45 protein-coding genes (1 of these 45 running past the window's edge) are annotated in these 57,671 nt (G+C 72.4%); 21 read left to right on the forward strand and 24 right to left on the reverse strand.

Annotated elements, in window-relative coordinates; translation table 11 throughout:
• Window positions 1-232: 232 nt before the first annotated feature.
• Entirely contained in the window at window positions 233-1,780 is a 1,548-nt protein-coding gene (locus AB0C36_RS01775) for an amino acid permease (RefSeq protein WP_358347685.1), read from the forward strand.
• Window positions 1,781-1,797: 17 nt separating this feature from the next.
• Here AB0C36_RS01775 and AB0C36_RS01780 read toward each other — a convergent pair whose 3' ends face one another.
• The 4 genes from AB0C36_RS01780 to AB0C36_RS01795 all read right to left on the reverse strand — a co-directional run bounded on the left by AB0C36_RS01780 (window position 1,798) and on the right by AB0C36_RS01795 (window position 8,468).
• Window positions 1,798-3,417, reverse strand: a complete 1,620-nt coding sequence (locus AB0C36_RS01780) for a DUF7379 domain-containing protein (RefSeq protein ID WP_358347688.1) — start codon at window positions 3,415-3,417, stop codon at window positions 1,798-1,800.
• Between the two features lie 128 nt (window positions 3,418-3,545).
• Window positions 3,546-5,756, reverse strand: coding sequence for an MMPL family transporter (locus AB0C36_RS01785; protein WP_358347690.1), 2,211 nt, complete (start codon window positions 5,754-5,756; stop codon window positions 3,546-3,548).
• A gap of 298 nt (window positions 5,757-6,054) precedes the next feature.
• On the reverse strand, window positions 6,055-7,539 hold the full coding sequence (locus AB0C36_RS01790; RefSeq protein ID WP_358347692.1) for an MFS transporter: 1,485 nt from the start codon (window positions 7,537-7,539) through the stop codon (window positions 6,055-6,057).
• 110 nt (window positions 7,540-7,649) lie between these two features.
• Window positions 7,650-8,468, reverse strand: a complete 819-nt coding sequence (locus AB0C36_RS01795) for a Rossmann-fold NAD(P)-binding domain-containing protein (RefSeq protein WP_358347695.1) — start codon at window positions 8,466-8,468, stop codon at window positions 7,650-7,652.
• Between the two features lie 200 nt (window positions 8,469-8,668).
• Between AB0C36_RS01795 and AB0C36_RS01800 the strand changes: the two genes are divergently transcribed.
• Window positions 8,669-9,559 carry a LysR family transcriptional regulator gene (locus AB0C36_RS01800; protein ID WP_358347697.1) on the forward strand — a complete coding sequence of 297 codons (891 nt, stop codon included), beginning with the start codon at window positions 8,669-8,671 and terminating at the stop codon, window positions 9,557-9,559.
• Window positions 9,560-9,562: 3 nt separating this feature from the next.
• On the opposite strand, the gene AB0C36_RS01805 is transcribed toward AB0C36_RS01800, so the two are convergent.
• Window positions 9,563-10,414 (reverse strand): helix-turn-helix domain-containing protein, encoded by an 852-nt coding sequence (locus AB0C36_RS01805; protein ID WP_358347700.1) that lies wholly within the window; start codon window positions 10,412-10,414, stop codon window positions 9,563-9,565.
• A gap of 150 nt (window positions 10,415-10,564) precedes the next feature.
• Between AB0C36_RS01805 and AB0C36_RS01810 the strand changes: the two genes are divergently transcribed.
• Together AB0C36_RS01810 and AB0C36_RS01815 are read left to right on the forward strand one after the other, a co-directional pair.
• Window positions 10,565-11,110: a hypothetical protein gene (locus AB0C36_RS01810; RefSeq protein WP_358347703.1), complete on the forward strand. Its 546-nt coding sequence runs from the start codon at window positions 10,565-10,567 to the stop codon at window positions 11,108-11,110.
• 42 nt (window positions 11,111-11,152) lie between these two features.
• Window positions 11,153-11,620 carry a hypothetical protein gene (locus AB0C36_RS01815; RefSeq protein WP_358347705.1) on the forward strand — a complete coding sequence of 156 codons (468 nt, stop codon included), beginning with the start codon at window positions 11,153-11,155 and terminating at the stop codon, window positions 11,618-11,620.
• Window positions 11,621-11,726: 106 nt separating this feature from the next.
• Here the strand turns inward: AB0C36_RS01815 and AB0C36_RS01820 are convergent, their stop codons facing one another.
• The 5 genes from AB0C36_RS01820 to idi all read right to left on the reverse strand — a co-directional run bounded on the left by AB0C36_RS01820 (window position 11,727) and on the right by idi (window position 17,621).
• Window positions 11,727-13,352 carry an AMP-binding protein gene (locus AB0C36_RS01820; RefSeq protein WP_358347708.1) on the reverse strand — a complete coding sequence of 542 codons (1,626 nt, stop codon included), beginning with the start codon at window positions 13,350-13,352 and terminating at the stop codon, window positions 11,727-11,729.
• A 15-nt stretch (window positions 13,353-13,367) separates the two neighbouring features.
• Window positions 13,368-14,558 (reverse strand): acyl-CoA dehydrogenase family protein, encoded by a 1,191-nt coding sequence (locus tag AB0C36_RS01825; RefSeq protein WP_358347711.1) that lies wholly within the window; start codon window positions 14,556-14,558, stop codon window positions 13,368-13,370.
• 67 nt (window positions 14,559-14,625) lie between these two features.
• A complete protein-coding gene (locus tag AB0C36_RS01830; protein ID WP_358347713.1) occupies window positions 14,626-15,606 on the reverse strand; it encodes a hypothetical protein in 981 nt (326 codons plus the stop codon).
• Between the two features lie 274 nt (window positions 15,607-15,880).
• On the reverse strand, window positions 15,881-16,831 hold the full coding sequence (locus AB0C36_RS01835; protein WP_358347714.1) for a M48 family metalloprotease: 951 nt from the start codon (window positions 16,829-16,831) through the stop codon (window positions 15,881-15,883).
• A 220-nt stretch (window positions 16,832-17,051) separates the two neighbouring features.
• Window positions 17,052-17,621, reverse strand: a complete 570-nt coding sequence (gene idi, locus AB0C36_RS01840) for an isopentenyl-diphosphate Delta-isomerase (protein WP_358347717.1) — start codon at window positions 17,619-17,621, stop codon at window positions 17,052-17,054.
• 202 nt (window positions 17,622-17,823) lie between these two features.
• Here idi and AB0C36_RS01845 point away from each other — a divergent pair, with 202 nt between their 5' ends.
• Window positions 17,824-19,542, forward strand: a complete 1,719-nt coding sequence (locus tag AB0C36_RS01845) for an N-acyl-D-amino-acid deacylase family protein (protein ID WP_358347720.1) — start codon at window positions 17,824-17,826, stop codon at window positions 19,540-19,542.
• Window positions 19,543-19,685: 143 nt separating this feature from the next.
• On the opposite strand, the gene AB0C36_RS01850 is transcribed toward AB0C36_RS01845, so the two are convergent.
• Together AB0C36_RS01850 and AB0C36_RS01855 are read right to left on the reverse strand one after the other, a co-directional pair.
• Window positions 19,686-20,261 carry a chaplin gene (locus AB0C36_RS01850; RefSeq protein ID WP_358347723.1) on the reverse strand — a complete coding sequence of 192 codons (576 nt, stop codon included), beginning with the start codon at window positions 20,259-20,261 and terminating at the stop codon, window positions 19,686-19,688.
• Window positions 20,262-20,452: 191 nt separating this feature from the next.
• Window positions 20,453-20,794 (reverse strand): chorismate mutase, encoded by a 342-nt coding sequence (locus AB0C36_RS01855; protein WP_358347725.1) that lies wholly within the window; start codon window positions 20,792-20,794, stop codon window positions 20,453-20,455.
• A gap of 216 nt (window positions 20,795-21,010) precedes the next feature.
• Here AB0C36_RS01855 and AB0C36_RS01860 point away from each other — a divergent pair, with 216 nt between their 5' ends.
• Complete coding sequence (locus AB0C36_RS01860) at window positions 21,011-21,472, forward strand: hypothetical protein (protein WP_358347728.1); 462 nt, start codon at window positions 21,011-21,013, stop codon at window positions 21,470-21,472.
• Between the two features lie 79 nt (window positions 21,473-21,551).
• Here AB0C36_RS01860 and AB0C36_RS01865 read toward each other — a convergent pair whose 3' ends face one another.
• The 3 genes from AB0C36_RS01865 to AB0C36_RS01875 all read right to left on the reverse strand — a co-directional run bounded on the left by AB0C36_RS01865 (window position 21,552) and on the right by AB0C36_RS01875 (window position 23,728).
• Entirely contained in the window at window positions 21,552-21,968 is a 417-nt protein-coding gene (locus AB0C36_RS01865; protein ID WP_358347731.1) for a hypothetical protein, read from the reverse strand.
• 246 nt (window positions 21,969-22,214) lie between these two features.
• Window positions 22,215-23,135, reverse strand: a complete 921-nt coding sequence (locus AB0C36_RS01870) for an IclR family transcriptional regulator (protein WP_358347732.1) — start codon at window positions 23,133-23,135, stop codon at window positions 22,215-22,217.
• A 212-nt stretch (window positions 23,136-23,347) separates the two neighbouring features.
• Window positions 23,348-23,728 (reverse strand): limonene-1,2-epoxide hydrolase family protein, encoded by a 381-nt coding sequence (locus AB0C36_RS01875; RefSeq protein ID WP_358347733.1) that lies wholly within the window; start codon window positions 23,726-23,728, stop codon window positions 23,348-23,350.
• Window positions 23,729-23,906: 178 nt separating this feature from the next.
• Here AB0C36_RS01875 and glnT point away from each other — a divergent pair, with 178 nt between their 5' ends.
• The 5 genes from glnT to AB0C36_RS01900 all read left to right on the forward strand — a co-directional run bounded on the left by glnT (window position 23,907) and on the right by AB0C36_RS01900 (window position 29,449).
• Window positions 23,907-25,298, forward strand: coding sequence for a type III glutamate--ammonia ligase (glnT, locus tag AB0C36_RS01880; protein ID WP_358347736.1), 1,392 nt, complete (start codon window positions 23,907-23,909; stop codon window positions 25,296-25,298).
• Between the two features lie 97 nt (window positions 25,299-25,395).
• Window positions 25,396-26,112, forward strand: coding sequence for a class II glutamine amidotransferase domain-containing protein (locus AB0C36_RS01885; protein ID WP_358347739.1), 717 nt, complete (start codon window positions 25,396-25,398; stop codon window positions 26,110-26,112).
• Window positions 26,100-26,819 (forward strand): GltB/FmdC/FwdC-like GXGXG domain-containing protein, encoded by a 720-nt coding sequence (locus AB0C36_RS01890; RefSeq protein WP_358347741.1) that lies wholly within the window; start codon window positions 26,100-26,102, stop codon window positions 26,817-26,819. The genes AB0C36_RS01885 and AB0C36_RS01890 overlap by 13 nt, the downstream gene beginning before the upstream one ends.
• A gap of 42 nt (window positions 26,820-26,861) precedes the next feature.
• Window positions 26,862-28,217 carry an FMN-binding glutamate synthase family protein gene (locus AB0C36_RS01895; protein WP_358347743.1) on the forward strand — a complete coding sequence of 452 codons (1,356 nt, stop codon included), beginning with the start codon at window positions 26,862-26,864 and terminating at the stop codon, window positions 28,215-28,217.
• Window positions 28,214-29,449, forward strand: coding sequence for an NAD(P)/FAD-dependent oxidoreductase (locus tag AB0C36_RS01900; protein ID WP_358347746.1), 1,236 nt, complete (start codon window positions 28,214-28,216; stop codon window positions 29,447-29,449). Before AB0C36_RS01895 ends, AB0C36_RS01900 begins: the two co-directional genes overlap by 4 nt.
• 91 nt (window positions 29,450-29,540) lie before the next feature.
• Here the strand turns inward: AB0C36_RS01900 and AB0C36_RS01905 are convergent, their stop codons facing one another.
• The 4 genes from AB0C36_RS01905 to AB0C36_RS01920 all read right to left on the reverse strand — a co-directional run bounded on the left by AB0C36_RS01905 (window position 29,541) and on the right by AB0C36_RS01920 (window position 34,304).
• Window positions 29,541-30,134: a TIGR03086 family metal-binding protein gene (locus AB0C36_RS01905; protein ID WP_358347748.1), complete on the reverse strand. Its 594-nt coding sequence runs from the start codon at window positions 30,132-30,134 to the stop codon at window positions 29,541-29,543.
• A 128-nt stretch (window positions 30,135-30,262) separates the two neighbouring features.
• Complete coding sequence (locus tag AB0C36_RS01910; protein WP_358347751.1) at window positions 30,263-32,686, reverse strand: CoA transferase; 2,424 nt, start codon at window positions 32,684-32,686, stop codon at window positions 30,263-30,265.
• A 5-nt stretch (window positions 32,687-32,691) separates the two neighbouring features.
• A complete protein-coding gene (locus AB0C36_RS01915) occupies window positions 32,692-33,126 on the reverse strand; it encodes a Zn-ribbon domain-containing OB-fold protein (protein ID WP_358347754.1) in 435 nt (144 codons plus the stop codon).
• 2 nt (window positions 33,127-33,128) lie between these two features.
• Window positions 33,129-34,304 (reverse strand): thiolase family protein, encoded by a 1,176-nt coding sequence (locus AB0C36_RS01920; protein WP_358347756.1) that lies wholly within the window; start codon window positions 34,302-34,304, stop codon window positions 33,129-33,131.
• A 437-nt stretch (window positions 34,305-34,741) separates the two neighbouring features.
• Here AB0C36_RS01920 and AB0C36_RS01925 point away from each other — a divergent pair, with 437 nt between their 5' ends.
• Both AB0C36_RS01925 and AB0C36_RS01930 read left to right on the forward strand, forming a co-directional pair.
• Window positions 34,742-37,609 (forward strand): ATP-binding protein, encoded by a 2,868-nt coding sequence (locus tag AB0C36_RS01925; RefSeq protein WP_358347759.1) that lies wholly within the window; start codon window positions 34,742-34,744, stop codon window positions 37,607-37,609.
• Window positions 37,606-40,632, forward strand: a complete 3,027-nt coding sequence (locus AB0C36_RS01930; RefSeq protein ID WP_358347762.1) for an ATP-binding protein — start codon at window positions 37,606-37,608, stop codon at window positions 40,630-40,632. Before AB0C36_RS01925 ends, AB0C36_RS01930 begins: the two co-directional genes overlap by 4 nt.
• On the opposite strand, the gene AB0C36_RS01935 is transcribed toward AB0C36_RS01930, so the two are convergent.
• Complete coding sequence (locus AB0C36_RS01935) at window positions 40,623-41,069, reverse strand: hypothetical protein (RefSeq protein WP_358347764.1); 447 nt, start codon at window positions 41,067-41,069, stop codon at window positions 40,623-40,625. The two genes, AB0C36_RS01930 and AB0C36_RS01935, sit on opposite strands and share 10 nt — an antisense overlap.
• A gap of 467 nt (window positions 41,070-41,536) precedes the next feature.
• Here AB0C36_RS01935 and dapD point away from each other — a divergent pair, with 467 nt between their 5' ends.
• Window positions 41,537-42,529, forward strand: coding sequence for a 2,3,4,5-tetrahydropyridine-2,6-dicarboxylate N-succinyltransferase (gene dapD, locus AB0C36_RS01940; protein WP_358347766.1), 993 nt, complete (start codon window positions 41,537-41,539; stop codon window positions 42,527-42,529).
• 197 nt (window positions 42,530-42,726) lie between these two features.
• On the opposite strand, the gene AB0C36_RS01945 is transcribed toward dapD, so the two are convergent.
• Entirely contained in the window at window positions 42,727-43,473 is a 747-nt protein-coding gene (locus tag AB0C36_RS01945; protein ID WP_358347769.1) for an HAD family hydrolase, read from the reverse strand.
• Window positions 43,474-43,550: 77 nt separating this feature from the next.
• Here AB0C36_RS01945 and AB0C36_RS01950 point away from each other — a divergent pair, with 77 nt between their 5' ends.
• Window positions 43,551-44,381 (forward strand): MgtC/SapB family protein, encoded by an 831-nt coding sequence (locus tag AB0C36_RS01950; RefSeq protein WP_358347771.1) that lies wholly within the window; start codon window positions 43,551-43,553, stop codon window positions 44,379-44,381.
• 74 nt (window positions 44,382-44,455) lie between these two features.
• On the opposite strand, the gene casG is transcribed toward AB0C36_RS01950, so the two are convergent.
• The gene (gene casG, locus AB0C36_RS01955; RefSeq protein ID WP_358347773.1) at window positions 44,456-46,168 is read right to left on the reverse strand and encodes a steroid-24-oyl-CoA synthetase; all 1,713 of its coding nucleotides are present in this window, start codon (window positions 46,166-46,168) and stop codon (window positions 44,456-44,458) included.
• A gap of 461 nt (window positions 46,169-46,629) precedes the next feature.
• Between casG and AB0C36_RS01960 the strand changes: the two genes are divergently transcribed.
• Window positions 46,630-47,040 carry a DUF6153 family protein gene (locus AB0C36_RS01960; protein WP_358347774.1) on the forward strand — a complete coding sequence of 137 codons (411 nt, stop codon included), beginning with the start codon at window positions 46,630-46,632 and terminating at the stop codon, window positions 47,038-47,040.
• 116 nt (window positions 47,041-47,156) lie between these two features.
• Window positions 47,157-47,873, forward strand: a complete 717-nt coding sequence (locus tag AB0C36_RS01965; protein ID WP_358347776.1) for a DUF305 domain-containing protein — start codon at window positions 47,157-47,159, stop codon at window positions 47,871-47,873.
• Window positions 47,874-47,978: 105 nt separating this feature from the next.
• Here AB0C36_RS01965 and AB0C36_RS01970 read toward each other — a convergent pair whose 3' ends face one another.
• Entirely contained in the window at window positions 47,979-48,647 is a 669-nt protein-coding gene (locus AB0C36_RS01970) for a TetR/AcrR family transcriptional regulator (RefSeq protein ID WP_358347778.1), read from the reverse strand.
• A gap of 140 nt (window positions 48,648-48,787) precedes the next feature.
• On the opposite strand from AB0C36_RS01970, the gene AB0C36_RS01975 reads away from it, so the two are divergent.
• On the forward strand, window positions 48,788-50,311 hold the full coding sequence (locus tag AB0C36_RS01975) for an MFS transporter (protein WP_358347780.1): 1,524 nt from the start codon (window positions 48,788-48,790) through the stop codon (window positions 50,309-50,311).
• Between the two features lie 195 nt (window positions 50,312-50,506).
• Here the strand turns inward: AB0C36_RS01975 and gyrB are convergent, their stop codons facing one another.
• The gene (gene gyrB, locus AB0C36_RS01980; RefSeq protein WP_358347984.1) at window positions 50,507-52,531 is read right to left on the reverse strand and encodes a DNA topoisomerase (ATP-hydrolyzing) subunit B; all 2,025 of its coding nucleotides are present in this window, start codon (window positions 52,529-52,531) and stop codon (window positions 50,507-50,509) included.
• An 823-nt stretch (window positions 52,532-53,354) separates the two neighbouring features.
• Between gyrB and AB0C36_RS01985 the strand changes: the two genes are divergently transcribed.
• The 3 genes from AB0C36_RS01985 to AB0C36_RS01995 form a co-directional block, all read left to right on the forward strand.
• Entirely contained in the window at window positions 53,355-56,027 is a 2,673-nt protein-coding gene (locus AB0C36_RS01985) for an outer membrane protein assembly factor BamB family protein (RefSeq protein ID WP_358347782.1), read from the forward strand.
• Window positions 56,028-56,267: 240 nt separating this feature from the next.
• Window positions 56,268-57,245, forward strand: a complete 978-nt coding sequence (locus tag AB0C36_RS01990; RefSeq protein WP_358347985.1) for an ABC transporter permease — start codon at window positions 56,268-56,270, stop codon at window positions 57,243-57,245.
• Between the two features lie 3 nt (window positions 57,246-57,248).
• A protein-coding gene (locus AB0C36_RS01995; protein WP_358347784.1) for an ABC transporter permease crosses the window boundary here: on the forward strand, window positions 57,249-57,671 show its start. It continues 618 nt past the right edge of the window; the window shows 423 of its 1,041 coding nt (coding positions 1-423); it begins with the start codon at window positions 57,249-57,251; its stop codon lies beyond the right edge, outside the window.

The following is a 57,671-nucleotide window of genomic DNA, read 5'->3' on the forward strand; positions in this document are numbered from 1 at the left end:
CGGCCAAACCCAGGCCGAGCTGCGGCCCGCGCCTTGCGAGCGCACGCACCACGGCCCGCGGGCTAACCGACGCGAATTTGAAGACACTCCCTAGGACCAGACGGCCGCCGGGAGAACTGATTTTCGACTCGACCTCCCAGGGACGCCGAAATGCGCGTTTTGGTGGGGATCGTGTAGTGGGGTGATACTGACGCGGTTCCCCCGATGTCCCAGCACCAGGACCTGCGCGCCCATGAGTACCACCCCACCCGTGTCACCGGCCCCCGGCAGCAACGGCCCCGAGCGTGCCGCAGGCCGGGCAGGCGGCTCGGTCGGGCGGCTCGGGCAGGTCGGCAGGGGTGGGGCCGGTGGATCGGGCGCCGCGGCGGTCGGCTCGGGTGGACCGGGTGAACGCAAGGCGGGCGAGGCGGTGGGCCGCGACGGGGACGAGCATCTGGGGCACGGCCTCAAGCCGCGCCACCTCACGATGCTCGCGCTGGGCGGGGCGGTCGGCGCCGGGCTGTTCGTGGGCACCGGGCAGGGCATCCGGACCGCCGGGCCCGCGATCCTGATCTCGTACGCCCTCGCTTCCCTGCTCGTCGTGCTGGTCATGCGCATGCTCGGCGAGATGTCGGCGGCGTCGCCGCGCAGCGGGTCGTTCTCGGTCTACGCCGAGCGCGCGTTCGGCCGCTGGGCGGGCTTCACCGTCGGCTGGCTCTACTGGTGGATGCTGACCGTCGTGCTCGCCGTCGAATCCGCGGGAGCCGCGCGGATCGCGCACGGCTGGTGGCCGGACATACCGCAGTGGGTGTTCGCGCTCGCGATCATGGTGTTCTTCTCCGGCGCCAACCTGCTGTCGGTCAAGGTCTTCGGCGAGTCCGAGTTCTGGTTCGCGGGCGTCAAGGTCTTCGCGATCGTGGCGTTCCTGGTGCTCGGCACCCTGGCGATCCTCGGTTGGCTGCCGGACAACGACGCGCCCGGGCTCGGCAACCTCACCGGGCAGGGCGGATTCCTGCCGAACGGCTGGTCGGGTGTGGTCACCGGCCTACTGGCGGTGGTCTTCGCGTTCGGCGGCCTGGAGGTCGCCACCATCGCCGCCGCCGAGTCCGACGACCCGGCGCGGTCGGTGGCCCGGGCGGTACGCACGATCGTGTGGCGCATCGTGCTCTTCTACATCGGCTCGGTGCTCGTCATCGTGACGCTGCTGCCGTGGGACTCGGACGCGGTCGGATCCGGGCCGTACGCGGCGGTGCTGGACCGCATCGGCATCCCCGGCACGGCCACCCTCATGGACGTCGTCGTCTTCGTCGCGCTGCTGTCCGCGCTCAACACGATGCTGTACGGCGCGTCCCGCATGGTCTACTCGCTCGCCGAACGCGGCGAGGGGCCGCGAGCCCTGCTGGCCGTCTCGCCCGGCGGCGTACCGCGCCGGGCCGTCCTGGCGTCGTCGGCCTTCGGGTTCTTCGCGGTGCTGCTCAACGTGTGGTGGCCCGAGCAGGTGTTCAAGCACATGCTGAACTCGGTCGGCGCCATGTTGCTGTTCGTGTGGTTCGCGGTCGCCGCCTCGCAGTTGGTGCTGCGGCGGCGGTACGAGCGCGAGGCGCCGGAGAAGCTGGTCGTGCGGATGTGGCTGTACCCGTACCTGACTTGGGCGTCGCTCGCCGCGATGGTCGCCGTGGTCGCGCTGATGGTCTTCGGCCAGAGCGACGACGCACGTACCCAACTCGCGTCGTCCTCCGCGGTGGTCGCGGTGATCCTGGCCATCGGCCTGCTGCGCGAGCGGAAGTCCGTCCGGGGCTGAGTCGTGTCTGCCTGGTCTCAGGGCCGCAGCCACTCCAGGAGTTTGGCGCGGGTCTGCGACTCGCCGAACAACGAGCTGTGCCACACCGCTCGGTCCGCGGTGAAGTGCAGTGTGCGCTCGTCGGGGATCGGGAACCCGGAGGCGGACGCGCCCGGGGGCAGATCGCGCAGGCACACGCCGTGCGTGGGGACGACCAGGTCGTTCGCCTCGGGGAACACCGAGTCCATGAGGAGATCACCGGCACGCAGCTTCAGCGCGAGGCCGTCCGCGGGCTCGAAGTCGGCGTGGATGCCGTAGAACTCCGTGCCCCCGCAGTCGGACGCGGCGAGCGCCTCGAGAACGGGGCTGCCGGGGCACATGGCGCACAGCCCGTCGAGGTCCGTCAGCGCCGCGTGCCCGAGGATCTGCACGGCGGTCATCAGGCCGGCCAGGGTGTCGCCGACGATCTCGGCCGGACCCGGCAGCAGGGTCAGCAGGTTGGTCTGGCGGTCGATGAACTTGACCACGTGCTCGGGATCGGCGAGCGGCGTACCGCGGTTCGGGGTGGCCGCGAACACGACTCGCCGCACGCGGTACTTGGCGTCCGGCGCGCCCTGGCGGCGGACCAGTTCGCGGGCGACCAGGCCGCCTCTGCTGTGCGCGACGATGTCGACGTCGAGCGGGCCCGGTGCCAGGGTCATGCGGTGCAGCGCGTCGATGTTGGCCTCGACGGAGACCGAGACGGTGGGGTGGTCGAAGGCGATGACGCGGCCGCCGTACGCCGCGTGCAGCGCCGCGACCGTGGCGGCGTCCAGCTCGCCGAACCCGCCGTGGCTGGTCGAGAAGGTGCCGTGCACGAGGAGAAGTACGCGGCCTTCGGTGAGGCGCGCCCACTGCTCGGCGGTCTCGATGCGGGAGTCGGGCGCGTAGGGCAGGGCGTAGTTGTCCGGCGTGAACGTCCGCACGCCGTAAGGGCGCGTCTTGATCTCGTGCTGCTGGGCGAGGTTGTCGACGATCGGGTCGAGCACGCGGTCCACGATCGGGTAGACGAACACGACGAGTTCGTGCACGACCTTGCGGACGATCGTGCCGATGATGCCCTCGTCGAGGTTCGGCCCGTCGGGAGGCGGCGGGGCCTCGGTGGTGTCGAGGGCTGTGGCCGGTACGGCGAACCGCGTTGTCCCGGCAGCGGGTTCGCCGGTTGCCCCGGGGGCCGGGTCGGCTCCGGGAGCGGCGGCGCTCTGCGGCCATGCCCAGTGCCACAGTCCCGCGGCGTCCTGGTAGCGCAGCACCTGGGCGGTGCCGGGTGCGGAGGGCGGGACGTCCAGGATGAGGTCCGAGGCGGGTGCGGGCGACAACGATTCGAGGCCCGGCGGCGGCGCCTGCGCGGGCAGTACGCCGTCCGGTCCGGTCGGCGCGGGGCCGGAAACGGGCGCCCCCTCGGCGGGCGCGGCCGTCGTGCTGACCACGAGTGTGCGCTCCGCCGTCATCCCGCTCGCCGCCAGCGCCGCGCGGACCGGGTCGACGGCGACCGCCAACCCCTCGTCGGCGAAAGGTCGTTCCGGTACCACGTCGACGCCGATCAGAAGCCCGGGGGCGGTGAGCGCCACCCCGTCGCCGAGGTCGACGTGGCCCTGTCCGCCGAATGTCCCTGCCATGGCGATTCCCCCCGGAATGCCGAATGACCCCCGCGCCGCAATCGCGTCGCTGTGCACGACGATACTGCCGGAAGCCCCCGTTCCGAGGGCCGTACGGCCAAGCCCGCGGCCCGCCGCCGCCGTCGCGATCAGCCGCCCGGCGTACGCGAACCGGCCGGGTCGGACGACCATTCCGCGGCCAGGCGCTCTTCGAGGTGCTTGCCCTCGATGTCGGGGTCAGGCACGTACTTCGCGAACCACTGCGGGTGGTACCAGAGTTTGCCGCGCACGATGGCCATGACCGCCGGGACGAGGGTCAGGCGTACCACGAACGCGTCCAGGAACACGCCGGCCGCGAAGCTGAAGCCGAGGGCCTTGATCGTCGGGTCGTCCGTGAACATGAAGGCGACGAAGATCGAGAACATGATCAGCGCCGCGGCGGTGACCACGCGGGCGGACTGCGCGGTTCCGCGTTCGACCGCACCGCGCGCGTCGCCGGTCTCCGAGTGGTCCTCCTTGATGCGGGAGACCACGAACACCTCGTAGTCGCTGGACAGTCCGAAGATGATGGCCAGCATGATGATCGGCAGGAAGCTGATCGTCTCGGTCGGCGTGATGCCGAAGATGTGCTCGCCCCAACCCCACTGGAACAGCGCCACCTGGGCGCCGAACGCGGCCGCCACGGAGAGCAGGAAGCCGAGGATCGACTTGATCGGCACCAGGATCGTCCGGAACGCCAGCGTCAGCAGGACGAACGCGAGGCCGACCACCACCGCGAGGAACACCGGGAGCGCGTCAGCGAGTTTCTGCGAGACGTCGACGTTGGACGCGGTGGTGCCGCCGACCGTGACCGGTACTCCCCCGACCGCCGCCTCGACCGTGGCGCGGTTGTCGCGGATGCGGTGCACCAGGTCGGCCGTCTCCTCGTCGTTCGGCGCCGTGGTGGGGATGACCCGGACGACCGCGACCTGGTCGTTCACCGCCAGCGGCGCGGCCGACGCGACGCCCGGCTGCTGGTCGAGCGCGACGGCGAGCTGCTGGACCGAGTCCTGCGAGACCGCACCGTCCGCGACGACCAGGAGCGGACCGTTGAAGCCGGGCCCGAAGTTGTCCTCGACCAGGTCGTACGCCTTGCGCTCGGTCGTCGACGTGGGCTGCGACCCGGAGGTCGGCAGCCCCAGTTGGATGTCGAGCGCGGGGATCGCGAGCACCACCAGCAGGGCGACGCCCGCGAAGAGCACCGGGATCCGGAAGTGCACGACGAAGCGCGCCCACTTGGCGCCGAACGTCCGCGCCGGCTCCGTGGCGGCGGTCTTCGCGACCGTCTCGTGGTGACCGGGGCGCAGGCGCGTACTGACGAACCGGATCAGCGTCGGTCCGGCGAAGCCGGCCAGCGCCGGGAGCAGGGTGAGGGCGATGAGCAGCGCGATCGTCACCGCCGCGGCGGCGCACAACCCCATGACGGTCAGGAAGGGGATGCCGACGACGGCCAGTCCGCACAGCGCGATGACGACGGTGAGCGCGGCGAACACCACCGAACTGCCGGACGTGCCGAGCGCGAGGGCCACGGAGTCCTCGGTGGGTGTGCCGCGCAGCAGTTGGTTGCGGTGCCGGTAGAGGATGAACAGGCCGTAGTCGATGCCGCAGGACAGCCCGAGCATGATCGCGACGGTGGTCGACGCGGAGGCGACGTCCACGACGGCCGCGACCGCCGTGACGCCCATCAGCGAGATGACCACGCCGATGACCGCGGTGGCGATCGGCATTCCGGCCGCGACCAGCGCGCCGAAGGTCACCAGCAGGATCACCAGGGCGACCGCGATGCCGACCAGTTCCGGGGTCTCGGAGACCTCGATGCGCCAGCCGGGGTAGACGCTGCCGGTGTACTCGACCTGGACCCCCGCGTCGCGTACCGGCTGCATCGCCTTGACCAGGTCGTCGATGCTGGAGTCCTTCACCCCGGCGGGGTCCTCGGAGTACTGCACGAAGCTCTGCGCGACGCGGCCGTCGGGCGCCACGCTCTGGGAGGCGTCGGACACCGAGACGACCTGGGGCACCGACTTGGCCTGCGTCAGCGCCGACTGGATCGCGGACTGGTACGCGGGCTCGGTGATGCTGCCGCCGCCGGGCGCCGCGAACACGATCTGCGTCTGCGCGCCGGCCAGGGCGGGGAGCTTCTGCTCCAGCAGATCGGTCGTCTGCTGCGACTCGGTGCCCGGGATGGTGAACTCGTCGTTCGTCTGGCCGCCGCTCGCCGTCGCGGTGACGATCGCGGCCACCAGGACCACGAGCCAGAACGCGAGCACCCAGCGACGGCGCCGGAACGCCCAGCGGCCGAGCCGGAACAGGTAGGTGGACACGCTGGTTCCTCCGACGCCGACTCCCGCTCCGGCGTGCGCGCCGGGCGGCCTGTGCCGCGGCCCCGCACCCCGGCTGCCGGCGTGCGGCCCCTGGCCGAAACATGATGATTGTCGGCATATCGGAACGCGGTCCTCGGAACGCCTCGCCGCGAAGGGCCGCGCATACGCTCACTTGGCCGAACCGCGGGCCGGGATCGACGAGCAACGGGCGACGGGCGACGCGCAACAGGCGACACGCAACGCGCAACGGGCCCGGTCGACCGGGCAGCCCAGGCGGCGTTCCGCGGGTGACCGGTGCCTACGAGGCGGCGTCCACGGGCGCCGCGCGACCGGGCACGGTGTCCTTTTGCCGGCCCGGGGCCAGCAGTGATATCGCCGTGGCCAGCGTCCCCGCACCGACCGCGATGCCGCACGCGACGGCGAACTGGGTCGGGCCGGGGATGCCGTGGGACCCCGTCGCGAGAACGGTGGCGGCCTGCTGCGCGCCGAGTGTCATGCCGATGTTGCGGGCGACGGTGTTCGCGCCGGTCGCGGCGGCGGTCTGGGTCGGCGGCACGGCCGCCACGACGACGTTGGCCAGTGCGGTCTGGAGCAGCCCGACGCCGAAACCGACCACGGCGCTGGCGACCAGGGCCTGCCATACCGCGGCGTGCCACAGGCCGAGCATGCCCATGCCGCCGGCGGCGAGCGCGGTGCCGCCCGCGAGGACGAGCCGCGAGCCGTACCGTGCTCCGACGCGGCCGCCGACGACTCCCGCGACCAGAATCGTGAACGACTGCGGCAGGATGAACAGCCCCGCCTTGGTGGCGCTGAGCCCCATGCCGAACCTGGTGGACTCCGGCAGCGCGGCCAACTGCGGCAGCAGGAACATGCTCGTCGACATCGTGACGCCGGAGAGCACGGCCGCGGCGTTCGCCGTCCAGACGGCACGCAGCCGCATAGTGCCGAGGTCGATCAGCGGGGCCGGGCTGCGCCCGGCGGCCGCCGCCCAGCACAGCCCGAACACCACGGACGCGGCAAGCAGCCCCGACACCCCGGCCGATCCCCAGCCCCACTGCCCGGCCTTGGTGAGCGCGAGCAGCAGGCTCACCAGGGTGCCGGAGAGCAGGACCGCGCCGATCCAGTCCACCGGCCCGGGTTCCCCCGGCGCCGACCGCGGGACCCATGCCACCGCGGCGGCCAGGGCGGCGACGATCAGCACCAGCGGGAACCAGAAGAGCCAGTGGTACGACATGTGCGTCACGATCGGGCCGGCCGCCACGATGCCCACGCCGCCGCCGACGCCGGTGAGTGCGGACAGCAGCCCGATCGTCGCCGCCACTTTCGCGGACGGGAACGCGTCGCGCACGATCGCGAAGGACAGCGGGAACACCGCGCCGCCGAGTCCCGCGATGACCCGGCCGACCACGAGAGTGGGCAGCGTCGTCGCCAGCCCGCACAGCGCGGTCCCGGCGGCGAGCAGCCCCAGCACGGCCAGCAGTACGCGGCGGTGCCCGAACATGTCGCCGAGGCGTCCGGCGAGCGGCGTGGCGACCGCAGCGGACAGGATGAAGGAGTTCATCATCCAGGCGAGTTCGCTGGTGTCCGCGTGCAGCTCGCGCTGGAGGGTCGGCACCGCGGGGCCGACCATCGCCTGGAGCTGCGAGTAGGCCATGGTGGCCAGGACGAGCGCCGCGAGCAGCCGCGGATCGGCGCGTTCGCGGGTCTTCTGTGCGCGGCCCGCGGCGGCATGCGCCGCACCCGCCCCCGCACCTGCTCCGGATCCCGCAGACCGCCGTGGCACGTTGTGTCCCGCTCCCTCGGCACGCGGCAGCCGCGCCCCACCTGACACCCCGTCAGTTGCCGATTCTGGCAGGTGGGCGTGTGGTTTGTCCGCACTTCCCGAGCACTAAATCATCGGCTGTTGACAGAACGGTCGGCGAGGCGGGCCCGCATGAAGGGCACGGGGGTCCGGCCGACGATGAGAGTGCCGTGCGGCAGGCGGGTGCCGGCGGGAGGACCGGCGGCCGGGAGGACGGCGGACAAGGGCGCCGCGGCGTGGATGCCGACGGGGCCGGCGCCGTCCGGCAGGGTGGCGACACGCAGGATGTCCTCGACCGGGTCGTCAGGGCCGGGGGCGACCGCGTTGACGAGTACGCCGCGATGCGGACCGGCCGCGACGGCGCGGGCGAACGCGCGTACCGCCGCGACCTGGGCGACGCGCGACGCGACCTCGATCCACGCGGGCCAGCCCTGGTCGGCGGCGGTCCCGTCCTCGACGGCGGCGACGTACCCGTCCAGCACGCGCGCGAGCTGCGGCAGGTCGGCGTCGGGACCGTCGAACCGGTCGCGCAGGCCCTGCGGCAGGTGGTCGAGCGACCCGAGCGCGCCGCTCACCACGACGAAGCGCGCGCCGTCGCGCAGGACCGGCGAGAACGCGGCCATCAGGCGGTGCACGCCGTGGTTGTTCAGCTCGATGTAGTCGCGGACCTGGTCGGCCATCCGCAGTCCGGAAGCGACGGCGCCGGTCGTGTGCACGATCACGATGTCGACGCCTCCCCCGCCCGCGGCCGCCGCGGACGCGGCCAACGCCCGGGCGGCAGGGGCGTCGGGTAGCTGGTCGGCCGCGGCCTCGCGCACCACCGCCCCGGGCGCCAGACGACGTCGCAAGCCGCGTACGACGGCGCCGCCGATCCCCAGGTCCGCTCCGGTCACGACGGCGCTTGCGGGCATGGCTGACTCCCTGGGGATGTGCGACGTCGCGGACGTCGGGACGTGGCGAGGTGCGGCGGCCGCGGCGATCGCGGCGAATGCGTGTGCCATCCAAGATGCGCGGACCGGAGCCCCGGAACAACGGCGAGGGTCGCAACCTTGGTTAACTCAGGGGTTACCGATCGCGATCCGAGGCGGTCGCGGAAGGCGGGACGGGGTACGTGGAACTGCGCGACATCGAGATATTCCTGACGCTCGCCGAAGAGCTGCACTTCGGTCGCACCGCGGACCGCCTGCTGGTCTCCCGGGCACGCGTCAGCCAGGCCGTCAAGCTCCAGGAACGCCGCATCGGGGCGCCGCTGTTCGAGCGTACGAGCCGCAACGTGACGCTCACGCCCATCGGCGCCCGGCTCCGCGACGACCTGGCGGAGGGCTACCGCCTCATCAACGAGGGCATTGCCCGGGCGAGTTCGGCGGCGAAGGGGCTGACCGGCGTCCTGCGCCTGGGCATCATGGACGCGATGCTGCACGAGATCCACGCGGTGACCGACCTGTTCCGCGAGCGCCATCCGGAGTGCCGCCTACAGATCCGCGAGGCGCAGATCGGCGACCCGTTCGGGCCGCTGCGCTCCGGGGCGGTCGATGTGCAGTTGGTCTGGCTGCCGGTGGAGGAACCGGATCTGACGGTGGGTCCGGTCGTGGTCACCGAACCGCTCGTCCTTGCCGTGTCGTCGCGCCACCACCTCGCCGGGCGCGACACCGTGTCGCTCGAAGACCTGGCCGAGGGGCCGGTGTTCCAGGCGGTGAGCAACATCCCGGCCTACTGGGAAGAGGCGATCAACCCGCGCGTGACACCGAGCGGCAAGCCGATCCCGCGCGGACCGGAGGTCGCCACGGTGCACGAGACCCTGGCCAACATCGCGGCGGGGCTGGGCATGTCGCCGGTGCCCGCGCACGCACCGAAGTACTTCGCGCGGGAGGACATCGCGTACATCCCGATCCACGACGCCGCGGAGCTGCGGTGGGCGCTGGTCTGGCGCAGTGCGGGCGAAAGCGCGCTGGTACGGGCGTTCGCACAGGCGGCCCGCGACGCGGGAACACGCCGCGTCTGAGAGCTACTTCGGCGGAGCCACCCGACCGCGCAGCATGGCGGCGGTGAACTCGTCCAAGGGGTAGAAGAGTTCGATGGCCAGCTCGGACAACGTGACGTCCGCGGGCGTCCCGAAGGTGGTCATGGTGCCGAACATCGAGAGCACGCCGACGGGCGTCCGTACGCGGATCGGCACCTGGATCGGGCTCGGCCGGGCGGCGGGAGTGTCCGGCCAACCGGCGTCCGGGTGGGGCGGCGCGGACCCGTCGGCCAGGGCGGCGGGCGGGGCGGGGTCGGGGTAGGTGCTGACCTCGTCGTACAGCGCGCGCAGTTCGGCGTCGCCGGTCGCCTCCACCTGGCGCCGCAACCGGGTCAGCGTGAGGTCGCGCACCTGGTCGAGGTTGGCGAGCCGGGCCGCGAGGCCTTCCGGGTGCAGCATCAGCCGGAAGACGTTGGGCACGGGCGCGAGGAGGTGGTCGGGGATGCCGTCCATGAGCACTCCGAGTGCGCCGTTCCCCGCGACCAGGTTCCACAGGCGGTCGACCACGACTGCGGGGTACGGCTCGTGCGCCTTCATCATCATGTCCAGCGCCGCCCGGATCGCCGCCATGTCCTCGTCGTCGAGGCTGCTCTCGCGGTACGCCGGGGCGTAGTCGGCGGCCATCAGGAGCACGTTGCGCTCGCGCAGCGGGACGTCCAGCGCCTCGGACAGCCGCAGGACCATCGACCGGCTGGGCAGCGCCCGGCCGGTCTCCAGGTACGACAAGTGCCGTGCCGACGTGTCGGCCAGCAACGACAGGTCGAGTTGGCTGAGCCTGCGGCGCTGCCGCCATTCGCGCAGCAAGGCCCCCACCCGGGTGGTCGGCGCGGTCTCCATGATCGCGAGGGTAGTGCGGTCGTGGTCATGGCGGCCATGACCTCACAGGTCATTGAGCGGCGGCACGGCGCGGTGGCACGGTCGTGGCACCGCCCGCCGCCGGGCAACACGGCCGGGAGCGGCCGGGCGGCCGACACGGAGGAGCAGGCCATGACACGCACCGCCGCCGGAACACCGACCACCGCAAACGCCAACGCCGCCGTCGACGCCCCCACCGCTTCGGCGGCAACGGCCGGCACCACCGCCGACACCGCGGCGCACACCACCGCGGCGCGGCCCGTCGGGCCGGCCCCGCCCTCCCCCGACGAGTTGCTGCGTGCCGCCGTCCGGCTTGACGCGTGGGCAGCCGGCGCGTTCGGCGTCTTCCTGCTCGCCCTCGGATCCCTGATCGACGGGCCTCTGGGGCTGCCACTCGCGTGGTCGGTCCCGTTCGGCGTCGCGATGCTCGGCGGGGCGCTCGCCCTCGCCCTGATCGCCAGGTATCCGGAGATCCCGGCGCCGCTCGCGGTGCTGGTCGTCTCGTGCAACGCGGCGTCGAGCGCGGCACTGCTGGTGCTGGCGTTCGTCGACCTGGTCCCGCTCACCGGGTGGGGCCGCGTCTTCATGCTCTGCGGTGCGGCGATCGTCGCGGCCTTCGCGGCGGTGGAGTACGTGGGCCTCGCCCGCCTCCGGGCACCGGAACGCGCTCGCACGTAGGGTGGGCGTCCCCGGTACCGGCCGGGTCGGAGAGGAGGCGGCATGCACGAATTGCGGCAGCACCACTACGGGTTCGCCCACGGGATCCTCCCGCAGATGGCCACCACGATGGGGCCCCGGCTGCTGGACGAGCCGCCGCCGCGCGGGTACGACGCCGCCCTCGCCGCGATCTGGGACGGCTACGGCGAGTCCCTTCCGGAGGAGGCTCGTCTCGACCGGCCCGGGCTCGCCGGGCAGTTGATGGAACGGGACGGCCACCGCATGCTGGTGGTCACGCTGCCGCCGCCCACCGCCCCGGCCGAGGCCTACTTCGCCGCCGTCGTCCGGGCCCCGGGCGCCGCCGCGTGCCGGTACTTCACGCTGGAGCACACCGTCAGCCCGATCGACGGCGCCGAGGGCACGGTGCTCGGCGGATGGGCGGACGGCAGCCACCTCAACTACGGTTCCTCGGGCCCCGCGACGGTCGAGAACTTCGTGGCCGCGATCGTGCTGCAGTCGGGACAGGGCTGAGGAGCGCGGCGCCGCCGGGCGGCCCCGCGCGGACCGGTCCGCGGCCCCACGGCCCCGGACCGCGGCCCCGGAACGCGGCCCCGGACCGCGGCCCTGGAACGCGGCGTCAGGCGTACCGCTCCTTGAGGTCCTTCTTGAGCACCTTGCCCGCCGGGTTGCGGGGCAACGTGCCGACGATTTCCAGGCGTTCGGGGAGCTTCTGCACCATCAGGCCCTGCCCGCGCAGGTATTCGCCGAGCGCGTCGAGCGTCGGCGGGGTGCCAGGGTCGGCCGCGACGACCACCGCGCACGCGCGTTCGCCGGTCGCCGGGTCGGGCAGCCCGATGACGGCGACCTCCGCGACGTCCGGGTGTCCGCTCAGGAGGTCCTCGACCTCCTTGGCGCTGATGGTCTCGCCCTTGCGGATGATGACGTCCTTGAGACGGCCGGTGATGAAGACGTTGCCGGCGCCGTCGACCCGGCCGAGGTCGCCGGTGCGGAACCAGCCGTCCTCGTCGAACGCCTCGGCGTCCAACGACGGGTCGAGATATCCGAGCATCAACTGCGGTCCCTTGGCTCGCAGTTCGCCCTCGCTCCCGGGGGCGGCGTCGGAGCCGTCGGGGGCCACGACGCGCAGCCGCACGCCGTTGGTGGGGCGTCCCTCGGCGGCCGCGAGCGCGTCGTCCGGGTCCTCCACACCGGCCATGGTCAGGATCGGCGCCTCGGTCAGCCCCCAGCCCGCGACGATGCCGACGCCCCCGAGCTCCTTCTTCATCTGCGCGTGCAGGCCGGGCGGCTTGGGGGCGGCGCCGCCGGGGAAGCAGCGGACCTCGGGGAACAGCGGCCTGTCCGGGTCGCGGCGCTGCGCGGCGAGGTACGTCTGATGGAACACCGTGCCGGCGCCCGCCAGGGTCACTCCTTCGCGACGCAGCAACTCGACCGTGGCCGCGGGGTCGAAGGACTCGGTGAGGATCATCGCGACACCGAACACCACAGACGACGTGAGCCAGGTCGTACAGCCGCCGATGTGCGCGAAGGGGAAGACCAGGCCCACGCGGTCGCCCGGTACGCAGGCAATCCGCTCCGCCATGCCGGTGCCGCCGGCCATGACGGTGGCGTCGGTGTGCCGTGCACCTTTGGGGTCGGCGGTGGTGCCGGATGTGTAGAAGTACCAGCGCACAGGCGCCTGTTCGGGACCGTCCGGAATGGCCGGGGGCGGTGGCAGCCGGGCCGGGTCGCCCGCGGGCAAGGCCACACCGGGGGCCACGCTTTCGGAGGACGCGTCTACGGAGGACGCGTCTACGGAGGCCTGGCCTTCCGAAGTCCCGTTCTCCCGCACCGCGCCGTCCAGGACCACGACCTCCAGCGCCGGGTTGCGCGCCGCGACGGCCGCGGCCATCGCCGGGTAGTCGAATCCGCGCCACACCGGCGGCACGATGAGCAGCCGGGACGCCGCCTGGTCGGTGACGAAGGCGAGTTCGCGCTCACGGTAGATCGGCATGACCGGGTTCTGCACGGCGCCGAGCCGGGCCAACGCGCCCACGACGACGACCGACTCGATCCAGGTGGGCAGCTGCCACGTGACGACGGTGCCCTCGCCGACCCCGCGGTCGGCCAGGTGCGCCGCGAACTTCTCGGCGGCGTCGCGGTACTGACCGTACGTCATCCGCCGACCGCGCTCGTCGGCCATCATCTCCGTGTCGGGTGTCTCGTCCGCCCGCGCGGCGATCACCGCCCAGAAGCTCGTGTGCATGCCTGCTGCCCCTCCTTATGCCCTGCCGTCGCGGGCGAGAGCCTGCTTGGCGATGACGATCTGCTGGATCTGGCTGGTGCCTTCGTAGATGCGGAAGAGCCGGGCGTCGCGGTAGAACCGCTCGACGGGGACCCCGCGCATGTAACCGGCACCGCCGTGCACCTGTACCGCGCGGTCGGCGACGCGTCCGACCATCTCGCTGCAGAAGTACTTGGCGCAGGACGGCGCCATGCGCAGGTCCTCGCGGCGGTCGAACTCCCCCGCCGCGGCGACGACCATCGCGCGCCCCGCGTACACGTCGGTCTGCGAGTCGGCGATCAGGCCCTGGATGAGCTGGAACTCCGCGATGGGGTGCCCGGATTGGCTGCGGGACTTGGCGTACGCGACGGTCTCCTCCAGCAGGCGCTGCGCGAGTCCCACGCAGAGGGCGGCGATGTGCAGGCGGCCGTGCGCGAGGCAGCGCATGGCGGTGCGGTAGCCCTGTCCGAGTCCGGCGTCGCCGCCGATCAGCGCGGCGTCGGGGACGGCCACGTCGTCGAGGAACACCTCGGCGGTCCAGGCACCTTGCTGGCCCATCTTGTGGTCGCGCGGGCCGACGACGAGACCGGGGGTGGCGGCGGGGACGAGGAATGCCGAGATCCCGTCGGCACCGCGGCCGGGGTTGTCCGCATCGCGGGCGAAGACCATGAAGACGTCCGCCACCGGGGCGTTGGTGATGAACCGCTTGGCGCCGTTGAGCACCCACCCGCCGTCGGCCCCGCGCCGCGCGCTCGTACGCAGGTCGCCCGGGTCGGACCCGGCCTCCGCCTCGGTGAGCGCGAACGCCGCGGTCCACTCGCCGCTCGCCAGGCGCGGGAGGTGGAGCTTCTTCTGCTCCTCGGTGGCGCCTTCCAGCAGCACGTGCCCGGCGATGCCGTTGTTGGTGCCGAACATCGACCGGAAAGCGGGGGTGGTCCAGCCCAACTCCATGACCAGGGAGACTTCCTGGCTCATCGTCAGGCCGAGACCCCCGTACTCCTCGGGGATCGCGAAGCCGTAGAGGCCCATCGCGGCGGCCGCGGCGCGCAGGTCCTCGGGGATCGTGTCGGTCTCGTCGATCCGCGCCTCCAGCGGCACCACCTTCTCGCGGATGAAGCGGCGTACCGAGGCCACGATCTCGTTCACGTCGGAGTCGTCCACCGGGTCTTCCTCCTCGACAGCAGGCACGGCGCGGCGATGCCTGGGACGGGTGCGCGCTCTAACCTTATAAACTTTGCGAGCACAGCCCTAGTGGTCACCAGGCGGTGATGTGACCCGCCACATGTTCGAGGTCGGCGAGTTGGCCCGGGTCGTACCCGACGACCACGACGATCGGCTCGTCGGCGGCGACCGCCCTGCGTACATCGTGCAGGTGCTCCTCGATGCCGACCGGCGGCCCGTCCGGAGCCCAGCACACGACCGGCACCACGATGCCGCGCGCGGCGGCCTCCGCCACCACCTGCTCGGTCGCCGCGTCGGGGCGCTCCCCGTCGACGAGGGCCAGCGCGGGCAGGTCCGGCTCGGCGGTACGCCGCGCGGCGACCGCGGCGGCGGCGAACCCGGGGGTGGGGACGGCGGGAAGCTCGACGGTCCGGGGGCGCAGCGTGGGGAACGTCCGCCCGAGGTAGAAACCCGCGGTCCCGGCGTCGGCCGCGACCATGCCGCGCTCGCCGAGCAGGAGCGCGTATTGGCGGGTTATCAGCGTGGGCGCCAGGGGCGGCGTCGCGCCTCCCCATGCCTTCTGCACGACGGCGGCCAGTCGCTCGCGCAGGGGCGCTTCGACGGTCTCCTCGCCGGACCGGTGGGCGCAGCGCACGGCCAGGATCTCCAGGTCGCCGACCGCACACGGCACCACGGGGAGCCCGTCGGGCAGGGCGGGCGGTTCGCCGTCGACGAGGCCGGTGGCCAGGATCAGGTCGTACGCCTCCAGCCCGCACAACGCCAGGTCGTGCTCCTGGAGGCCGATCGTGCCGAGGTGGTAGTCACTGTCCCAGGGCAGCACGCCCTTGGCGCGCCACGTGTTGTAGACCCCGATGCGGGCCTCGGCGGCCAACGCGCGCAGACCCGGTACGGCGTCGTGCTCCACGACCCCGGACCCGGCCACGACCAGGGGCCGACGGGCCGCGAGCAGCGCTTCGGCGAGGTTGTCGAGCGTCTCGGCCCGCGTGGCCCCGTCCTGGTCGTCGTGCGCGAACCAGGACCGCATGCGGGCCTTCCAGGGGCTCTCGTCGTTCATTCCCACCTCCGCGAAAACACCCCTGGCCTGGGCTGTCCGGCCACAGCACTAGACGTACCGCAAGGCGTACCAAAGCACCACCACCGCCCCGCCTGCCACGTGCGTTGCGCGGCGGGGGCAAGGGGTCCGGACGCGGTCCGGACGGCGGTTCGAGGTGCATGCCGGATGCCTGGGGCAGGGGCGGCGGGCAGACCGCGTGCGTCGAATGCGGAGGACACCGAAAGCGCGCGGCCCACATGCGCGCGATGTTCGGATGCGCCGGATGCGCGCCGCGTCAGACGTACATGAAGTGCGGGGACGCCACCACGAGGGTCGGGACCAGCAGGGCCGCGGCGGTGAGGGCGCGGAGGGCCACGACGGCGACCGGGGTCCGGGGAGTCCGCGGCTGGCGGACGGTCAACTCCTCCTGGCGCTGCTGCGGCCACGCGAAGCAGGGGCAGAAGGGGCCGTTGGCCTGGCCCGGGCCGGAGAGCTTCGCCAGCGCGCGCCGCAGGTTGGACCGGGCGATGGGGCCGTGCACGTCGGCGTCGGCGCCCTTCTCGGCGAGTGCCGCGCTGTGGTCGGCCCAGCGGACGAAGAAGCCCACCCGGGGGTACGCCTCGGCCATCGTCTCCGACGCGGTCATCCACAGCGCGTCGCGGCGGCGCAGGTGACCGGACATGTGGGTGAGGACCGCGTTCAGCTCCTCGGGCTTGAGCAGGTCGAGCGCCCGCGTGGTGACCTCGACGCGCGGCGGGCGGGAGGGCAGCAGGACGAGCCGCGGCTGCGCGTCCTCGACGATCACGAGGCGGGGGTGGCCGCGCTCGACCTCGTCCAGGACCGGGCTGGTGGCCTCAAGACGGTCAAGCTGGACGTGCAGCGCGCGGCGGTAGTCGCGTACCACCGGTCCCCCGCGCCGCCAGCCGGCCGCCAGGCCGAGCAGCACCGTGCACGCGACGGCGACCTGTACGGCGAGTGGCACGTCCACGAAGCCGATGCCGGGCGCGATGCCCATCGCCCGCGCCGGGGCGGTCCACAGGTCGGTGGTGAACACCGGCACCGCGAGGGCCAGGGAGACCAGTGCGCCACCCGCCGCGGCCCGCCAGCCCTGCTGCACGAGGCGCGGGCTGAAGCCGGCCGCTTCGGCGCGGTCCAGCACGAAGGGCGCGGTCACGAGAATTGTCGCCGCGAAGAGCGCAAGCACGAACCCGTGCATCACGTCGCTGCCGCCTTCCGCCCTGGGCACCGAGGGACCCCTGTCCGCACTTTTCTACCAAGAGGAGGCGGCTGTGCCCAGCATTCCGAGGGTTCACACGAAAGGGTTTGCTCACACTGGCAAATTGTGTGCGGAGCGGACGGCCGCGCGGGGTCGCGTGGGGGCGGTGCGAGACGTGACGAGGGGCGTGAAACCCGGGCAAGTGCCGTGGCTCACGCCCCTCCACACCTCGTGCCGCACCGCGCGGGGCTCAGCGGCCGTCGGCGAGGTCCTGCAGGGCCGGGCGGGCCGCGCCGAGGACCGCGTCGAGCCATGCGGTGTGGTCGTGTTCGGCGAGCCAGGCGTCGAGTTCGGCGAGCGGGACGTACGCGACCTCGCCCACCTCCTCCGGGTTCAGCTCCAGCGCGCTGCCGACGCGGCCCACGAAGAGGTGGTTGAACTCCTTCTCCACGAGGCCGGAGACCTCGTCGGTCACGTCGTACGTCACCAGCCCGGCGGGGATCAACACGGCGGGCTTGACGCCCAGTTCCTCGCCGACCCGGCGGGCGACGGCATCCGCCGGGGCCTCGCCGGGGAACGGGTGGCTGCAGCACGTGTTCGACCAACGCCCGGGCGAGTGGTACTTCGTGAGCGCGCGGCGCTGCATCAGCACGGCGCCCGCGTCGGGGCCGCCGTCCTCGCCGAGCAGGAACACCGAGAAGGCGCGGTGCAGTTGCCCGGGCGGCTGGTGGGCCGCGAGCTTTTCCGCAAGCCCGATCGTGTTGCCGTCCGCGTCGACAAGCTCGACCATCACGATGTCGGGCGACGCTGCCTGCGTCATGCGTGCTCCCTACCGTCCCGCTACTGTCCGTACTTACCCCAAAACCCTACCGGCCCCGGCTTTATGCCGTGGGCATTCCGGGCGGTATTCGGACCACTCCCGAGTGCCGCGGCCATCGACATCGCAAGGCCGTACTGCTTCACTGCGGACCATCGGTTAATGAGGTTTCATCACAAGCTTGCGTACGGCGGGAGGGCTCCTCATGCACGACCTGGTGATCCGCGGCGGCACGGTGGTGGACGGGACGGGGGCGACGGCGCGTACGGCCGACGTCGCGGTACGGGACGGCCGCGTCGTCGCGGTCGGCGACCGGTCCGGCATCGGCGCCGGACGCACCGAGATCGACGCCGACGGTGCGCTGGTCACACCGGGCTGGGTCGACATCCACACGCATTTCGACGGGCAGGTCACCTGGGACGACCTGCTCACCCCGGCGTGCTGGCACGGCGTCACGACCGTGGTCACCGGCAACTGCGGGGTGGGCTTCGCCCCCTGCCGCCCCGACGAGCGGCGCCGGCTCATCGAGCTGATGGAAGGCGTCGAGGACATCCCCGGCACCGCGCTGCACGAGGGCATGCAGTGGCACTGGGAGTCGTTCCCCGAGTACCTCGACTACCTGGCCACCCGGCGCATCGTCATGGACGTCGGCACGCAGATCTCGCACGGCCCGGTCCGCACCTACGTGATGGGCGAGCGCGGCGCGCGCAACGAGCCCGCGACCCCCGAGGACATCGCCGCGATGGCCGCGATCGTCCGGGAGGCGATGGAGGCGGGCGCGCTCGGCTTCACGACGTCGCGCACGATCATGCACCGGGCGATCGACGGCGAGCCGGTGCCGGGCACGTACGCCGCCGAGGACGAGCTGTTCGGCATCGGTGCCGCGCTGCGCGAGGCGGGGCACGGCGTGTTCGAGGTGGCGCCGGCCGGGGTCGCGGGCGAGGACGACCTCGCGCCTTCGCGGGAGGTGGCATGGATGCGGCGGCTTGCGGCGGCGATCGGCCGGCCGGTGGCGTACGGCATGACGCAGTCCAACGCGTCGCCCGCCCTGTACCGCGACCTGCTCGCCGAGACGCAGGCCGCCGCGGACGCCGGGGCCGAGGTGTGGATGCAGGTCGCCGGGCGGGCGACGGGCCTCATCTTCAGCCTGGAGACGACGTACCACCCGCTGCGCGGCCGGCCGACGTTCGACGCGCTCGCCGCGCTGCCGATGACCGAGCGGGTGGCGCGCCTCCGCACCGCGGAGGTCCGCGACGCGATCCTGGGCGAGAGCGGCGCGCAGTCCTCGCTGCTGAGCGCGTTCGGTGACCGCATCGTGCCGATCGGCGACGAGGTCGACTACGAACCGGCGTACGAGGACAGCGTCGTCGCGCGGGCGAAGCGCGAGGGCCGCGAGCCCGACGCGGTGCTCTACGACCTGATGCTGGAGCGCGATGGCCGCCGCATGTTCATGATCCCGATCCTGAACTACGCGGACGGCAGCCTCGAACCGGTACGCGAGATGCTGCTGCACCCGCGCTCGGTGTTCGGCCTCGGCGACGCGGGCGCGCACTGCGCGACCATCTGCGACGCCAGCATGACCACGACGATGCTGACCCACTGGGCGCGCGACCGCTCGCGCGGCGACCGGCTGCCCCTCGAACTCGCCGTCAAGAAAATGACCTCGGACACCGCCGCGCTGTACGGCCTGCGCGACCGCGGCAGCCTCGCCCCCGGCATGCGCGCCGACCTCAACGTGATCGACCTGGAGCGGCTGCGCACCCACCCGCCGGAGGTGCTGTACGACCTGCCGGGCGACTGCCCGCGCCTGATCCAGCGCGCCGACGGCTACATCGCCACCGCCGTCGCGGGCAGCGTCACGTTCCGCGAGGGCGAGCACACGGGCGAGCTGCCGGGCACCCTGATCCGCGGCCGACGCAGCTGAGGCCCGACCGCCCGAGAACGACCCGAGGCCCCGTACACCGCATGGGTGTTCGGGGCCTCGGGCTTACATATCGTCGGGTCGGTACTGCGCCCCGTTCATCCGGATCTCGCCGGACGACGGGGGTCAACCAAGACCTGGGAAGGTCAGAGGGTGACCTTGTCCGTCACCTCGTGCACAACCTGGATCTCGGGGCAGGGGCACTCCTCCTCCGGGCACTCCTCGACCGGCGGCGTGTGCGGCGGCTTCACCGGCGGGGTGTGCGGGGGCTTCACCGGCGGCGTGTGCGGCGGCTTGACCGGCGGGGTGTGCGGCGGCTTCACCGGCGGGGTGGTGGGGGGGCACGCCGGCGGGCCCTGCGGCGGGCAGTGCGGCGGCTCGTGCGGAGGGTTGTGCGGCGGGTTGTGCGGGGGCTTGTGCGGCGGGTTGTGCGGCGGCATCGGCGGCGGGGGCTTCATCTCGCCCTCGCCGTTGATGCACGTGTTGCCGAAAGCCGGGTTGAGCACACCGATGACGCTGACGGTGTTACCGCACAGGTTGACGGGCACGTGCACCGGAACCTGGAGCAGGTTGCCGGAGAGCACACCGGGAGAACCGACGGCCGCGCCGTCGGCGGCGGAGGAGGCGTATGCCGTCCCCCCACCGAAGGCGAATGCGCTGCCGACCATGGCGGCAGCCACCACGGTCTTCTTGGCGAACTCGTTCACTGAGTTGATTCCCATCGTTCGAATGACGGTGGAACCGGAGTTCCACCGTCATCAACGCGCGACACCCCACGGGGGCAACGGGAAGATCACCAATTCGCCCGTATGCACGACTGACCGCCGGGCATTCACCTGTGACGGGTAGTCAGAAGTACGAAAGAGACCGCTTGGCCGATCACTTCGGACTGACCCGGACAGTTGGAAACGGCTCAGGAACGCGGAATCGACGTGTGGTGGTGGATTACCTCGGCGATGAGGAAGTTCAGGAACTTCTCCGCGAAATCCGGGTCGAGCTTCGCACCCGCCGCAAGGGAGCGCAGCCGCTGGATCTGGACCGCCTCGCGCGCCGGATCGGCGGGCGGCAGGTCGTACGCCGCCTTCAGCACGCCCACGCGCTTGGTGCACTTGAACCGTTCTGCGAGCAGGTGCACCAGCGCCGCGTCGATGTTGTCGATGCTGTCCCGCAGGTCCTGGAGCTCGGCGGGCACCGCCGGCGCGTCCGTCGGCGCGTCGCCGCCGCGCTCGGGCTGTTCGGTGGTTCGGTCGGCCATGTCGCGCCACCCTACCCGGGCAGCCGGGCACCCCGGCGGCGAGGCCCCGACTTCCGGATCTTGCCCGGCCCGTACGGCGGATCTCCGCGGGCACGAGTCAGGTGTCGCGGCGCTCTCCCCGGGGAATCTCAAGGTACGGCCGACGCGGACCTACCTGCTCATCTGGGCGCGTACCCGGTCGGTACGCATGCGACGAGGCATGAGGGGGCGATCGGTATGGATGACGTCCGCCTGACACCCGCAGAGCGGCGGGCGCTCGAACTGATAGAGGCCGAGCTGCGGAAAGACCGCGATCTGGACCGCGCGATGCGCCGGATGCGGGTCCCGCGGACCGGCCGCAGGCCGCTGCGCCGCCGCGGATCCGCCGACGACGGCCCGGCCGAAGGGCCCGCTCAGGAGGGGCCCGCGAGCGCGCCCGGGGCGGACGAATGCACCGAGGCCCCCGACTTCCCGTTCACGACCTCCGCGGCGTCGGCGACCTCGGCGGCCGCCCGGCAGCGGGAGCGGCGGCGCGTGTGGGCGCTGGCCCTGGTCCTGAGCATCGTGTTCGCGGCCCTGCTCACCGCGGGCACGCTGTTCTTCCTGGTCTTCGCACTGGTTCTGGTGACGCTCGCGGCGTCGGCCGGGGTGGTGTGGATGGCGGTCAGCTTCTACCTGCGCAAGCCCGACCCCGGCTGATTCCCGCGGATCCCGGCTGAGCAGGGCTGGTCCGGGTGGTCCGGGCTGGTTCCGCGGCGGCGGCGATTGCCCGTCCGGCTCAGCGCGCGTGCCGACGACGGCTGTGCGCGCCGCCCGGGCGGGCTTCGTGCTGTCCCGGAGGCACCGGCGGCGCCGACCGCGGGGCGGCGGCCTGGGGTGCCGCCGAGCGCGCCGCGGCGGGCTCCGCTGCGCGCTGCCGGGAACCGGGGCCGTGCACGGGGCTGTTCCGGCCTCGCCCGCGTACCGCGACCACGATCGTCACCAGCGGCCCGAGCGCGCCGATCACCAGCGCGGCGTCCAGGGCGGCCAGGCGGCCCTGCCCGATCGACAGGAGGACCAGGGAGAGGCACACGACGATCGACGCGAGAACGCACACCGTCATACGGCTCTGCCGCGCGCCGTGCACGAACGTCCACGCGCACGCGGACAAGCCCACGACGGCGGTCACCAGCGCGGCGACCGAAGTGGTGTTCATCGCGGGAACCTCCGCATTCTCGCCCCGGACCACGCGCGGTCCGGAATCCGAGTGTTACCCGGATTGACCGCAATGATGCCGCAGAGCCCGCCGGGCGGCGGCCCCGCACTCCGGGGACACGTCGCACCACGGGACGGCGTCGGGCGCCTCTGCCACGGAACGCACCGTCCAACCTCCGAGTTCCCGTACGCCCGCCCGGGCAGGCGTACGCGGCACCGCGCCCGGCGGGCCTCAGGAACTGCCGGGTCAGGCCGGAGGCTTGCCGCCCACCGCGGTGGTGACCCGGGTGCAGGCCTTGAGGAGGCGGCGGCCGACGCGGTCGATCTCACGCGCGGTCATCTCGCGGTGGGGTTGTACGGAGAGGTTCATCTGCGTCCCGCCGTGCGCGTCGAACACCGGGGCACTCAACGCGCTCACCGGGTGGCGGCCGGACCCGGCGAGGTCGCCCGGGAGGTACTCGGCCTGGCGCAGTTCGGCCAGCAGCGCCATGACCATCGGCTGGAGGTCCTCGGCCAACGGGTCGTCACTCAACTCCGCGAGCGCGTGCCGCAGGCGGACCCCCGCGGGGGTCAGACGCTCGACGCTGTAGCCGCGTTCGCGGATCGCCCCCAGGGACGCGAGCAGGGGCCCGCGTGGCGCGGGGCGCTCGGTACGCGACGCCCAGTCGTCGATCACCTCGTCGGGCGCCCAGGCCACGAAGACGCCGCCGAAGGGCGGCGCGAGTGGGATCCGCCGGCCGATGCGCACCGCTCCGGCGTCGGGTCCGCTGCCCGCGTGGGCCACGATCACCAGGTGGCCTTCACTGCGGATCGCCGCGGTCGCCTGCATGCCGAGTTCTTCGGCGAGGGCGACGGCCTCCGCCTGCGCGAGGTGCACGGCCGGGTACGACAACTCCGCCGCCCGACCGGTCGCCACCAGTGCGGGTCCCAGCGTGAACGTCTTGTCCACGGGGTTGCGGATCAGGTAGTCCGCGTTGGCGAGGCTGGCGGTGACCGCGTGGCACGTCGCCTTGCTCATGCCGAGCGCCCGGGCGATGTCGCTGAGGCTGAAAGCATGCGCGGGACGGCTCGCGAGCAGTTCCAGGACGCCGACGACCCGGTCCGTCGGGGGCGACGGGCTCGTCCCGGGGGACGCCGTGTCGGTTCCGCCGCCGTCGACCGCCGCCATCGTCCTTCTCCACCCTCAGCCGCCCGGTCGCGGGCCGGATCCCGCGCCGCCTCGCGGGCGCGCCACACGCTACCAAGCGAACCACCCCATACCCCGCCGCGCGCCGCACCGACAGCCGCAAACACGTCGGAACACAGACCCGTGGGGGTGGTCGACGGCCAAGATCGCCGACGGCCGACGGTCTGGCCGCCGTCGGCGACACCAGGGTCCCGTCAGCCGGAGTTCTCCGCCAGCGCCTTGGTCACCGCGGCGAGGTCGAAGTAGTCGCGCCAGGCGTGGATCTTGCCGTCCCGCAGCTCGAAGACCCCCATGACGAGGATCTCCAGCGTGTTGCCGTTCGGGAACGTGAACACGTCCGTGCGCTCGTTGAGCACCGTGTCCCCGTGCACCGCCTGGTGGTGGACGGTGAACTCGGCACCCGTAAAAGGCCCGACGAATCCGGCGATGAAGTCGCGGATCTCCTGACGTCCCGTCACCGGCATGATCGGGATGTTGTGGTAGGTCGCGTCCTCGGTGAAGTACCCCGCCAGCTCGTCCGGGTCGAGCCGACCCCACGCCTTGATGAACTCGTCGACCGTCGCTGCTGCATCCATGCGCGCGACCGTAGTGGTCGGACGATACGACCGCCATAGCCGTCGGGGCGCCGATCTTGTGCACAGGAAGTAACGCCGCCGTTACGCTGACGCCCACACGCCGAAATCCCGCACGTGTCTACTGATGGAAGACAGAGATTCCTGAGAGTGGACAACCCAGTAGAGGGACGGCGACTCGATGACCACCCAGGCTCATCCGGCGGCCGACGCCGGGCAGGGACGGATTCCCTTCCAGAATACGCCCGTTCCCGAGACCGAGCCCTCGCTTTCGGAACGGGTCAAGGCCGACGGTGCGCGGTTCGTCCTCGCCACCTTCGTCGACCTCACCGGCAAACCGTGCGCAAAGCTGGTCCCCGCGCACAGCGTCGACCGGCTCGCGAGCGAAGGCGCCGGGTTCGCGGGTTACGCGGCGGGGGCGCTCGGGCAGACTCCCACCGACCCCGAGGTCATGGCCGTCCCCGACCCCGCCTCGTACACCCCGCTGCCCTTCGTACGGCCGGGCCTTGCGATGGTGCACTGCGACCCGTATGTCGAGGGCAGGCCATGGCCGTTCGCCCCACGCGTCATCCTGCGCACCGCGCTCGAACGCCTCGCCGCCGCCGGATTCACCGCGCAGGTCGGCGCGGAGGCCGAGTACTTCCTCGTCGAGCGCGACGGCGACGCGTTGTCCCCGGCCGATCCCCTCGACCGGTCCGCGCAGCCGTGCTACGACGCCCGCGCGCTCACCCGCATGTACGACCACCTGACGGGCATCTCGGACGCCGTCAACTCGCTCGGCTGGGACAACTACGCGAACGACCATGAGGACGCCAACGGGCAGTTCGAGCAGAACTTCACCCATGCGGACGCGCTGACGACGGCCGACCGGATCATCACCTTCCGCTACCTGGTCCACGCCATGTCCGAAGCGGCGGGCATGACGGCCACGTTCATGCCCAAACCGTTCACCGACCGCACAGGCACCGGCCTGCACCTGCACATGTCGTTGTGGGACGACAACGACGACCCGGTGTTCCCGGATCCCGCCGACCCGCGCGGGCTCGGCCTGTCCGACACGGCGTACGGCTTCATCGCCGGAATCCTGCGGCACGCACCCGCACTGCAGTCGGTGATCGCCCCGACCGTGAACTCCTACAAGCGGACGGGCGCGACGAGCACCGCGTCGGGCGCCACCTGGGCGCCGCGCACCGCGAGCTACGGCGGCAACGACCGCACCCACCTGATCCGGGTGCCCGACCAGGACCGCTTCGAGGTGCGCGCGGTGGACGGGGCGGCCAATCCGTACCTGGCGATGGCGGTCCTGCTCGGTGCCGGGCTGGACGGCCTGGACCGCAACCTGGACGCCGGCCCGCCCGGGCGCGCCCTCGACAAGGCGCCTCCGCTGCCCCCGACGCTGCTGCACGCCGCCGAGGCGCTGGCCGCGGACGACGTCGTGCGCGGCACCCTCGACGCCGCCGACCCGCTCGCCCGGGTGTCGGGGTACTACGGGCGGCTCAAGCGCGAGGAGTTCCTCGCCTGGCACTCCCAGGTCACGCCCTGGGAGATCGACCGATACCTCACGGCGTTCTGACCGCCGACGCGGCCGCCGACGCCCGTACGTACGGCGCCGGCGCGACACCGTCGCGGCACCCCCAAGCCGAAGTCCCTTACGAGGAAAGGCGGTATCCGTGTGCGGCATCGTCGGCCTGCACCTGCGCGACCGCGGTCTCCACGCCCGCCTGGGCACCCTGCTGTCCGACATGCTCGGCCGGATCGCGGAGCGCGGCCCCGACTCCGCCGGGATCGGGCTCTACGGAGACACGGCCACGGGAGCCGGGCAACCGGCGTACACCGCGGGTGACTTCACGGTCTACAAAGGTGTCGGACCGCCCGCCGGCGTGGCGGCGTCCATCGACCTCGCCAGGCGGACGGGCCACCAGGGCCTGGCACACACCCGCATGGCGACGGAGTCGGCGGTGACCGCCGCGCACTGCCACCCGTTCACGCCCGGCGGCGACCTCGCCCTGGTCCACAACGGCTCGTTCGCCAACCACGCGACGATCCGCCGCGCGCTGGTACGCGACGGCGTCCGGTTCGACACGGACAACGACTCGGAAGTGGCAGCCCACTTCATCGCTTCGTCCCTGGCGGACGGCGACAACTTGGAGAAGGCTCTGGGCAAGGTGTGCGAGACCTTCGACGGGTTCTTCACGCTGCTCGCCACCACCGCAACCCAGTTCGCCGTCGTTCGCGACGTCGTCGGCGGCAAGCCGCTGCTGATCGCGGAAACGGAGGCGTACGTCGCCGTCGCCTCCGAGTACCGCGCACTCGCCGGCCTGCCCGGCATCGACACCGCGCGCGTCTTCGAGCCCGCCCCGGAGGAGGTCCATCTGTGGTCACGCTGATGCCCGGCTACGAACGCCTGAGCAATGCCGAACTCGTGCTGGACCGCGACAAGTTGACGCTTCGCGAGGTCAACAGGGCGCTCAGGTCGTTGCCCCCGGGCGGCCGGGCGCGCGTCGTCAATCCGCGCGGTCGGCACAACCTGGCCGTGGGGCTCGACGCCGACGTCGCGGTCGACATCGACGGCCCCGCCGGGTACTACGTCGGCGGGCTGGGCAAGCACGCGACGGTGACCGTGCACGGCCGCGCCGGATGGGGCGTCGGGGAGAACCTGATGTCCGGCAGCGTGCACGTGCTCGGCGACGCCGGGCAGTCGGTCGCGTCCAGCGCGCACGGCGGCACGGTCGTCGTGGCCGGCGACTGTTCGCTGCGTACCGCGATATCCCTCAAGGGCGCCACCGTGGTGGTCGCCGGAGATGTAGGCGGCTACTGCGCGTTCATGGCACAGGCCGGCACCGTGCTCGTGGGTGGCGACACCGGCCCGGCCCTCGGCGACTCGCTGTACGAGGCCGTCATCTACGTGGCGGGCCGCGTCAAGTCGCTCGGCACGGACGCCCGGATCGAGGAACTCCGCTCCGAGGACGTCGCCTTGGTACGCAGCCTGGCCGAAGCCCACGACCTGGACCACATCGACCCGGAGAACGTCACCCGGGTCGCGTCCGCCCGCGAGCTGTACCACTTCGACACCCATCGCGCGGGCTCCTACTGAACTCCGTCCCTCACCGACCCCCTCTCCAGGAGCCAGCAAGGTATGGAGACAACCCCCCTCCCCTCTCCGTCGCCCGCCAACCACACCTTCCCGCCCTCGGTCATGGACGAGATCAGGCAGCGCGCCGAGTTGGGCCGGTACGCCATCCGCGGCCTCGGCTCGCGCCGTGCCGTCCCCTCCTTCGACGACCTGACGCTGCTGACCGCCGGGGCGTCGCGCTACCCCCTGGAGGGCTACCGCGAGACGTGCGTGACACGGACGGTGCTGGGCGCACGGAACGCGGCCGAGCCGATCGTGCTCGACATCCCCGTCACCATCGGCGGCATGTCGTTCGGCGCGCTGTCGGCGAACGCCAAGGAGGCCCTGGGCCGGGCGGCGACCGCGGTGGGGACGTCGACCACCACCGGCGACGGCGGCATGACCCCCGAGGAGCGGCAGTCCTCCAAAACCCTTGTCTACCAGTGCCTTCCGTCGCGCTACGGATTCGACCCGGACGCACTGCGCGCCGCGGACGCCGTGGAGGTCGTGCTCGGACAGGGTGCCAAGCCGGGCGGCGGCGGCATGCTGCTCGGCCAGAAGGTCGGCCCGCGCGTCGCCGCGATGCGCACCCTGCCCGAGGGTGTGGACCAGCGCAGCGCCAGCCGCCACCCGGACTGGATGGGCCCCGACGACCTGCGCATCAAGATCGAGGAGTTGCGCGAGGCCACGGACTGGCGCATCCCGGTGTACGTCAAGCTGGGCGCAACACGTGTCGACCACGACGTCCGGCTCGCCGTCGCGGCCGGGGCAGATGTGGTCGTCGTCGACGGCATGCAGGGCGGCACCGCCGCGACCCAGGACGTCTTCATCGAGCACACCGGCATCCCGACTTTGGCGGCGGTGCGGCAGGCCTCGGACGCACTGGCCGACATGGGCGTCCTCGGCGAGGTGCAACTGATCGTCTCCGGCGGCATCCGGTCCGGCGCGGACGTCGCCAAGGCCCTCGCCCTCGGCGCCGACGCCGTCTCGATCGGGGTCGCGTCGCTGGTCGCGCTGGGCTGCAACGCCCCTTCGTACCCGGGTGAGGACGGTGCGCCGGTCGACGTGACGGGCGACTACCTGCCCCTCGCCGCGGCTCCCGGCTCCTGCACGGGATGCCACACCGGCCTGTGCCCGGTCGGCATCGCGACCCAGGACCCGGCGCTCGAACGGCGCCTGGACCCGCAGATCGGAGCCGACCGCGTCGCGAACTACCTGCGTGCGCTGGCCATGGAGACCACCATGCTGGCCCGCGCCTGCGGCAAGGCCGACGTCCACCACCTGGAGCCCGAGGACCTGGTGGCGCTGACGGTCGAGGCGGCCGCGATGGCCCGCGTGCCGCTGGCCGGAACGTCGTGGATCCCGGGAGCGGCGCCGTGACCGGGTTGCCCGGCGGCCCCGGACCGGCCGCCGTACGCGGTCTCACCGGCGGCTGCGTCGTCGACGTGGTGGTCGTCGGCGGCGGCATCGAAGGCGCGGCCACGGCGTGGGCCCTCACCCGTCGCGGTGTCCGCGACGTGCTCGTGCTGGAGCGGGACACCGTCGGCTCCGGCGGCACGGGCAAGTCGAGCGGGGTCGTCCGCTGCCACTACGGCGTCCCGTCGCTGGCCGCGATGGCCTGGCAGAGCCTGCGGTTGTTCGAGCAGGCGGAGGAGGTCTGGGGGCAGGACGTCGGTTTCCGGCAGAGCGGGTACCTGGTCGGGGTGGGCCCGGAGAACGTCCGGGCGCTGGAGGCGAACGTGGCCGCGCAGCGTGCGCTCGGCATCGACACGCGGCTCGTGGACCACGACACCGCGGCGGAGATGTGGCCGGCCGCGGAGCTGAAGGACTTCGCGGGCTTCGCGTACGAGGCGCGCGGCGGCCATGGGGACGCCTACCGCACCTGCCACGCCCTCGCCCGGGCGGCGAAGCGCGCGGGCGCCCGCATCCGGCAGCACGCCCGGGTCGTCTCGCTGCTGACCTCGGGCGACCGGGTGACCGGCGTACGCCTCGCCGACGGGTCCGCCGTCGCCGCCGCCACCGTCGTGGTCGCCGCGGGGCCGTGGTCGGGCGGCCTGGTCGCGCCGGTCGGGGTGGACCTGCCGGTACGCGCGATGCGCGAGCCGGTCCTCCTCGTGGCACCCGGCGCCCCGCTCGCCGAGTCGCCCGTCCTGTCCGACCTCGTGAACCTGCAGTACGTGCGTACCGAGGGGCCGAACCTGCTGGTCGGCAACAGCGATCTGGCCGCCCCGGACTGGGCGGACCCGGACCGCTACGCGAACCTCGCCACCCCCGCCGAGACCGAGCGCGCCGCGCTGCGCTTCGCCGCGCGGTTCCCGGGCCTGCCGGACGCCGCGTTCGCGACGTCGTACGCGGGTTGCTACGACGCGACCCCCGACTTCAACCCGGTGATCGGCCCGGCGGGTCCCGAAGGGCTGTTCGTCGCGGCGGGATTCAGCGGACACGGCTTCAAGATCGCGCCCGCGGTCGGCACCCTCGTCGCCGATCTGCTGTGCGAGGGCGCCAGTTCCCATCCCGACATCCGCGGCACCGACTTCCGCCTGGAGCGCTTCGCCGAAGGCCGCCCGCTGGCGAGCAGGCACCCGTACGTCGGCGCGGGCGAGATGCGCTGAGCACCGAACCCACGGGAACGGCGCGGCAGTCCGGCCGCCCATGTGCGGCCGGACCGCCGCGGACGCCCGTCGCCTCGGGCGTGCGGACGGCTCAACCGGCCGGGGTCCAGCGCGGGTCCCGCCCGGTGAAGGCGAGGAGCCTGTCCGCGCTGCCGGAGTCCTCGGGAACCGGCACGACCGGCCCGTACTTGCCGAAGTTGTCGCGTACGAAGTCGACGGTGCGCTGCGCCGCGGCCTCGAGCCCTTCGGCGAGTTCGTCGGTCAGCGCCAGGTCCTGTCCGGTGGCCTTGGCGATGTCCCACGCGTGGACGGCGGCGTCGAGCGCGGCGACGGCCGCGCCGAGTTGCGTCGGCATCGGGCCCATCGGGGTCGGGACGTCCTGGGCTTGCGGATCGACCGAGCCCCATGCGGCTGCGGACTGCGCCAGCACGGCGTCGAGTCGGGCGATCGCGTCGTCGGACAGTTCGTCGGCCGGCGAGAACGGGTCGCCGGTGGGTGCCGCCTCCGGATCGATCTGCATGACCAGCGCCTGCTGGTCCAGCCGTGCGTGGTTCAGGACCTGACGGACCGTCCACTCGGTGCACGGTGTCGCGGCGCCCCACGAGCCCTCCGGCACACCGACTGCTGCCGCCCGCAAATACGCATGCGCTTCGGCCAGCACCTTGAGTCCGTCGACAGCATTCACTCGGAACCACCTTCCGGCACGATCACCCAGCTCGGACCGACCACGGTAGTGCGCGGACAGCTCAAAAACGCTGTAACTACGCGCCATGATCCGGTGCCGTCGACCCGGGGTGGTCCCGCCCGGGGTGGTCAGCCCGGCGTGGTCCCGGTGATCCCCTTCTCGGTGAGGTTGGCCAGTTCGTCTTCGGTGAGGCCCAGTTCGCCGCACAGGACCTCGGCGGTGTGCTCGCCGAGCGTGGGCGCGGCGCGGGTCACCCACGGGCCGCTGACCGAGGCGAGCCGGAACGGCAGTCCCGGCACCCGGTGCTCGCCCGCCACGGGGTGGACGACCCGGTTGAGGAAGCCGCGGTGTTCGAGCTGCGGGTCGGACTCGATCGCGGCGGGCGGCACGACCACGGCCGCCGGCACGCCCGCGGCCAGCAGCTCGGCCTCGGCGTCCGCGGGCCCGCGCGTCGCACACCATGCGGACACCACGGCGTCGATCTCGTCGTGTGCGTCGCGGCGGGTCTTCAGGTCCTCGTCGCCCGACCAGCGTTCGTCCGGACCCACGACGCCGAGCAGCGCGGCCCACTGGGCCACGGTCTCGGCGGCCAGCGCGACCCACGCGTCGTCGCCGGCGCAGCGGTAGACGCCCTGCGGGGCGGCACCCGCGCCGCGGTTGCCGTCGCGGCGTACCTCGCGGCCCTCGGCCGTGTAGGTGGTCAGTGCCTCGGCGGCCACGTTGAGCGTCGCCTCGACCATCGTGGACTCGATCATCGTGCCGACGCCGGTGCGGTCGCGCTCGCGCAGCGCCGCGAGCAGGGCGAAGACCGCGTGCGTACCGGCGTTCGGGTCGCAGGGCCCGCGCGGGATCAGTGGCGGGCCGTCGGCGCGGCCGGTCATCCAGGCCATGCCGGACGCCTGCTCCATCGTCTGGGCGAAGCCGGTGCGGTCGCGCCACGGGCCGTCCAGCCCGAACGCCGGCATGCGCAGCAGGATGAGGCGTTCGTTGCGGGCCTGGAGGGTCGGCCAGGTGAGGCCGAGGTTGTCCATGACCCGGGGCGAGAAGTTCTCGATGACGACGTCGGCCGTCTCGGCGAGCCGCAGGACCAGGTCGTGGCCCTCGGGCGTGCCGAGGTCCAGGGTGATGCCGCGCTTGCCGGGGTTGGCACCGAAGTACACCATCCCCCATTCCCACCACCGGTCTTCGCCGGGCTTGCGGGCGGAGGCGAAGCGCATGCCGTCGGCGCGCTTGTGCGCCTCGACCTTGATGACGTCGGCACCGAGCGCGGCGAGCGTGAGCGTGGCACTGGGGCCGGCCCAGAAGGCGGTGAGGTCGAGGACGCGCAGCCCGGCGAGAGGCCGGTCCCCGGGGGTGGCGGGTGCGCCGGACCCGGCCGCGACCACCTCGGACGCCACCGCTTCGGACGCCACCGCCTCCGACGCGGCCGGCGGGGCCGCGTCGGGTGCCGAAGCCTCGAACGGCACGCCCCGGAACTCGCCGATGCGGTACGGGACGCGCGGTTGCAGGAAGCCGCCGTACGGATTCGGCACGAACACCCCGCGCTGCACGAAGTGGTCGACCGAGGTGAGCGTGCTCGGCGTGCCCACCGCCGCCACCGGGATGCGCAGCGCCCCGGCGAGCGCCACGACGTCCTCGGTGCGCTGCTTCGTCGTCCATCCCCGCACGATCTCGAGGAATTCCTCGCGGTTGCGGGCCCGTTCACCCATCGTCGCGTACCGGGGGTCGTCGATGAGGTCGGGGCGCTCGATCATGAGCAAGAAGTCCTGGAGCTGCTGGCCGGTGCCCAGGCAGAAGCCCACCCAACCGTCCGCGGTCGGCTCGATCGACGGGATCTCCAGAGTGCGCCCGCTGACGAAGTCCACGCCGGTGGCCCGGAACAGCGAGGCGGCGACCGAGCCGTACGTCTGCATCGTCGACGCCATGCACTCCAGCATCGAGACGTCCGCGTGGTCGCCCTGTCCGGTACGCCGGGCCGCGTGCGCCGCCGCCAGTCCCGCGACCGCCGCGTAGCCGCCGCTGACCCACTCGCCTATGTGGCCACCCGCCTGCAGCGGCTCCTCCCCCGCCAGACCGCGCCCGCCGGTCGAACCGCAGGACGCCTGGAGGGTGAACTCGGTCGCGGGGCGCCCCGCGTGCGGGCCGGTGCGGCCGTAGGGGGTGATCGAGACGACGACCAGGGCGGGGTTCGCCGCGCGCAGCGCGGCGATCTCGGCGTCGGCCAGCCGGCCGTCCTCGACGAGGAGGTCGGCGGTGCGCAGCGCGCCGTCCCGGGCCGCGGCCGACAAGTCGTCGAGCGCGCGCACCGCCTTGCCCACGGCCAGGTAGCGGAACAGCGCGGAGTCGTCCTCCCCCGGGGTGGTGCCGCCGGCCGCGCGCCCGGCGGCTCCCGCGGTGCCGTCCCGGCCGCGCCGCAGCGGGTCGCCGTCGGCGCCTTCCAGCTTCACCACGTGTGCGCCTGCGTCGCGCAGAAGCTTCGCGCAGTAGCCGCCGGGCACGCCGTACGAGAGTTCGACGACGGAAAGTCCGGCCAACGGAGCGGTGGGAGCCAACGCGATCAACCTCCGGGGGCGGTCGAGGGGGTGAACTGCGGCCTGAAGTAGGGGAGTACGCGTTCGCCGCCCACACCGTGCGGGTCCACCCGCACGCGCAGGCCCTCGCGGACCGCGTGTACCTCGATGCCGATCAGGTTGGTGAGCATGCGGTAGCCCTCGTCGAGGTCGACGATCGCGACGGCGTACGGCGTGGTGAAGCTCGGCGTCACCGGGCGGTGCACGATCGTCCAGCTGTAGACGGTGCCGAGCCCCGCGCTGACGCGCCACTCCAGCGCCCGTGAGGCGCACCCCCGGCACAGGTCGGTCGGGGTGAAGTTCGCCGTTCCGCATTGCGTGCAGCGCTGGTAGCGCAGTTCGCCGTCCGCGCAGCCGTCCCAGAAGGGCGCGGTGAGCGGCGTGACGGGGTTCAGGGGTATGCCTGTCTGGGGTTCGAGCACAGTCAGGGCCTCTCGGTTCCGAACAGCGCCACCTGGTTGAACAGGGCGCCGGAGCCGCCCGCGCTGGCGAGGGCCACCCTGGCCCCCGGGATCTGCGTCGACACGCAGGTGCCGCGCACCTGCTGCACCGCGCGGATCGCGCGCTGGAGCATCTGGGGATTGGATCCGGCGTGGCTGTAGGACATCAGCCCGCCGTCGGTGGTGATCGGGTGCTTGCCGTCGGGTGCGATGTGGCCGTCCGCGACGAACGGCCCGCCCTCGCCCGGCTCGCAGAAGCCGAACGCCTCCAGTTGCCGGATGACCTCGAAGGAGAAGGGGTCGTACAGCTCCAGGACGTCGACGTCGGAGCGCCCGAGGCCGGCGGTGCGGAACGCCCGGTCCGCGGCCCGGCGTCCGACCGAGCCGACGACGTGCTCGTCGTCGCGTCTCCCGGCCAGGTCGTACGCGGGCGGGTGCTGGTAGGCGGGCCCGTGGCAGTCCGCCGCCATGCCCAGCAGGTACACCGGTGCGGACGGCAGGTCGCGGGCCCGGTCGGCGCTCGTCAGCACCAGGGCGCAGCCGCCCTCCGAGGTCATCGCGCAGTCCAGCAGGTGGAAGGGCTCCGCGATGGGGCGGGACGCCAGGATGTCCGCGGGGGTGAAGGGTCCGCGGCCGTGGTAGACGGCCTCGGGGTTGACGTGCCCGTTGTTGCGGATGGTCGCGGCGACGGTGGCCAGCTGCTCTTCGGTGGTCCCGTACCGGATCATGTGGCGGCGGGCGATGAGCGCGAACTCGGCGGCGGTGAACAGGCCCCAGGGGATCACGAACTCGTTCTCGGGGCGGGTCCAGGGGGCGGTCGCGGCGTGGTCGGTGTAGACGCCCGCCTCGCCCGACGCCACCACCGCCACGTCGCACATGCCGGACGCGATCGCCGAGGCGGCTTCCGCGATCATGCCCAGGCCGTACTGCGTGCCGCGCCAGGCCGGGCCGAGGCGCAGGTCGTAGATGAGCTTGGCGGACAGGTCGGCGGCGGAGACCCCGTCGACGTCGTCCAGGCCGAGCCCGGCGTCCGCGAGGGCCCCGTGGATGGCCTCGACGGTCACCGACACGGACGTGTGGTCCGGCAGGCGGCGGGCCTGGGCCGTGTTGAAGACGCCCGCCACCGCGACGTCGCGGTAGGGATGGGACCCCGGTGCCATGGCGACGTCTCCCCTTCTCAGCCGTTCCCGGCCCGACGGCCGGCACGTTCGTCCGCGAGGGTTGCGCGCCCTTCGCGAAGGCCCATTTGAAGCGGGACGTGATGAGGAGTCAAGAGCCATTGGTTGTAAGGCGCCACTGTCGTTCACGGTCGTTTCCGGTCAGCTTGCGAGGAATTCCCGTGAATCGCGGACCGCGCAACGGGGCGGGAGACCGGCTCTGTTCGCAGTCTGATCCGGACTGCACGGGCCGCGACGCATCGGAGCGGGGCCAACGACCGGGTGGCACCGCTCAGCGGACCGGATCTCCGCAATCAATGAGGACTTCTGTGTTAAGGCGGGCACATCGGGTGACCTCCATAGGCCAGGATGGAACTTGCATACGCGTCGGCCCGACCGCCATCGGACGATGCGTGCACCCTCGTGGGGAAGGTGCCGTCATGGCAGAAGCGAACGGATCGCCGGGTTCCGGGGCCCTGCGGCCCGCCGGAGCAGCGGCGGACGCGGCCTCCGACGGGCGCTCGTCCTCCGCGCCCGCACGGCGCGAAGGCGGCGCGCGTCGCATCGACGTGCGCCGGGGCGCTGCCGTCGAGGTGTCCGGCTGGGATGGCTCGGAACCGCTGCTCGCGCAGGCGCCGTTACTCGAACGGGACGACGAAATGGCCGTCCTGGAAAGGGTGATCGGCAAGTTGTGCGAGCAGGCACGCGCCGAATCCGGTGCGCCGGGCGCACGCCCCGGAGAGCTTCTGGTGGTCGAGAGCGAAGCCGGGTGCGGCAAGACCACGCTGCTCGACGAGGCACGGCGGATAGCCGTCGAACACCATTGCACCGTCCTGCACGCCAAGGGCGCCGAGCGCGAGCAGACGCGCTCCTTCTCCGTCGTGAAGCAGCTGTTCTTCAACCTCCTCGCCGGCTGCACCGGCGACGAACGCGCCGCGATGCTCGGCGACTGGCACGACATCATCGCCCCCGCGCTCGGCCTCTGCCCCGCGACCGCGGGCTTCGCCCCCGACCCGCTGGGTATCCGGGACGCCCTCGACTGGCTCATGACCGGCCTGACCCGGCACCGCGGCCCGGTCGCCCTCGTCGTCGACGACGCGCACTGGGCGGACGCCGAGTCCCTCGCCTGGATCACCAGCTTCGCCGGCCGCCTCGACCAGTGGCCCGTGCTCCTCCTGGTCTCCCGGCGCACCGGCGAAGTCACCGACGTCGAACCCCTGTTGCGCGAGCTGTGCGCGCTGGACCGGACCCGTCGCATCTCTCTCGACACGCTGTCCCGCGCCGCGGTCTCGTACATAGTCGGCGAGGCGCTCGGCTCCGGCGCCGACACCGCGTTCCGGGAACGCTGCTTCGAGGTCACCAGCGGCAGCCCCTTCGTGCTGTGGGCGATGCTGCGCGAGGTCCGGCGCCTGCGCATCGCCCCGGTCGCCGCCAACACGGGCCGCCTCGGCGCCATCGCCGCCGACCAGATCGGCGAGCAACTGGCGGCCCGGCTGGAGCGCATGGGCGAGGCGACCATCGCGGTGGCCCGTGCGGTCGCCGTCCTCGGGTCCGACGCGACCACCGTCCGGGTCGCCTCGCTCGCCGAGATAGACATGGACAAAGTCGGGCTGATCGCCGACCGGTTGCGCGCCGCCGCGATCCTGGTCGACCTGGACGTCCTGAACTTCGTCCACCCGCTCATCGCCGGCGCCGTCTACCAGTGGATTCCCAAGAGCGCCCGCAGCGCCCTGCACGCGCGCGCCGCACGTCTGTTGGTCGCGGACGGCCGCGACGCGCGATCCGCCGCGCTGCACCTGCTGGCCACCGAACCCTGCGGCGACCCGTGGGTCGTCGAGCAGTTGCGCGAAGCCGCCGCCCAGGACAAACGCGCCGGTGCCCCGGACTCGGCCCTGCGCTGCCTGCAACGTGCGCTGATCGAGCCGCCGCGTCCCGCCGACCGGGCCGCCGTACGCTACGAGCTGGGCCGCGCCACCTTCGTGACGTCCCCTCAGGAGGCCATCAACCACCTGCGGGTCGCACTCGCCGACGACGCGGGCGACCGCGTCCTGCACCTGTCACGCGCCCTCGGGTACACCGACTGCATCCAGGAAGCCGTCGAACTCCTCGACACCGAGGCCCAGGCCGCCAACGCGTCCGCGACACGGCTGCGCCTGCAGGCCGAGCACTTCCTGTGGGCGGTGTTCTGGGTCGACGACCCCGACTACCACGCACGGGCGCGCCGCCTGAAGAACCTCGTCGTGCGGCTCGAGGGCAGCAACCGCACCGAGCGCTGCCTGCTGGCCCTGCGCGCCTGGTACGGCATGGTGCGCGGCGACCCGATGGTGCAGGTCCTCGCGAGCGCCGACCAGGCGTGGGGCCCGGGCCTCAACTGGACGGACGAGGACTGGGGCTTCGAGATCCCCAGCCTGCTCGCCCTCACGTACATGTACTGCGACCGCAACGACCGCGCCGAGGAACTGTTCACCGAAGGCATCACCGAGCTGAAGGCGCACGGCTGGCGCGGCACGCACCTGTCGTACGCGCACTCCATGCGCAGCCTCGTGCGCTACCGCCAGGGCAAGCTCGTCCAGGCCGAGGAGGACTGCCAGATCGGGCTGCGGCTCGCGCTGCGCCTGCCGCCGACCGCACCCGCGCGCTGGTACCCGCTCGGCACGCTGATCCAGGTGCTGGTCGCCCGCGGCCGGGTCGGCGAGGCCGCCCGGATAGCCGACGAGCACGCGTTCGGCGAGCCCTTCCCCAGCGCCGTCGTGTTCCCCGACCCGCAGGCGGTGCGCGGCGAACTCCGGCTCGCCCTGGGCCTCGCGGACGAGGCCGCGGCGGACTTCCTGGAGACCGGCGCGAAGTTGGAAGGACGCGGCGTCGCCAACCCGGCCTGGTGCGGGTGGCGCGTCAACCTCGCCAAGGCACTCGCCGGGCGGGATCCGGAGGCCGCGTACGAGCAGGCCGGCGAGGCACTGCGCCGCGCGTACCGGTTCGGCGCGCCTTCCGCGATGGGACAGGCGCTGCGGGTGACCGGGCGCCTGGAAGGCGGGCAGAAGGGCCTCGCGAAGGTCGAGGACGCCCTGATGTGGCTCGAACACTCCGACGCACGCTACGAATACGCCCTGACCCTGGTGGAGTACGGCATGGTTCTGCGCCGCGAGTACGGCGACCGGGACGCCGTCGACCCGCTGTTCGAGGGTCTGACCGTCGCCGTGGAGTGCGGGGCCAACGCCCTGGCCGACGCGGCACGCGCCGAACTGGCCGACATGGGCGAACTGCCGCCCACCGCCATGCTCGGCCCCGGCTCGGGAGGCGCCCGATGAGCGCCGCGGCCTCCGCCGCGTACGACCCCGCCGACGCGGGACTGTTGGAACGCGGCGACGAGCTCGCGCTGCTCCAGGGGCTCATCGGCAGTCTGCTCGACGCCGCGCCGACGGCCGGATTCGGCGGGGCGCAGCGCGGCCGGGTCCTGATGTTCGAGGGCGCGGCCGGGCTCGGCAAGACGACCCTGGTCGACGCGGCACGGCGCCGCGCGGCGGCCCAGGGCTGCACCGTGCTGCACGCGAAGGGCGGGGAGCGCGAACAGGGCCGCGCGTTCCATGTGGTACGCCAGCTCTTCCGTCCCCTGCTGGTCGCGTGCACCGACGCCGAACGGCACGAACTGCTGGGCGGCTGGTGGGACATGGTCGCGCCGGCCGTGGGCCTGCCGCCGTCCAACCCGGACCACGAGGTCGCCCCGCCCGAACCGCAGGGCGTACGCGACGCGCTCGACTGGCTGATGGCCGGGCTCACGCAGCGCCGCGGCGCGATGGTGGTGCTGGTCGACGACGCGCACTGGGCGGACCGCGAATCGCTCACCTGGCTGGAGGCGTTCGCCCGCACCGTCGAGTCGATGCCGGTGCTCCTCGTCGTGGCGCGCCGCCCCGAGGAGCCGACGCCGAACGCCGACCTGCTCGGCGATCTGGTGACGCTGCCCAACACGCTCCAGCACCAACTGGCGGTGCTGTCCCCGGGCGCCGTCGCCGCGATGCTTCAACTCCGGCTGGGCGACGCGGCCGAGCACCGTTTCGCCGAACTGTGCCACCGCGCCACCGACGGCGTGCCGTTCGTCGTGGCCCAGTTGGTCGGCGAGATCGTCGACCGCGACATCAAGCCGACGGCCGCCAACGCCGAGCAGCTCGACGCGCTCGCTGCGGCGATCGTGGGCCGGGGCATGATCCGGCGCCTGGAGCGCACCGGTGAGAACGCGGTACGCCTGGCCCGCGCGGTCGCCGTCCTCGGCGCCGACGCCACATTGGGCCGCGCCGCGGAGATGGCGGGCCTCACCCTGGCCGAGGCGGTCGGGCCGGCCGACTCGCTGCGTGCGGTCCGCGTGCTCGCCGGCGACGAAACCCTGGAATTCGCCCACCCGACCATCGCCACCGAGGTCTACCGGCGCATCCCACCGCAGGCACGCGGCGCGATGCACGCGAAGGCGGCGCGGCTGCTGATCGCGGACGGCCACGACGACGCGCAGACCGCGGCGCACCTGTTGGCGACGTTCCCGTCCGGGGACCAGTGGGTCGTGCGACGGCTGCGCGGCGCGGCCCGGCAGGACCTGCGGGCGGGGGCGCCGGACTCGGCGTACCGCAACCTGCTCCGGGCCCTGAACGAACCGCCGTTCGGCGATGAACGCACCTCTGTCCTGTACGAGTTGGGCCTCGCGGCGTTTGTCCACGACCCGCGCGCGGCAATCGAGCACCTGACCGCGGCGCTGGCCGGCGCGCAACCGGAGAGCGAGGCCCGGCACGCCATCGTGCTGCGCCTCGCCAAGGCCCTCGCGCACGACGACCGGCTCGCGGACGCCGTGCACCTGCTGGACGCCGAGGCCCGTGCCACCAAACTCTCACGCGCCCGGCTGCGCCTGCAGGCCGACCATTTCCTCTGGGCGATCTTCTGGACGGACGACACCGACTCGCACGCCCGGGCCCGCCGGGTGCGTGCGCTGGCGGGACGGCTCGCCGGCTCCGACACCACCGAGCGCTGCCTTCTGGGCATCCGCGCGTGGTACGGCGTGGTGCGCGGCGACCCGGCGGTGCAGGTGCTGGCGTACGCGGAACGCGCCATGTCCCCGCCGCTCAGCTGGGTGGACGACGAATGGGGCTTCGAAGTCCCGGTGATGACCGCGCAGTCGTTCGTCTACTGCGACGAACTCGACCGCGCCGAGCAGTTCTTCGCCGAGGGCATCGCCGAGCTGGAGGCGCGCGGTTGGCGCGGCACCCATCTGTCGTTCGGCCACACACTGCTGGCGCACATCCGCTACCGCATGGGGCGCCTCGTCGAGGCCGAGGCCGGGGTACGCAAGGGCCTCGAATACGCGGAACGGCTGGGCCCGGACGCGCCCGCACGCTGGTACGGCTTGGGCGTGCTGATCCAGACCCTCATCGCGATGGGCCGCCTCGACGAGGCCGAGGAGCTGGTGGACCGGCACGACTACGGCGTGCAGCAGCCTCAGGCGGTGATCTCCCCGGTGCCGCAGGTGGTGCGCGGCGAACTGCGGCTGGCCCGGCACCAATACGCGGCCGCGGCCGCCGACCTCAGGGCGGCCGGCAAGCAGCTCGACGCACGCGGGGTCGGCAACCCGGGCCTGTGCGCCTGGCGACCGCTGCTCGCGCTGGCGCTCGCCACCGACGATCCCGCCGCGGCCCGGCGCCTGGCGAACCGGGCGGTGGGCCAGGCGTACGTGTTCGGCTCACCCGCGGGCCTGGGGATCTCGCTGCGTGCCGCAGGCCAGGTGACCGGCGGTCCGGAAGGGCTCGCCAAGCTGGGCGAGTCGGTGCGCTGGCTCGCGGAGTCGCCCAACCGGTACGAATACGCCGTCTCGCTCGTCGAGTTCGGGGCGGCGCTGCGCCGGGCGAAACGCATCACGGAGGCGCGGCTGCGCCTCGGCGAAGGACTGGAGGCGGCCTCGCGCTGCGGAGCGGAGGCGCTGGCCGCGCGGGCCCGGGCCGAGTTGGTCGCGGCCGGCGGGCGGCCGAGGCGGGCGTACCGGACCGGGGTCGAGGCGCTGACCGCGCGTGAGCGCCAGACGGCGGAGCTGGTCGCGCGCGGCATGTCGAACACGGCGGTGGCACGGCATCTCGCGGTGCAGCTAGGCACGGTGCAGAAGCACCTGACCGCGGTGTACGCGAAGCTCGGCACCGACCGCGACGGACTGGCCGACCTGCTGGACCCCGTCCCCTTCCCGGCAGTTGTGCCGGGCGCAGGCACGCCGGTCGTCACCGGTGTCGCCCCGGACGGTGCGGTAATCGGCGGCCTCTCCGGCGGCGTACCCGAAGGTGCCGCGGAGAGCGCCGATCACCGCTGACGGAGGAGCACCGCGCGGGTGTACATGACCGGGCAATAGGTGATGACGGACTCGTCGAGTCCCAGCACCAGGCGGCCCCGTTCCGCGTGCACCGACAGAGGACTGTGGCCGTAGCCCTCGATGGTGATCTCGCCGGATCCGTGCGCGGCGTCGAGATAGCCGTACGCGTATCCGAGCAGTACGTGGCAGCGCCGGTAGCGGAAGCGCGCCACGTCTCGCGGGTCGTCGGCCGGCTTCTTGTCGATGAGGTACGCGGTGTGCGAGCCCCGAAAGGTGCCGTCCCCGGCCAGCCGGATGTCCAGGAAGAAGTCACGGAGGTCGTACCCGGCGTGGCCCCGGTGCCCCGGAACCACGGTCTCCTCGGATACCCAGCGGGCGCCGAGCCCCCGCGGGACCGTGCTGCCCCGGGTGGGTGCCGGACTGTGGTGGAGGACCACGCGTGACTCCTCGTGCTGTGAACGGGAAGGTCGGCCGGGAAAAACGGCCGACTCCCGCGGTGCCGCCGATCGTCCGTCGTCCGGACCCGCGGCGAAGCGGGTCCGGACGACGCCCCCGCGCGGCCCTTCGGCCTTCCCCCGGTCGGCGGGACCACGCCGAGCGTGCCTGCGCTCGTGTAGCTCAGCGTGCCGGACCTGCGACGGTCGGCGCAGTGGAGGCGACCCTCTACTCTTTGCCGACTGTGCGGCCGGCAGGCGTTCGGTTGTGCTTCGCTGGGGCTCGCGGTGTGACTCGTCCTATGACTTGTCCCGTGACTTGTCCCATGCCCTGTTCCGTGCCTGGTCCCGTGACCTGTCCCGTGCCTTGCCCGTGACCTCTTGCGCGGCGTCTCGCGCGGCGGGTCGGCCGGCGTCCATCTGGCGGGCGTTCCGGCCCCCGGCAGGAGGGTCCCGGTAACGTAGGCCGCGTGATCGAGACCTCTTCTGCTTCCACCGCTTCGGGTGCCGTCGCCGCGGGACTGGCGACGCTGGCCGCCGACGGCACCGTCCTGGACACCTGGTTCCCCGCGCCCGAGCTCGCCCCGGTCGGCGAAAAGGCCGAGACCGTGCGGCTGAGCGCCGACGAGGCGGTGGCCGCCCTCGGCGCCGACGTCGCGGCGGGCCTCGGTGCCGACGAGATCCGCGGCGTCGAGGTCGTCGCCGTACGCACCGTGATCGGCTCGCTCACCGACGCGCCGGTCGACACCCACGACGCGTACCTGCGCCTGCACCTGCTCAGCCACCGCCTGGTACGCCCGCACGGGGCGAGCCTCGACGGGCTGTTCGGCCTGCTCGCCAACGTGGCGTGGACCAACCTCGGGCCGGTCGCGGTCGACGGCGTCTCGGCCGCGCGGCTGCGCGCCCGTGCCGCCCGGGTGTCGTTCGAGGTGACGGGCGTCGACAAGTTCCCGCGCATGACGGAGTACGTCGTCCCGTCGGGCGTCCGCATCGCCGACACCACGCGCGTACGCCTCGGCGCGCACCTCGCGTCCGGCACCACCGTGATGCACGAGGGCTTCTGCAACTTCAACGCCGGAACGCTCGGCGCGTCGATGGTCGAGGGCCGCATCAGCGCGGGTGTCGTGGTGGGCGACCACAGCGACATCGGCGGCGGCGCGTCGATCATGGGCACCCTGTCCGGCGGCGGCAAGCAGGTCATCTCGGTCGGCGAGCGGTGCCTGCTGGGCGCCAACGCGGGCATCGGCATCTCGCTGGGCGACGACTGCGTGGTCGAGGCGGGGCTGTACGTCACCGCCGGCACGCGCGTCACCATGCCCGACGGCGCGGTCGTCAAGGCCGCCGAACTGTCCGGCCGCAGCGGCCTGCTGCTGCGCCGCAACTCGACGAGCGGCGCGGTCGAGGGCATCTGGCGCACCGAGTCGTGGGGCGCGCTGAACGAGGACCTGCACAAGAACGACTGAGGTCACACCGTCGCGCACGAGGGGCGGGATACGGCGTTTGTCCGTGCCCCGCCCCCTCGTGTCGGACCGTCCGGCCGTTTACAAACGGCCGTTTACAAACGGCGGTTCACGAACAGCGGTTCACGAACAGCGGTTCACGAACAGCGGTTCACGAACAGCGGTTCACGAACAGCGGTTCACGAACCGCGGCTCGGGGATCAGGCGGCCGACTCGGCGCGGCCGAGCGACCTGACCACGTCGAGCACCGCTTCCACATCGGTCAGGTCGGCCAGGACGATGTCCGCCCCCGCGCGGGCCAGTTCGTCCGCCGTCGTGTACCCGGTGGCGACCGCGACGCACCTCGCCCCGTTGTGCAGCGCGGCCTCGACGTCGCGGACGGTGTCGCCGATCAGCACGGTCCGGTCGGCGGCGAACCCGCCGCCGGTGGCAGCCGCCGCACGCCCGAGCGCCAGCGGCACGAGCTTGTCGCGGTCCTCGTGGTCGTCGCCGTACGCGCCGATGTCGAGCCGCAGGTGCCGCGCGGCGGCACCGAGCAGGGCCAACTTCACCGGTGCGGTTGCCGCCTGATTGCCGGTCAGCACGCTCTGGTGCACGTACGGGAGTTCCGCCAGCGCGCCGATCAGCGCCACCGCACCCGGCAGCGCAACGCCCTCGCGCCGCACCTGGTCGGCCCGCGCCGCGAAGATCTCGGCGAAGGTCTCGTTCAGGCGCGTGATCAGGTCGTCGGTCGGCAGCAGCCCGTGCGCGCGCAGCGTCTCGCGCGCGATGTGCAGATCGGTCCGCCCGCCGAAGTCGACGCGCTCGGTGAGCGGTCGCCCGGTGACGGCGAGGAGCGCGTCGGCGTACGCCTCCCGGCTCGCGGGTCCCGCCTTGACCAGCGTCTGGTCGATGTCCCACAGCACCAGGACCGGCCCGGCCGCGTTCCCCGCTTGTCCGTCTGCCACGGCGCCAGCGTAGTTTCCTCCGGATGCCGTGGCGAGGGTTCTCCGTCCGCAACACGGTGAATGAGCAAAATGTGTGAATGGCACCTTATATCAGCGAGTTCGCCGCCACACCGTCGTTGTTCGGCATCGACAACGGCCAGGGCGCCCGGCAGTTCGCGGAGCTGGGCTTCGCGCTGGTGCTCACGTCGCTCCTGGGCTGGGAGCGCGAGGCACGGCAGAAGAGCGCCGGGATGCGGACCCACACCCTTGTCGGAGTGGGCAGCGCGCTGTTCATGGAGGTGTCGATCCACGGCTTCGGCGCCACTGAGGGACTGCCCGGAGTCTCGTTGGACCCGTCGCGCGTCGCCGCCCAGATCGTGTCGGGGATCGGCTTCATCGGCGGCGGGCTGATCTTCGTCAAGCGCGACATCGTGCGCGGCCTCACCACGGCCGCGACGATCTGGTTCGCGTGCGCGATCGGGATGGCGTGCGGCGGCGGCCTGCCGCTGCTCGCGGGCGGGGCGACGCTCCTCTACTTCGTCATCCTGCGGGGCATGCCGGTGCTGACCGCGCGGATCCTGCCGGACACCGCGTACGGCGCAATCGAGTTGCGGCTGCGCTACGTCCAGAGGCGCGGCGTGCTCGGCCGCGCGCTGGCCATCTGCACGCAGCACGGTTTCCAGGTCACCGACGTGCGCACCGAACCCGGCGGCACCGACTGGCAGCCGGAGCACGCCGGCGGCGGCTACCGCAGGTCCGGCGAGGAGGACGACCAGGACGACGGGACGGAGCACGGCGGCGGTGCCGCCACCGCCGTGCTCCTGCGCTTGGAGGGCACCGGCCCTGCGCATCCGCTGGTCGAGGAGCTGTCCGAACTGGACGACATGCGCGCGGTGTCGCTCGGAGTGCGCTCGGACGCGACCGAGTAGCCGGCTACTCCCCGGATACTCTCCCGGCCGCCGCGGACGCTCCCCGCCGCCAGTTGCCTACTCCTACTCCTGGCCTACTCCTCGACGAGGTCCGCGGCCTTGGCGCCGGTGGCGACCGCCCGGATCACCTTGCCGGTCGGCGTGCGCGGCAGCGGGGTCGTGCGGATCTCCCAGTGCGTGGGCACCTTGTAGTACGCGAGGCGTTCGCGCACGTACGCGGCCAGCGCCTCCGACTCCAGCTCCGCCCCCGGGCGGGGCACCACGATGGCCTTCGCCTCCTCACCGAGGTCGTGGTGCGGTACGCCGACCACCACCGACTCCGCGACGTCCGGGTGTGCGTCGAGGCAATGCTCGATCTCCGCCGGGTAGATGTTCTCGCCGCCGCGCAGGATCAGGTCGGAGCGGCGCGTCGCCATGAAGAACTGGCCGTCGCGCGCGTACCCCAGGTCACCGGTGCGCAGCCAGCGGTCGGGGGTGATCGACTTGGCGGTGGCCTCGGCGTTGCGCCAGTACTCCAGCATGACGAGAGGGCTGCGGATCCAGATCTCGCCCTCCTCGCCGTCCGCGAGGCGCTGCCCGTCCTCGCCGTGCACCTCGACCTGCACGGTGGGCACCGCGGCGCCGATCGCGCCCGGCATCGACTCCAGTTGCGCGGCCCCGGCGGAGGTGGCCACGCCCCCGCTCTCGGTCAGGCCGTAGCCGACGCCCATCGCACCCTTGGCGTGCGGAAAGACCTGCTGAAGACGGGTGATCAGCTCAGGTGCGAACGACGCGCTGCCGCCGCCGAGCCGGGTGACCGACGACAGGTCGAACGCGCCGGAGTCGGGGTGGTTCACGACCCGCCAGCCGACGGTGGGCACGAGGGACCAATTGGTGCAGCGTTCGCGCTCGATCGTGGCGAGCACCGAGGGCACGTCGAAGCGGCCGCTGTAGAGCACCATCGTGTGGCCGTCGGCGAGCGCCGCCACGGCACCGGCGAGCAGCCCCGACACGTGGAAGAACGGGCTGTTGACCAGCCAGCGCCCGGGCCGCGCGGCGGCGGCGCGGCGCTCCTCGGGCAGGTGGGCGATGCCGCGCGCGGCGAGCAGCGCCTGCACGTTCTGCATGGCGATGACGTTGCGGTGGGTCAGGACGGCGCCCTTGGGGCGGCCGGTGGTGCCGGAGGTGTAGAGAATGACCGCGGCGGCGTCCTCGTCGTCGGGGCCGGCCGGGAGTTCGGCGTCCGGGGCGTAGCCGACCAGGTCGGCGAACCCGCTCTCCATCTCGACGACGGGCACCGGCGGTTCCGGCAGGCGCTCGAGCCGGCGCCGGTCGGCGACGAGCACCTTCGGCTCGCAGTCGGCGAGGCCGTAGCGGATCTCGTCGCCCGCCCACCAGCCGTTCATGCCGACGGCGACGGCGCCGAGGGCCACCGTGGCCCAGAAGGTGACGAGCCATTCGGGGCGGTTGTTGGACAGGAGCGCCACCCGGTCGCCGGGTCCGACGCCGTAGCGCTCGCGCAGTGCGCAGGCGACGGAGGCCACCGCTCGCGCGTGCTCGGCGTACGTCCACCGGGTCCCGTCGTCGTGCACGAGGTACTCGCGGTCGCCGAAGGCCGCCGAGTCGGCGACGAAGGACGCGAGCGACCGCCGCCGGTGCGCGAGCACCCGCATGGTGACGCCGAGGACGTCCTCCTCGGCCAGTTCGAAGGGGGAACCGGGAGCGGTCAGCGCGGCCATCGGGTCGGCGGCCGAGCCGGATGCGGAGGACGCCGGTGCGGGAACGGAACCGGGGGTGGAGATCGCCATATGCGGACCCTAGGAATGCTTGACCGAGTCAGTCAAGTGGTCGCGGTGTGCGAACAGGCCACACCGACCCGGCCGCATCCCCGCAGGTTGGCACGTGTTGCATGCCCGGAGACCGCGTACGCGTCCCCGCAGTCACCCCCTTTTGCCGCCACGCCGAGCGGCGCCCACCCAAGTCCCGCCTGACGCATCGTCAGATCAACCGCCTCGCCCCACGCCGCCCCCGACGCGCACCTGGAGGCCGCCGCGACACCCGCGCCGCCGTAGCCCGAACAATTTCGAGGGCATCCAGCATGGCTCGATTCCCCACCCTCCGATACCCGCCCCCGACTCCTCAGCGGCTCAGCGGCTCAGCGGCTCAGCGGCTCAGCGGCGTTGGCATACCCTGCCCCGGTAGGCTACGTCGGGAGATCGGGCGGCGGCTCAGGTCATGCCACGCGGGAGTTCGAGGAGGGAGCGGGCGGATGCGCATTGCGTCGACACTGTGCCGTCTCCTCCTCTTCGCGCTGATCCTGCTCGGCACCACCGGGATGCACACGATCGGGCATCCACCGGAGGCGCGGGCCGCTTCCGGCGCCGAGGCGACGCATCCGAGTGCGGCGGTCTGTCCTGACGGGCACTGCCCCTCCCCCGGTGCGAGCTTCGGCAGCGGCGAACACGACATGCCCGCGCGGCACGGCGGCGGCACGGATCCGATGTCGCTGTGCCTTGCCGTCGCTCTGGCCGCGTTCGTACTGGCCGTCACGTGGTTCGCGGTACGCCGCCGGGCGCGCGAGCACGTACGGTCCGCGCGCGGCGCCTGGGGCCGCCTCGTCTCGGGGCTGCCGCCGCCGAGACCTCCCGACCTCTCCCGACTCGCAGTGCTGCGGATATAGGCCGACGCGCGTCGGCGGGCGAGCACGCCCGCCCACGTACCGGCCTGTCCGCCGCCGCGCGTGCGGCAGTTGATCCGCGGCGCGGCGAACACCGAAGAGTTTCGGGAGATATACGTATGAAGCGCCGTACCACGCGCACCCTGTCACTGTCCGCGATCGCCCTCTCGGGCGCCCTCGTCCTGGTCGCCTGCGGAGGCGACGACACGGACGGCATGGACCACGCCAAGGGCGGCTCGGGCTCGGGTTCCGCCCCCGCGGCCGCGCCGGGCGCGTCCCAGGGCGGGTTCAACGACGCCGACGTGATGTTCGCGCAGATGATGATCCCGCACCACGAGCAGGCCGTGGAGATGGCGAAGGTCGTGCTCGCCAAGACGGCCGACGCCGACGTACGCCGCCTGGCGACCGCGATCGAGGCGGCGCAGGCCCCCGAGATCGCGCTCATGGAGGGCTGGCTCGCCGCATGGGGCAAACCGGCCGACGCGTCCGGCGGCATGGACCACGGGTCCGGCGGTGACGGCATGATGTCGGACGCCGACATGGACCGGTTCCGCGCCGCGGCCGGCGCCGAACTCGACCGGCAGTTCCTGGAGATGATGATCGTGCACCACAACGGCGCGATCGCGATGGCCGAGGAGGAGTTGGCCAAGGGCGTGAACCCGGAGGCCCGCAAGCTGGCGGAGGCGATCAAGTCGTCGCAGGCGGCGGAGGTCCAGGAGATGCAGCGGCTGCTGACCGCGCGTCCGGGGGCGCCGGGTGGCGCGTCCGGCGGCACGTCCGGCCCGGCCTCGTCACCGGCTTCCGCCCCGGCGGCCGCGACCGGCGGACACCACTGACGGGAGAGCAGGGGCGGTCCGGTACGCAACACGTGCCGGACCGCCCCAACCTCACACGACTGCCGCCGATGTCGCCGCCCTGCGGAGGCGGCCTGAGGAAACGTCTCAGCGCGGTTCCAGCATCGGGATCAGCACGTTGTCGACCATGCGCGTGACGTCCTCGCGCGTGGGCGCGGTGTCGTTGGCCATGTAGAGCTGCCCGATCATGGCCGGTCCGGCGATCAGGCACTCGTACGCGTCGGCCCCCGCCCGCGCCTCGCCGCGCCCGATCGCGCCCTGGACGACCTGACGCAGGAGGCCGATGGCCGGGTCGACGGCGCGCTCCTTCCAGAGGCGCCTCAGCTCGACGCATCCGCTCGCGCCTCCGCAGACCGCGCGGAGTGCGATGCCCAACGGACCGGTGCAGCCGACCGCGTACGAGTACATGACGCTGAGCAGGTCCTCGCGCAGATCCCCGACGAGCTCGTGCTTCTCCGGCGACGGAAGCGCGTCCGCGAGGCAGTCCACGATCATCGACGGCTTGTCCGCCCACCGGCGGTACAGCGTCGACTTGCCGGTCCCGGCCCGGGCGGCGACGCCCTCGAACGTCAAGGCGTCGTAGCCGCGTTCGGCCAGTTCCTCGACCACCGCCACGCTGATTGCACGTGCCAGCACCTGACCGCGCCGACGCGGGAAGCGGCGGTGGTCGCAGCCGACCCCGGCGGCGACGTCGTGGATCGCGCCCTTCGGTACGTCCACACGGACGTCGGCCGGCACAGCCTGTACTTCGGTCATCCGTCTGCCCTCCGGATTCCATCGTACAGAAAACGTTTGCGTTCTCTAAGTGCGTTGCCTACTGTGTTGAAAGTACGGAACCGTCCTCTAATTCCGACACCCTGAACCACCTGAACACCGGAATCCTGTGAGGTAGCAGCATGTCAACGGCACCCCCAGAGGTGGCCGCCACCACGGCATCCCCCGCAGCGCCGGGCCGGAAGGTACATCCGGGCCTCGCGCTGGCCGTCCTTGCGGGTGCGCAGCTCATGATCGTGCTCGACGCCACGATCGTGAACATCGCCCTTCCGGACATCCGAGAGGCGCTCGGCTTCTCCGAGGCCTCGCTGACCTGGGTGATGAACGCCTACACGCTCACGTTCGGCGGCCTGCTGCTGCTCGGCGGGCGGCTCGGCGACCTGGTCGGCCGTCGCAAGATCTTCATCTACGGCCTGCTGGTCTTCACGCTGGCCAGTCTCCTCGGCGGCTTCGCGCAGAACGAGGCGACGCTGCTGGCGGCCCGCGCCCTCCAGGGCGTCGGCGGCGCGATGACCGCGCCGGCGGTGCTGTCGCTGGTCACCACCACGTTCAAGGAAGGCGCCGAACGCAACAAGGCGCTCGGCGTGTACGCGGCCGTGTCCGGCATGGGCGCCGCGGTCGGCCTGCTGGCCGGCGGCTTCCTGACCGAGTACGCCAACTGGCGCTGGGTCATGTTCGTCAACGTGCCGATCGGCGTGGCGCTCGCCCTGGCCATCCCGCGCGTGTTCCCGGCGGACGTCGTCGTCGACTCCGGCCGCGGGCTGGGCCGCTTCGACATCCCCGGCGCGGTCACCTCGACCGTGGGTGTGTCGGCCCTGGTGTACGGCTTCATCCGGGCCGCCGAAAAGAGCTGGACCGACTCGGTGACGCTCACCGCCTTCGTCCTGGCCGCCGTGTTCATCGCGGGGTTCCTCGCGATCGAACTGCGCACCCGCGAACCGCTGCTGCCGCTGCGGCTGTTCCTCAACAAGACGCGGACCGGCGGCTACCTGGTGATGATGCTCGCGGGCGCGGGCATGATGAGCACCTTCTTCTTCCTGACGCTGTTCATGCAGGAGGACTCGCTGCTCGACCTGTCGCCGGTGCTCGCGGGTACCGCGTACCTGCCGCTGACCGTCGGCGTCATAACGTCCGCGCAGATCACGTCGCGCCTGATCACCACCAAGGGTCCGCGCCCGTTCCTGATCGTCGGACCGCTCATCGCGGGCATCGGCCTGCTGTGGCTGTCGTTCCTGGAGACGGACTCGACGTATTGGACCGGCATCCTCCCGGGCGTGCTCCTGATGGGCATGGGCATGGGCGCGGTGTTCGTGTCGATCATGACGACGGCGACCGCGGGTATCGCGCCCGAGGACGCCGGCATCGGCTCTGCGGTGCTGAACGTGACGCAGCAGATCGGCGGCACGATCGGCCTCGCGGTCCTGGCGACCATCTCCACGCAGGCGCTCAAGGACGACCTCAAGGACCAGGTGTCCAAGGCCGGCGAGGTCACCCCCGCGGTGCAGGCGCACGCCATGACGGCGGGCTGGACCGCCGCGATCCTGGCCGCGTCGATCATGTTGTTCGCGTCGGCGCTGATCGCCTTCGCCCTCGTGCGCATCCGCCGCGAGGACGTCGTCGTGGACCCGAGTGCCGTGACCCACTGAGTCGACGGGAGTTGACGGCGGTCGACGGGAGTTGACGGCAAGGCACCGGCCGTCCGGCCGCGCGCACGGTACGCACCCGGCGCGCGGCCTCGGGTGGCCGACCGGATGCCCGGGCCGGGTGGTGGATCTTCCGCCACCCGGCCCTTCGTCGTTCCCGGGCGGGGGCCCGGGCCGGGCCCGCCCGGTGACGGCAGGTCAGATGTCGAGGAAGCGGACGTCCTTGGCATTGCGCTGGATGAAGTGGCGGCGTGCTTCGACGTCCTCGCCCATCAGGACGGAGAACAGGTCGTCGGCGACGGCCGCGTCGTCGAGGGTGACCCGGCCCAGGACCCGGTGGTCCACGTCCATCGTGGTCACGCGCAGTTCCTCGGCGTTCATCTCGCCCAGGCCCTTGAAGCGCTGGACGGAGTCGTCGGTCACGCGGCGCCCGGCCTGCCGGCCCCGTTCGACGAGCATCGTGCGCTCGCGGTCGGAGTAGGCGTATTCGACGTGCTCCCGGGCCCACTTGATCTTGTAGAGCGGCGGGCGGGAGAGGTAGACGTGGCCTCCCTCGACCAGCGGCCGCATGAAGCGGAAGAGGAAGGTCAGCAGCAGGGTGTTGATGTGCTGGCCGTCGACGTCGGCGTCCGCCATCAAGATGATCTTGTGATAGCGCAGCCGGGCGATGTCGAAGTCCTCGTGCACGCCCGCGCCGAGCGCGGAGATGATCGCCTGGATCTCCTGGTTGTGGAGGATCTTGTCGATCCTGGCCTTCTCGACGTTGAGGATCTTGCCGCGGATCGGCAGGATCGCCTGGTACCGCGGGTTGCGGCCGGACTTCGCCGAGCCGCCCGCGGAGTCGCCCTCGACGATGAAGATCTCCGACCGCGCGGGGTCGTTCGACTGGCAGTCGGCCAGCTTGCCCGGCAGCGCCGCGGATTCCAGCAGGCCCTTCCGACGGGTCAGGTCGCGCACCTTGCGGGCCGCGACCCGGGCCGTGGCAGCCTGGACGGCCTTGCGGACGATGTCGGCGGCCTCGTTCGGATTGCGGTCGAACCAGTCGGCCAGGTGCTCGTGCACGACCTTGTGCACGAAGGTCCGGGCCTCGGTGTTGCCGAGCTTGGTCTTGGTCTGGCCCTCGAACTGCGGCTCGCCGAGCTTGACCGAGATGATCGCGGCCAGGCCCTCGCGGATGTCCTCGCCGGCGAGGTTGGCGTCCTTGTCCCGCAGCAGCTTCCGCTCCCGCGCGTAGCGGTTGACGACGTTGGTCAGCGCCGTGCGGAAGCCCTCCTCGTGTGTGCCGCCCTCGTGCGTGTGGATGGCGTTGGCGTACGAGTAGACGCTGTCGGCGTACTGGCTGTTCCACTGCAACGCGACCTCGACCGACAGCAGCCGCCCGGCCGCCTCGGCGCCGAAGGAGATCACCGAGGGGTGCACCAACTCGCCCTTGCGCGCGTTGAGGTAGGCGACGAAGTCGGTGATGCCGCCGTCATAGCGGTACGAGACCGTCCGCGCCGGCTGCTCCCCGGCGGTGGTCCGGCCGGCCCGGTCGGCCGCGGACGTGGCACGCGCGGAGGGCCGTTCGTCGGTCAGGGTCAGGGTGAGCCCCCGGTTGAGGAACGCCATCTCCTGGAAGCGTCGGGCCAGCGTCTCGAAGGAGTAGTTGGTGGTCTCGAAGATCGCCGGGTCCGCCCAGAAGGTCAGCGACGTGCCCGTGCGGGAGGTTGCTTCGCGACGGGCGAGCGGGGCAACGGGGGTGCCGTCCTTGTAGTCCTGCGTCCACCGGTGGCCGTCGGTCCGGATCTCCGCCGACAACCGGGTCGACAGGGCGTTGACCACCGACAGGCCCACGCCGTGCAAACCGCCGGAGACCGCATAGCCCCCGCCGCCGAACTTCCCGCCCGCGTGCAGGACGGTCAGGACGACCTCGACGGCCGGCCGTTTCTCCACCGGGTGCATGCCGACCGGGATGCCGCGGCCGTTGTCGACCACCCGTACCCCGCCGTCGGCCAGGACGGTCACGTCGATCCGGTCGGCCACCCCGGCCAGCGCCTCGTCCACGGAGTTGTCCACGAGTTCCTGCACGAGATGGTGCAGTCCCCGCTCGCCCGTGGAACCGATGAACATCCCGGGCCGCTTGCGTACGGCGCGGAGTCCGTCCAGGACGGTGATCGCGTTGGCGTCGTAGGCCGCTGACCCGGCACGGCCGGTCCGCTCGGATCCAAGGGCGTCGGTGTCGATGCCCGTGCCGATGTCAGCGCCGGCATCGGGATCGGTGCCGGCGTCGGTGTCGGCGTCGGTGTCGGTGTCGGCGTCGGTGCGGGTGCCGTAAGTGGTCACAGATGCTCTCTTTCGGGCATGGCGGACCGCACTCCGGCACCTCGGTGCGGGAGCGGCCGGACAACTGGCGGGAACGTGATGCGGCAGCACACGGGCAACACACGGACAACACAAAGAGGACCCCCGAGGCCTCAGGGGTCGGGACCAGTGGCCGCCGAAACTCCTTCCAGGATACCGAAGATGCCCCTTGCCTTCGGGTCAGGAGGATGTCTGAATGCCTCCAGGATCGCCGTTCTCCCCCATGGTTGATCCCCCCTATACATGGACCCCGAAAAATGCTCTGGTGGGTCACGCAGCGACTTTCCCGATGCCCTGCCGCGGAGCGCTACCGGCACTTTCTTCGGGCGGCTCTCCCCGCACGCGTGTCGTGCCGCTTCAGGCCCGCTCGCGGCCCGAGCGGCGAACACCCGTCCGACGGACGGCCCGTGGAATGAGGGTGCTCCCTCGACTCGTGAGCGGACCGCGGCATCGTGGAACCCGGTTCATCCCGCACGCGTCTCAACGCTGTGAAGGTTCCGCGACACCTGCCGCGGAGGGGGAACACCGTGGGCGCGCGCGTCCCCGGGCCGGTACTCTGCCTCAGGCAGCAGGGGGATTCCGGACGCGGCGATCTGCGTCCCCGGGTGGCTGCGCTCGCGTCGGCCGCACGGGCCGACGCCAGGTCTGTCGCAGCGAGGAACCGGCGGGGATGATGGGCGGTGGTGGGGGAGAATTCGGGGGGATTGTGGCGGAACACGAGTGGCCGGGTGAACCTCTGGCCAAAGGCGACCCGACCCGCATCGGGCCCTACACGGTTCTCGGCCGCCTGGGGGCGGGCGGCATGGGCCGGATCTACCTGGGCCGTTCACCGTTCGGCCGGCTGGTCGCGATCAAGACGATCCGCTCCGAACTGGGCGGCGACCCCGGCTTCCGGGCGCGCTTCGCGCAGGAGGTGGCCGCGGCCCGACGGGTGAGCGGCGTGTTCACCGCCGCCGTCGTCAACGCCGACCCGGACGCCGCCGTGCCGTGGCTCGCGACCGCGTACGTCCCGGCCCCCTCGTTGGAGACATTGGTCCGCTCGTGCGGTCCGCTCCCGGCGAGCGCGGTGCGCTGGCTGGCCGCCGGCATCGCCGAGGCGCTGGAGTCGGTGCACGCGGCCGGCCTGGTGCACCGCGACCTCAAGCCGTCCAACGTGCTGGTGGCCAGCGACGGCCCCAAGGTGATCGACTTCGGCATCTCGCGCGCGGCCGACTTCGGCTCGCTGACGATGACCGGCGTAGCCGTCGGCACCCCCGCCTACATGTCGCCCGAACAAGCCCAGGGCGTACGCGACATCACGCCGGCCAGCGACATGTTCTCGCTCGGCGCGACCCTCGTGTACGCGGCGACCGCGCACTCCCCCTACCCGGACCGCAAGCCCGCCGAGGCGCTGCTGCGCCTGGTGACGGGCTCCGCCGACCTGACGGGGCTGCCGGACGAGCTGCACGACCTCATCAACTCGTGCATGCAGCGCTCCCCCGAACACCGCCCCTCGCCGACCGCGCTCCTGACCTCGGTGGCTCCGCTGCTCGACTCGGAGAGCGGCTACACCGGGGACAGCCGACTGCCCGAGGCCGCCGCCGCGATGGTGGAGCGGTTCGAGCGGCAGTACCGCCCGGCCGGCGCGCGCACCCCGCCGGTCCCCGAGCCGCAGCCGGCCCCGGACGTGCCGGACGAGGAAGCCCCGGGCCGGATCAGCGACGACGACTGGGGCAAGCTCCCGGCCCAGGTGCGCGAGGAGCCGCCGCCGCGCGACGACGGCGGGCGCCGCTCCGACCACGCAGCCGACCGGCCGGGCCCGGCGCCGACCACGCCGGACGGCCCGCAGGGGCCCGGGCAGCAGCACGGGCACCAGCCCCAACCGCAGCCGCAGCCGCACGCGGCCCAGCACGGCCGGCACGAGCAGCATGCGCAGCACGGCGGACAGGCCGCGCACGGGCAGCAGTCCCCGCCGCGACCGCCCGTCGGTCCGCCGCCGGTGCCGCGCCCGCAGAACCCGGGCGGCGGCTCGTCGTTCCCGCCGCCGCAGCCGCGTCCCCAGCAGCACGGACAGCCCCACGGGCAGCCGCAGGGGCAGCCCCAGCCGCACGGACAGCCGCCGCCGTACGGCCCGCCGCCCGGCCAGTCGGGTCCGGGCGGGCAGCAGCAGGATCGGCAGTACCCGGGCCAGGGGTCACCGTACGACCAGTCCGGCCGACCGCAGCCCCAGCCTCCCGCGAACCAGCAGCACGGGGCCGGGGGTTCGGCCCCGTCGGGGTCGCCGGTGGCGGCGCTGCCGACCGAACTGGCCTTCCGCAAGGGGCCGCCGCCCGCCGCACCGACGTACGTCGCCGGTGCGGACGACGCGCCGCGCCAGCACCCGCCGACCCCGCGCACGCCGACCGGACCCATGGAGGCCCCGACGTCCCAGCCGTGGCGGTTCGCCGCGACGGCGGAGATCGTGGCACCGCCGGTGCGGGCGGGCGGTGCGCGTACCTCGCGCGTCCACGTGCACAGCAAGGACAACGGCCTGCACACGCTGCACCTGGCCACGCGGGAATGGCGGTTCGACAGCAGCGGTTGGTCGCATCCGCCCGCGGTCGAGGGCGACATGATGTACCTCAGCAGCCAGGACAACCACCTGTACGCCCTGGAGTTGACGAGCCGTCAGTGGCGGTGGAGCTTCCCGACGGGCGGCGAGGTGGTGGCCGCTCCGGTCGTCGCGAACGGCACGGTCTACTTCGGCAGCAGCGACAACGCCGTGTACGCCGTCGAGGCCGCGACCGGCCGGTGCCGCTGGCGGCACCAGACCAGCGGCTGGGCGACGTCGCCGACGGTGGTCGACGGCACGGTCTACTTCGGCAGCAGCGACCGCTGCGTCTACGCCGTGGACGCCGCGACCGGCTGGGCCCGCTGGCGCTACCAGACCGGCGGCTGGGTGTCGGCGCCGACCGTGTCGGGCGGCATCGTGCACATCGGCAGCACCGACCACTACCTCTACCTGCTGGACGCCGCGGCGGGGACACTGCGCGGATGGTTCGCCGCCAACGGTCCGGTCGCCCAGCCCGCGGCCGCGGCCGGCATGTCGTTCTTCGGCAGCGGCGACGGCGGGCTGTACGCGATCGACGTCAACACCCAGCGGTGCGTGTGGCGTTACAACACCGACGGCTGGGTGACCTCGCCGGTCGTCGCGGGCGACACGGTGTTCGCGGGCAGCAGCGACCACTCGATCGTGGCGGTCGGCACGAGCGGTGAGCCGCGCTGGAAGTTCCAGACCGGCGGACGCGTCACCTCGCCGATCGTGGCGGACGGACTGGTCTTCGTCGGCAGCACGGACCGGCACCTGTACGTGATGGACGCGGCCACCGGCGGGGCGCCGCGTACCGCGCGCGGCAATTGAGTGCCGTCCCACAAAGCCCGATAGGCAACTGACCGGTTATCTCAGCGAGTTCATGATCACAGCGCCATCGGCGCAGGTCGCTTCGGCCCCGGTGAACAACTGTTCACCGGGGCCGGAATGCGTCCGGTGATCGTTCGTGTCACGGTCGCATCACAAACCTACCTATCGCTAAGTAACAGTCGTACAGTCTGCGCACCGGAGTCCGGCAGGCCCGTGAACCCAAGGTCGGTGGTGACCCAGGTGCGCTTCCTGTTCCGACGTATCGGCTTCTACGCGGTGACCGCGTGGGCGGCGATCACGATGAACTTCCTCATTCCCCGGCTCATGCCGGGGAGTCCCGAGAACACTGTCCTCTCCCGTTTCCAGGGCTCGGTGTCCCAAGAGCAAATCGACGCCGTGAAAGCCCAGTTGGGGGTGAGCGACGCAAGTCTGCTGTCCCAGTACGGGACCTATTGGAAGGACCTGCTCTCTGGCGATCTCGGCGTCTCCGTCTCGTACTTCCCCGGCGACGTCAGCGAGGTGATCGGCCAGGGGGTGTGGTGGACCGTCATCCTCATCGGCGTCGCGACGCTGATCAGCTTCGTGCTGGGCACCTTCCTCGGCGTCCTCGCCGCCTGGAAGCGCGGCTCGCGGCTGGACGCGCTGCTGCCGCTCACAACGTTCCTGTCCGCCGTCCCGTACTTCTGGATCGCCCTGGTCGCACTCAGCGTCCTCGGCGTCGAGATGGGGATGTTCCCGATCACCGGCGGCTACCGGCCCGAGCTCCAGGTGGGCTGGAGCGCGGAGTTCATCTCCAGCGCGCTCAGCCACTCGGTGCTCCCGGCCTTCACGATCATCGTCAGCTCCATCGCCGGATGGCTGCTCGGCATGCGCAACATGATGCTGACGACCATCTCGGAAGACTACGTCCTGGTCGCGGAGGCCAAGGGGCTGCGCACCCGGCGCGTGATGCTCGCGTACGCGGCCCGCAACGCCCTCCTGCCGAACATCTCCGGCTTCGCGATGTCGCTCGGCTTCATCGTGAGCGGGTCGATCGTCACCGAGACCGTCTTCTCGTACCCCGGCATCGGGTTCCTGCTCTTCAACGCGGTGCTCAACAACGACTACCCGCTGATGCAGGGGATCTTCCTGATCATCACCCTCATGGTGCTGTTCGCCAACCTCATCGTGGACCTCTGCTACGTGGTCCTCGATCCGCGCATCCGACAGGAGGCCTGACCCATGGCGGCAACGGCCACCCTCGCGACCGCGGAGACGCAGCCGGCCCCCGCACGGGCCCGCCGCGGCATCCCGCTGCTGCGCTCCGGCAAGGCGGTCGCCGGACTGGTCATCTTCGGGACGTTCGTGCTCCTGGCCGTCATCGGCCCGTGGATCGCCCCGCACGACCCGTCGAAGACAGGCGGCCCAATCCTGCAATCCCCGTCCGGGGAACACCTGTTGGGGACCACGCAGTCGGGGCAGGACATCCTGTCGCAAGTGCTGGAGGGCGCGCGTACGTCGATGCTCGTCGGGCTGGTCGCGGCAACCTTCGCGACCGCCCTGGCCATCCTCATCGGTGTCACCGCGGGCTATGTCGGCGGCTGGGTGGACGACACCCTGTCGATGCTGACCAACATCTTCCTGGTCATCCCGGCACTCCCGCTG

The organism is Streptodolium elevatio (genome assembly GCF_040649515.1).
Taxonomy (GTDB): domain Bacteria; phylum Actinomycetota; class Actinomycetes; order Streptomycetales; family Streptomycetaceae; genus Yinghuangia; species Yinghuangia elevatio.

Excerpts from the sequence above, each read along its gene's own strand:
- AB0C36_RS01775 (WP_358347685.1), top strand. The coding sequence starts at position 233 with ATGAGTACCACCCCACCCGTGTCACCGGCCCCCGGCAGCAACGGCCCC.
- AB0C36_RS01780 (WP_358347688.1), bottom strand. The coding sequence starts at position 3,417 with ATGGCAGGGACATTCGGCGGACAGGGCCACGTCGACCTCGGCGACGGG.
- AB0C36_RS01795 (WP_358347695.1), bottom strand. The coding sequence starts at position 8,468 with ATGCCCGCAAGCGCCGTCGTGACCGGAGCGGACCTGGGGATCGGCGGC.
- AB0C36_RS01805 (WP_358347700.1), bottom strand. The coding sequence starts at position 10,414 with ATGGAGACCGCGCCGACCACCCGGGTGGGGGCCTTGCTGCGCGAATGG.
- AB0C36_RS01810 (WP_358347703.1), top strand. The coding sequence starts at position 10,565 with ATGACACGCACCGCCGCCGGAACACCGACCACCGCAAACGCCAACGCC.
- AB0C36_RS01815 (WP_358347705.1), top strand. The coding sequence starts at position 11,153 with ATGCACGAATTGCGGCAGCACCACTACGGGTTCGCCCACGGGATCCTC.
- AB0C36_RS01820 (WP_358347708.1), bottom strand. The coding sequence starts at position 13,352 with ATGCACACGAGCTTCTGGGCGGTGATCGCCGCGCGGGCGGACGAGACA.
- AB0C36_RS01830 (WP_358347713.1), bottom strand. The coding sequence starts at position 15,606 with ATGAACGACGAGAGCCCCTGGAAGGCCCGCATGCGGTCCTGGTTCGCG.
- idi (WP_358347717.1), bottom strand. The coding sequence starts at position 17,621 with ATGACGCAGGCAGCGTCGCCCGACATCGTGATGGTCGAGCTTGTCGAC.
- AB0C36_RS01845 (WP_358347720.1), top strand. The coding sequence starts at position 17,824 with ATGCACGACCTGGTGATCCGCGGCGGCACGGTGGTGGACGGGACGGGG.
- AB0C36_RS01850 (WP_358347723.1), bottom strand. The coding sequence starts at position 20,261 with ATGGGAATCAACTCAGTGAACGAGTTCGCCAAGAAGACCGTGGTGGCT.
- AB0C36_RS01855 (WP_358347725.1), bottom strand. The coding sequence starts at position 20,794 with ATGGCCGACCGAACCACCGAACAGCCCGAGCGCGGCGGCGACGCGCCG.
- AB0C36_RS01860 (WP_358347728.1), top strand. The coding sequence starts at position 21,011 with ATGGATGACGTCCGCCTGACACCCGCAGAGCGGCGGGCGCTCGAACTG.
- AB0C36_RS01865 (WP_358347731.1), bottom strand. The coding sequence starts at position 21,968 with ATGAACACCACTTCGGTCGCCGCGCTGGTGACCGCCGTCGTGGGCTTG.
- AB0C36_RS01870 (WP_358347732.1), bottom strand. The coding sequence starts at position 23,135 with ATGGCGGCGGTCGACGGCGGCGGAACCGACACGGCGTCCCCCGGGACG.
- AB0C36_RS01875 (WP_358347733.1), bottom strand. The coding sequence starts at position 23,728 with ATGGATGCAGCAGCGACGGTCGACGAGTTCATCAAGGCGTGGGGTCGG.
- glnT (WP_358347736.1), top strand. The coding sequence starts at position 23,907 with ATGACCACCCAGGCTCATCCGGCGGCCGACGCCGGGCAGGGACGGATT.
- AB0C36_RS01895 (WP_358347743.1), top strand. The coding sequence starts at position 26,862 with ATGGAGACAACCCCCCTCCCCTCTCCGTCGCCCGCCAACCACACCTTC.
- AB0C36_RS01920 (WP_358347756.1), bottom strand. The coding sequence starts at position 34,304 with ATGGCACCGGGGTCCCATCCCTACCGCGACGTCGCGGTGGCGGGCGTC.
- AB0C36_RS01925 (WP_358347759.1), top strand. The coding sequence starts at position 34,742 with ATGGCAGAAGCGAACGGATCGCCGGGTTCCGGGGCCCTGCGGCCCGCC.
- AB0C36_RS01930 (WP_358347762.1), top strand. The coding sequence starts at position 37,606 with ATGAGCGCCGCGGCCTCCGCCGCGTACGACCCCGCCGACGCGGGACTG.
- AB0C36_RS01950 (WP_358347771.1), top strand. The coding sequence starts at position 43,551 with ATGGCACCTTATATCAGCGAGTTCGCCGCCACACCGTCGTTGTTCGGC.
- casG (WP_358347773.1), bottom strand. The coding sequence starts at position 46,168 with ATGGCGATCTCCACCCCCGGTTCCGTTCCCGCACCGGCGTCCTCCGCA.
- AB0C36_RS01960 (WP_358347774.1), top strand. The coding sequence starts at position 46,630 with ATGCGCATTGCGTCGACACTGTGCCGTCTCCTCCTCTTCGCGCTGATC.
- AB0C36_RS01965 (WP_358347776.1), top strand. The coding sequence starts at position 47,157 with ATGAAGCGCCGTACCACGCGCACCCTGTCACTGTCCGCGATCGCCCTC.
- AB0C36_RS01970 (WP_358347778.1), bottom strand. The coding sequence starts at position 48,647 with ATGACCGAAGTACAGGCTGTGCCGGCCGACGTCCGTGTGGACGTACCG.
- AB0C36_RS01975 (WP_358347780.1), top strand. The coding sequence starts at position 48,788 with ATGTCAACGGCACCCCCAGAGGTGGCCGCCACCACGGCATCCCCCGCA.